56 protein-coding genes, 3 tRNA genes, 1 other RNA gene and 1 pseudogene (1 of these 61 only partly in view) are annotated in these 55,389 nt (G+C 66.1%); 36 read left to right on the forward strand and 25 right to left on the reverse strand.

What is annotated here, in order from left to right; all coding sequences use genetic code 11:
• Positions 1-527, reverse strand: a pseudogene (locus BS38_RS24035) (pyruvate dehydrogenase (acetyl-transferring), homodimeric type); the annotation flags it as partial.
• Positions 528-922: 395 nt separating this feature from the next.
• Between BS38_RS24035 and BS38_RS0100010 the strand changes: the two are divergent.
• The 7 genes from BS38_RS0100010 (at position 923) to BS38_RS0100040 (ending at position 5,995) form a co-directional block, all read left to right on the forward strand.
• Complete coding sequence (locus BS38_RS0100010; protein WP_028268935.1) at positions 923-1,342, forward strand: DUF3052 domain-containing protein; 420 nt, start codon at positions 923-925, stop codon at positions 1,340-1,342.
• Positions 1,339-1,848, forward strand: a complete 510-nt coding sequence (locus BS38_RS0100015; RefSeq protein WP_231510968.1) for a peroxiredoxin — start codon at positions 1,339-1,341, stop codon at positions 1,846-1,848. The genes BS38_RS0100010 and BS38_RS0100015 overlap by 4 nt, the downstream gene beginning before the upstream one ends.
• 4 nt (positions 1,849-1,852) lie before the next feature.
• On the forward strand, positions 1,853-2,773 hold the full coding sequence (locus tag BS38_RS0100020) for an NAD-dependent protein deacetylase (RefSeq protein WP_028268937.1): 921 nt from the start codon (positions 1,853-1,855) through the stop codon (positions 2,771-2,773).
• A gap of 110 nt (positions 2,774-2,883) precedes the next feature.
• Positions 2,884-2,959, forward strand: a tRNA-Val gene (locus BS38_RS0100025).
• 115 nt (positions 2,960-3,074) lie between these two features.
• Positions 3,075-3,365: a hypothetical protein gene (locus tag BS38_RS0100030; protein WP_028268938.1), complete on the forward strand. Its 291-nt coding sequence runs from the start codon at positions 3,075-3,077 to the stop codon at positions 3,363-3,365.
• Between the two features lie 312 nt (positions 3,366-3,677).
• Complete coding sequence (locus tag BS38_RS0100035) at positions 3,678-4,475, forward strand: IclR family transcriptional regulator (RefSeq protein WP_028268939.1); 798 nt, start codon at positions 3,678-3,680, stop codon at positions 4,473-4,475.
• Between the two features lie 170 nt (positions 4,476-4,645).
• Positions 4,646-5,995, forward strand: coding sequence for an MFS transporter (locus BS38_RS0100040; protein ID WP_156037029.1), 1,350 nt, complete (start codon positions 4,646-4,648; stop codon positions 5,993-5,995).
• Between the two features lie 93 nt (positions 5,996-6,088).
• On the opposite strand, the gene BS38_RS0100045 is transcribed toward BS38_RS0100040, so the two are convergent.
• Complete coding sequence (locus BS38_RS0100045) at positions 6,089-7,501, reverse strand: aminotransferase-like domain-containing protein (protein ID WP_028268941.1); 1,413 nt, start codon at positions 7,499-7,501, stop codon at positions 6,089-6,091.
• Between BS38_RS0100045 and BS38_RS24040 the strand changes: the two genes are divergently transcribed.
• The 3 genes from BS38_RS24040 to BS38_RS0100060 are packed head-to-tail and all read left to right on the forward strand — an operon-like array spanning position 7,500 to position 9,771.
• Positions 7,500-8,510 carry a DMT family transporter gene (locus BS38_RS24040; RefSeq protein WP_081818760.1) on the forward strand — a complete coding sequence of 337 codons (1,011 nt, stop codon included), beginning with the start codon at positions 7,500-7,502 and terminating at the stop codon, positions 8,508-8,510. The genes BS38_RS0100045 and BS38_RS24040 overlap by 2 nt on opposite strands.
• A 4-nt stretch (positions 8,511-8,514) precedes the next feature.
• Positions 8,515-9,153: an FMN-binding negative transcriptional regulator gene (locus BS38_RS0100055; protein ID WP_028268942.1), complete on the forward strand. Its 639-nt coding sequence runs from the start codon at positions 8,515-8,517 to the stop codon at positions 9,151-9,153.
• 48 nt (positions 9,154-9,201) lie between these two features.
• A complete protein-coding gene (locus BS38_RS0100060; protein ID WP_231510969.1) occupies positions 9,202-9,771 on the forward strand; it encodes a TOPRIM nucleotidyl transferase/hydrolase domain-containing protein in 570 nt (189 codons plus the stop codon).
• On the opposite strand, the gene BS38_RS0100065 is transcribed toward BS38_RS0100060, so the two are convergent.
• Positions 9,768-10,832, reverse strand: coding sequence for a D-2-hydroxyacid dehydrogenase (locus tag BS38_RS0100065; protein WP_043437294.1), 1,065 nt, complete (start codon positions 10,830-10,832; stop codon positions 9,768-9,770). The two genes, BS38_RS0100060 and BS38_RS0100065, sit on opposite strands and share 4 nt — an antisense overlap.
• 93 nt (positions 10,833-10,925) lie before the next feature.
• Here BS38_RS0100065 and BS38_RS0100070 point away from each other — a divergent pair, with 93 nt between their 5' ends.
• The 3 genes from BS38_RS0100070 to BS38_RS0100080 are packed head-to-tail and all read left to right on the forward strand — an operon-like array spanning position 10,926 to position 13,724.
• The gene (locus tag BS38_RS0100070; protein ID WP_051628676.1) at positions 10,926-11,873 is read left to right on the forward strand and encodes an NAD(P)-dependent oxidoreductase; all 948 of its coding nucleotides are present in this window, start codon (positions 10,926-10,928) and stop codon (positions 11,871-11,873) included.
• A 13-nt stretch (positions 11,874-11,886) separates the two neighbouring features.
• A complete protein-coding gene (locus BS38_RS0100075) occupies positions 11,887-12,657 on the forward strand; it encodes an SDR family oxidoreductase (protein ID WP_028268946.1) in 771 nt (256 codons plus the stop codon).
• A complete protein-coding gene (locus tag BS38_RS0100080) occupies positions 12,657-13,724 on the forward strand; it encodes an L-idonate 5-dehydrogenase (RefSeq protein WP_028268947.1) in 1,068 nt (355 codons plus the stop codon). The genes BS38_RS0100075 and BS38_RS0100080 overlap by 1 nt, the downstream gene beginning before the upstream one ends.
• On the opposite strand, the gene BS38_RS0100085 is transcribed toward BS38_RS0100080, so the two are convergent.
• Positions 13,702-14,430 (reverse strand): FadR/GntR family transcriptional regulator, encoded by a 729-nt coding sequence (locus BS38_RS0100085; protein ID WP_028268948.1) that lies wholly within the window; start codon positions 14,428-14,430, stop codon positions 13,702-13,704. The two genes, BS38_RS0100080 and BS38_RS0100085, sit on opposite strands and share 23 nt — an antisense overlap.
• A 255-nt stretch (positions 14,431-14,685) precedes the next feature.
• Between BS38_RS0100085 and gndA the strand changes: the two genes are divergently transcribed.
• A complete protein-coding gene (gene gndA, locus BS38_RS0100090; protein ID WP_028268949.1) occupies positions 14,686-16,122 on the forward strand; it encodes an NADP-dependent phosphogluconate dehydrogenase in 1,437 nt (478 codons plus the stop codon).
• A 153-nt stretch (positions 16,123-16,275) separates the two neighbouring features.
• Positions 16,276-17,109: an oxidoreductase gene (locus BS38_RS0100095; RefSeq protein ID WP_028268950.1), complete on the forward strand. Its 834-nt coding sequence runs from the start codon at positions 16,276-16,278 to the stop codon at positions 17,107-17,109.
• Here the strand turns inward: BS38_RS0100095 and epsC are convergent.
• From epsC to msrA, 3 genes are all read right to left on the reverse strand, one after another.
• Positions 17,106-17,690: a serine O-acetyltransferase EpsC gene (gene epsC, locus BS38_RS0100100; RefSeq protein WP_011692289.1), complete on the reverse strand. Its 585-nt coding sequence runs from the start codon at positions 17,688-17,690 to the stop codon at positions 17,106-17,108. The genes BS38_RS0100095 and epsC overlap by 4 nt on opposite strands.
• A 41-nt stretch (positions 17,691-17,731) precedes the next feature.
• A complete protein-coding gene (gene cysK, locus BS38_RS0100105; RefSeq protein ID WP_028268951.1) occupies positions 17,732-18,667 on the reverse strand; it encodes a cysteine synthase A in 936 nt (311 codons plus the stop codon).
• A 77-nt stretch (positions 18,668-18,744) separates the two neighbouring features.
• Positions 18,745-19,269, reverse strand: coding sequence for a peptide-methionine (S)-S-oxide reductase MsrA (msrA, locus tag BS38_RS0100110; protein ID WP_028268952.1), 525 nt, complete (start codon positions 19,267-19,269; stop codon positions 18,745-18,747).
• A gap of 99 nt (positions 19,270-19,368) precedes the next feature.
• Between msrA and BS38_RS0100115 the strand changes: the two genes are divergently transcribed.
• Together BS38_RS0100115 and BS38_RS0100120 are read left to right on the forward strand one after the other, a co-directional pair.
• Positions 19,369-20,292 carry a Nif3-like dinuclear metal center hexameric protein gene (locus tag BS38_RS0100115; RefSeq protein ID WP_028268953.1) on the forward strand — a complete coding sequence of 308 codons (924 nt, stop codon included), beginning with the start codon at positions 19,369-19,371 and terminating at the stop codon, positions 20,290-20,292.
• Positions 20,293-20,413: 121 nt separating this feature from the next.
• Positions 20,414-21,151, forward strand: a complete 738-nt coding sequence (locus BS38_RS0100120; protein WP_028268954.1) for a zinc ribbon domain-containing protein — start codon at positions 20,414-20,416, stop codon at positions 21,149-21,151.
• On the opposite strand, the gene BS38_RS0100125 is transcribed toward BS38_RS0100120, so the two are convergent.
• Genes BS38_RS0100125 through BS38_RS0100135 form a run of 3 tightly spaced genes read right to left on the reverse strand, consistent with a single transcriptional unit; the run spans position 21,148 to position 23,649 of the window.
• The gene (locus BS38_RS0100125; protein WP_028268955.1) at positions 21,148-21,912 is read right to left on the reverse strand and encodes a YaaA family protein; all 765 of its coding nucleotides are present in this window, start codon (positions 21,910-21,912) and stop codon (positions 21,148-21,150) included. The genes BS38_RS0100120 and BS38_RS0100125 overlap by 4 nt on opposite strands.
• A gap of 45 nt (positions 21,913-21,957) precedes the next feature.
• Positions 21,958-22,794: an alpha/beta hydrolase gene (locus BS38_RS0100130; protein ID WP_028268956.1), complete on the reverse strand. Its 837-nt coding sequence runs from the start codon at positions 22,792-22,794 to the stop codon at positions 21,958-21,960.
• 42 nt (positions 22,795-22,836) lie between these two features.
• Positions 22,837-23,649 carry a slipin family protein gene (locus tag BS38_RS0100135; protein WP_028268957.1) on the reverse strand — a complete coding sequence of 271 codons (813 nt, stop codon included), beginning with the start codon at positions 23,647-23,649 and terminating at the stop codon, positions 22,837-22,839.
• A gap of 155 nt (positions 23,650-23,804) precedes the next feature.
• On the opposite strand from BS38_RS0100135, the gene rnpB reads away from it, so the two are divergent.
• The 4 genes from rnpB to BS38_RS0100150 all read left to right on the forward strand — a co-directional run bounded on the left by rnpB (position 23,805) and on the right by BS38_RS0100150 (position 27,125).
• An RNA gene (gene rnpB, locus BS38_RS26395) (RNase P RNA component class A) lies at positions 23,805-24,196 on the forward strand.
• A 271-nt stretch (positions 24,197-24,467) separates the two neighbouring features.
• The gene (locus tag BS38_RS0100140) at positions 24,468-25,946 is read left to right on the forward strand and encodes a glyceraldehyde-3-phosphate dehydrogenase (protein WP_081818761.1); all 1,479 of its coding nucleotides are present in this window, start codon (positions 24,468-24,470) and stop codon (positions 25,944-25,946) included.
• A gap of 79 nt (positions 25,947-26,025) precedes the next feature.
• Positions 26,026-26,235: a hypothetical protein gene (locus tag BS38_RS0100145; protein ID WP_028268959.1), complete on the forward strand. Its 210-nt coding sequence runs from the start codon at positions 26,026-26,028 to the stop codon at positions 26,233-26,235.
• A gap of 92 nt (positions 26,236-26,327) precedes the next feature.
• Positions 26,328-27,125 (forward strand): HNH endonuclease family protein, encoded by a 798-nt coding sequence (locus BS38_RS0100150; protein WP_028268960.1) that lies wholly within the window; start codon positions 26,328-26,330, stop codon positions 27,123-27,125.
• A 74-nt stretch (positions 27,126-27,199) separates the two neighbouring features.
• Here the strand turns inward: BS38_RS0100150 and def are convergent, their stop codons facing one another.
• From def to orn, 3 genes are all read right to left on the reverse strand, one after another.
• Positions 27,200-27,772 carry a peptide deformylase gene (gene def / locus BS38_RS0100155; RefSeq protein WP_028268961.1) on the reverse strand — a complete coding sequence of 191 codons (573 nt, stop codon included), beginning with the start codon at positions 27,770-27,772 and terminating at the stop codon, positions 27,200-27,202.
• A gap of 99 nt (positions 27,773-27,871) precedes the next feature.
• Positions 27,872-27,944 (reverse strand) — tRNA-His (locus BS38_RS0100160).
• A gap of 131 nt (positions 27,945-28,075) precedes the next feature.
• Positions 28,076-28,711, reverse strand: coding sequence for an oligoribonuclease (orn, locus tag BS38_RS0100165; RefSeq protein ID WP_081818762.1), 636 nt, complete (start codon positions 28,709-28,711; stop codon positions 28,076-28,078).
• Between the two features lie 156 nt (positions 28,712-28,867).
• On the opposite strand from orn, the gene mptB reads away from it, so the two are divergent.
• Positions 28,868-30,424 (forward strand): polyprenol phosphomannose-dependent alpha 1,6 mannosyltransferase MptB, encoded by a 1,557-nt coding sequence (gene mptB, locus BS38_RS0100170; protein ID WP_028268963.1) that lies wholly within the window; start codon positions 28,868-28,870, stop codon positions 30,422-30,424.
• Positions 30,425-30,459: 35 nt separating this feature from the next.
• On the opposite strand, the gene BS38_RS0100175 is transcribed toward mptB, so the two are convergent.
• A complete protein-coding gene (locus BS38_RS0100175; RefSeq protein ID WP_028268964.1) occupies positions 30,460-31,146 on the reverse strand; it encodes a DNA alkylation repair protein in 687 nt (228 codons plus the stop codon).
• A 108-nt stretch (positions 31,147-31,254) separates the two neighbouring features.
• Between BS38_RS0100175 and BS38_RS0100180 the strand changes: the two genes are divergently transcribed.
• Positions 31,255-32,160, forward strand: a complete 906-nt coding sequence (locus tag BS38_RS0100180; protein ID WP_028268965.1) for an aldose 1-epimerase family protein — start codon at positions 31,255-31,257, stop codon at positions 32,158-32,160.
• 8 nt (positions 32,161-32,168) lie between these two features.
• Here BS38_RS0100180 and xylB read toward each other — a convergent pair whose 3' ends face one another.
• Together xylB and xylA are read right to left on the reverse strand one after the other, a co-directional pair.
• Positions 32,169-33,596: a xylulokinase gene (xylB, locus tag BS38_RS0100185; protein ID WP_028268966.1), complete on the reverse strand. Its 1,428-nt coding sequence runs from the start codon at positions 33,594-33,596 to the stop codon at positions 32,169-32,171.
• A gap of 86 nt (positions 33,597-33,682) precedes the next feature.
• Positions 33,683-34,870, reverse strand: coding sequence for a xylose isomerase (xylA, locus tag BS38_RS0100190; protein ID WP_028268967.1), 1,188 nt, complete (start codon positions 34,868-34,870; stop codon positions 33,683-33,685).
• A 137-nt stretch (positions 34,871-35,007) separates the two neighbouring features.
• On the opposite strand from xylA, the gene BS38_RS0100195 reads away from it, so the two are divergent.
• Positions 35,008-36,246: an ROK family transcriptional regulator gene (locus BS38_RS0100195; protein WP_028268968.1), complete on the forward strand. Its 1,239-nt coding sequence runs from the start codon at positions 35,008-35,010 to the stop codon at positions 36,244-36,246.
• A 34-nt stretch (positions 36,247-36,280) separates the two neighbouring features.
• Here BS38_RS0100195 and BS38_RS0100200 read toward each other — a convergent pair whose 3' ends face one another.
• The 3 genes from BS38_RS0100200 to BS38_RS0100210 are packed head-to-tail and all read right to left on the reverse strand — an operon-like array spanning position 36,281 to position 38,723.
• The gene (locus tag BS38_RS0100200) at positions 36,281-36,886 is read right to left on the reverse strand and encodes a GNAT family N-acetyltransferase (RefSeq protein WP_231510970.1); all 606 of its coding nucleotides are present in this window, start codon (positions 36,884-36,886) and stop codon (positions 36,281-36,283) included.
• Positions 36,883-37,641, reverse strand: coding sequence for an alpha/beta hydrolase (locus tag BS38_RS0100205; RefSeq protein ID WP_028268970.1), 759 nt, complete (start codon positions 37,639-37,641; stop codon positions 36,883-36,885). Before BS38_RS0100205 ends, BS38_RS0100200 begins: the two co-directional genes overlap by 4 nt.
• A complete protein-coding gene (locus tag BS38_RS0100210) occupies positions 37,629-38,723 on the reverse strand; it encodes a LacI family DNA-binding transcriptional regulator (protein WP_028268971.1) in 1,095 nt (364 codons plus the stop codon). The genes BS38_RS0100205 and BS38_RS0100210 overlap by 13 nt, the downstream gene beginning before the upstream one ends.
• Positions 38,724-38,882: 159 nt before the next feature.
• Between BS38_RS0100210 and BS38_RS0100215 the strand changes: the two genes are divergently transcribed.
• The 5 genes from BS38_RS0100215 (at position 38,883) to BS38_RS26995 (ending at position 42,952) form a co-directional block, all read left to right on the forward strand.
• Positions 38,883-40,052: a Gfo/Idh/MocA family protein gene (locus tag BS38_RS0100215; protein ID WP_028268972.1), complete on the forward strand. Its 1,170-nt coding sequence runs from the start codon at positions 38,883-38,885 to the stop codon at positions 40,050-40,052.
• Entirely contained in the window at positions 40,052-41,266 is a 1,215-nt protein-coding gene (locus tag BS38_RS0100220) for a dihydrodipicolinate synthase family protein (protein WP_028268973.1), read from the forward strand. Before BS38_RS0100215 ends, BS38_RS0100220 begins: the two co-directional genes overlap by 1 nt.
• Entirely contained in the window at positions 41,263-42,120 is an 858-nt protein-coding gene (locus BS38_RS0100225) for a sugar phosphate isomerase/epimerase family protein (protein ID WP_028268974.1), read from the forward strand. The genes BS38_RS0100220 and BS38_RS0100225 overlap by 4 nt, the downstream gene beginning before the upstream one ends.
• 139 nt (positions 42,121-42,259) lie before the next feature.
• Positions 42,260-42,691, forward strand: a complete 432-nt coding sequence (locus BS38_RS0100230; protein ID WP_028268975.1) for an SRPBCC family protein — start codon at positions 42,260-42,262, stop codon at positions 42,689-42,691.
• Between the two features lie 84 nt (positions 42,692-42,775).
• Positions 42,776-42,952 (forward strand): hypothetical protein, encoded by a 177-nt coding sequence (locus BS38_RS26995; RefSeq protein WP_156037030.1) that lies wholly within the window; start codon positions 42,776-42,778, stop codon positions 42,950-42,952.
• 52 nt (positions 42,953-43,004) lie between these two features.
• Here BS38_RS26995 and BS38_RS0100240 read toward each other — a convergent pair.
• Positions 43,005-43,077 (reverse strand) — tRNA-Arg (locus BS38_RS0100240).
• A gap of 220 nt (positions 43,078-43,297) precedes the next feature.
• Between BS38_RS0100240 and ssb the strand changes: the two genes are divergently transcribed.
• The 3 genes from ssb to ettA all read left to right on the forward strand — a co-directional run bounded on the left by ssb (position 43,298) and on the right by ettA (position 46,303).
• Positions 43,298-43,843 (forward strand): single-stranded DNA-binding protein, encoded by a 546-nt coding sequence (ssb, locus tag BS38_RS0100245; protein WP_028268976.1) that lies wholly within the window; start codon positions 43,298-43,300, stop codon positions 43,841-43,843.
• Positions 43,844-44,260: 417 nt separating this feature from the next.
• A complete protein-coding gene (locus BS38_RS27535) occupies positions 44,261-44,536 on the forward strand; it encodes a DUF6993 domain-containing protein (RefSeq protein WP_231510971.1) in 276 nt (91 codons plus the stop codon).
• Between the two features lie 84 nt (positions 44,537-44,620).
• Positions 44,621-46,303: an energy-dependent translational throttle protein EttA gene (ettA, locus tag BS38_RS0100255; protein ID WP_028268978.1), complete on the forward strand. Its 1,683-nt coding sequence runs from the start codon at positions 44,621-44,623 to the stop codon at positions 46,301-46,303.
• A gap of 118 nt (positions 46,304-46,421) precedes the next feature.
• Here the strand turns inward: ettA and BS38_RS0100260 are convergent, their stop codons facing one another.
• A complete protein-coding gene (locus BS38_RS0100260; RefSeq protein ID WP_028268979.1) occupies positions 46,422-47,402 on the reverse strand; it encodes an acyl-CoA thioesterase in 981 nt (326 codons plus the stop codon).
• Positions 47,403-47,465: 63 nt separating this feature from the next.
• On the opposite strand from BS38_RS0100260, the gene BS38_RS0100265 reads away from it, so the two are divergent.
• The 3 genes from BS38_RS0100265 (at position 47,466) to BS38_RS0100275 (ending at position 50,261) form a co-directional block, all read left to right on the forward strand.
• Complete coding sequence (locus BS38_RS0100265) at positions 47,466-48,125, forward strand: hypothetical protein (protein WP_028268980.1); 660 nt, start codon at positions 47,466-47,468, stop codon at positions 48,123-48,125.
• Positions 48,126-48,158: 33 nt separating this feature from the next.
• Positions 48,159-49,439, forward strand: coding sequence for a M20 metallopeptidase family protein (locus BS38_RS0100270; protein WP_028268981.1), 1,281 nt, complete (start codon positions 48,159-48,161; stop codon positions 49,437-49,439).
• Positions 49,440-49,553: 114 nt separating this feature from the next.
• Positions 49,554-50,261: a Pr6Pr family membrane protein gene (locus tag BS38_RS0100275; protein ID WP_028268982.1), complete on the forward strand. Its 708-nt coding sequence runs from the start codon at positions 49,554-49,556 to the stop codon at positions 50,259-50,261.
• Positions 50,262-50,291: 30 nt separating this feature from the next.
• Here BS38_RS0100275 and BS38_RS0100280 read toward each other — a convergent pair whose 3' ends face one another.
• Entirely contained in the window at positions 50,292-50,750 is a 459-nt protein-coding gene (locus BS38_RS0100280) for a globin (protein WP_028268983.1), read from the reverse strand.
• A 4-nt stretch (positions 50,751-50,754) separates the two neighbouring features.
• Positions 50,755-51,420 (reverse strand): mechanosensitive ion channel family protein, encoded by a 666-nt coding sequence (locus BS38_RS0100285; protein WP_028268984.1) that lies wholly within the window; start codon positions 51,418-51,420, stop codon positions 50,755-50,757.
• 108 nt (positions 51,421-51,528) lie between these two features.
• Between BS38_RS0100285 and BS38_RS0100290 the strand changes: the two genes are divergently transcribed.
• On the forward strand, positions 51,529-52,515 hold the full coding sequence (locus BS38_RS0100290) for an NAD-dependent epimerase/dehydratase family protein (RefSeq protein ID WP_028268985.1): 987 nt from the start codon (positions 51,529-51,531) through the stop codon (positions 52,513-52,515).
• A 17-nt stretch (positions 52,516-52,532) separates the two neighbouring features.
• On the opposite strand, the gene BS38_RS0100295 is transcribed toward BS38_RS0100290, so the two are convergent.
• Entirely contained in the window at positions 52,533-53,012 is a 480-nt protein-coding gene (locus BS38_RS0100295) for an OsmC family protein (RefSeq protein WP_028268986.1), read from the reverse strand.
• Between the two features lie 107 nt (positions 53,013-53,119).
• Positions 53,120-55,389: the 3' portion of an aminopeptidase N gene (gene pepN, locus BS38_RS0100300; RefSeq protein ID WP_043437298.1), read on the reverse strand. 283 nt of this gene lie beyond the right edge of the window; the window shows 2,270 of its 2,553 coding nt (coding positions 284-2,553); its start codon lies beyond the right edge, outside the window — the gene reads right to left on this strand; the stop codon is at positions 53,120-53,122.

The raw sequence follows: 55,389 nt of genomic DNA on the forward strand, positions 1-55,389 counted from the left end.
CCTTCCATGAACGCGCGGGCGTACATGCCGGGGGAGGCGTGGCCCTGGAAGAAGACCTGGTCCCCGCCGCCGGGGTGGTCCTTGCCGCGGAAGAAGTGGTTGAAGCCGACCTCGTACAGGGTCGCGGCACCGGCATAGGTGGAGATGTGCCCGCCCACCCCGATGTTCGGCCGCTGGGACCGGTGCACCATCACCGCGGCGTTCCAGCGCATGTAGGCCCGGTAGCGGCGTTCGTATTCCTCGTTCCCGGGGAACTCCGCTTCCTGGTCCACCGGGATGGTGTTCACATAGTCCGTGGTGGTGACCATCGGAACCCCGACGCTCTGGGCGCCGGCACGCTGCAGGAGACTGCGCATGATGTACTGGGCACGCTCGGTGCCCTGTTCCCTGATCAGCGTATCCAGGGACTCAATCCATTCGGCGGTCTCTTCCGGATCACGATCAGGCAGCTGGTTAGTCAACCCGCTGAGGATATGGGAGGTATCTTCTCCTGCAGCCACGTCCAACCTCTCTTTGCGCGCATGCATCGGCGCACTCAGGTCCGGCAGGGTAACTGCCTGGCGTGAACGCGACGTGTGCGACGTATCGGTTACAACAGCCCGGTCATGTGCGCCGGGCAGGGTCCTATCACGTCTATGACCGCTTAAATCCAGGGCGATCGCCCCGCCGGCATAGACGTCATCAGCCACTCTAGCTGTGAGAGCTATCCGATGCGTAGCCGCTGCCTGACGTCCTCGTCGTATTTGACGTCATACTGGTTTGTGACGGCAGCCGCCGGGCCGGACCCCCGCCAGACCCTTGGTGTGACGCAGAATAAGTGGGATCGCGGGGGCAGTAGCTTGAAGAGCAGGCACAAAGGGTGTTGGCTTGTAGTAATGGAAATCACTAGATTTATGCAAATGACTAAGCATTGGAGGAACACGTGAGTGAGGCCGACGCCGCCACTTCGGTAAATGTGGCGGAAAAATTGGGTTTCAAAAACGGGGATCTGATTCAGGAGTTCGGTTACGACGACGACGTCGACTTCGACTTACGTGACGATATCGAGGACCTCACCGGGTCCGAACTCCTGGATGAAGACGACCATGACGTTGTAGACGCCGTCATTTTCTGGTGGCGGGACGGCGACGGGGACCTTGTTGACACGCTCATGGATTCCCTGACCACGTTGAGTGAGAACGGTGTGGTCTGGGTTCTGACTCCGAAGTCGGGGCGGCAGGGCTACGTGTCCCCGGCGGAGATCCAGGAAGCAGCACCCACGGCAGGGCTTCACCTCACCACTTCGGCCGGTGTCTCCAAGGACTGGAGCGCCACGCGCCTGGTCACCAGGAAGAACAAGTGACGCTTCAGCCACTGCAACAGGCAGAGAATTCCGCGACGGCCAGGGTTCCGGAGGTCGGCGAGCCGGCCCCGGACTTCGAGCTGGTCAATCAGTACGGCGAACCGGTCCGGCTGTCGGAGCTTCGGGGACGCAACATCGTCGTCGTTTTCTATCCGTTTGCCTTCTCGGGGATCTGTACCGGCGAGCTTTGCGAGATCCGGGACAACCTTTCGCTGTTCGCAGACGCGGACGCAACTGTCCTGGCCATCTCCGTGGACAGCAAGTTCACGGTGCGGGCCTATGCGGAAAAGGAAGGCTACGGATTTGATCTGCTGGCCGACTTCTGGCCGCACGGGGCAGTGGCATCGGACTACGGCGTCTTCGACCCGGGCAGCGGCATGGCACAGCGCGGAACTTTCATCATCGACGCGCACGGCATCATCCGGTACGTCGTGGTGAATCCTCGCGGCCAGGCCCGTGATCTGGCGGGATACCGCGCGGCCCTGGCGGAGCTCGGCAGGAACTGACGGAATGAGGCAGCGGCACCCCGGACTTGGCATGACTGGATTCGCCAGCCTGCCGCCGGTGGGTGCTGCCGCTCCCGCCCCGGACGAACTTGGAGTCCTGGGGAAGATCAGGGACGCCATAGCCGGAAAACGCTTCGCGCTCCTCACGGGAGCCGGCCTCAGCACAGACTCGGGCATCCCGGACTATCGCGGGCCCGGAGCTGCCCCGAGGGCGCCCATGACCTATCAGGAGTTCATCGGCCACGCCGGTAACCGCCAGCGGTATTGGGCCCGTAACCACATCGGCTGGTCGCACCTCCGGCGCGCTGATCCGAATGAGGGCCATGCGGCTGCGGCCCGGCTTGAGCAGCGGGGCCTTCTCACCGGCCTCATCACCCAAAACGTGGACCGGCTCCACGAAGATGCGGGCAGCGTCAATGTCGTTGACCTCCATGGGCGCTTCGACCGGGTGGCCTGTCTGTCCTGCGCCCGCCGCTACAGCAGGACCCTGCTGGCAGGAGTCCTGGAGGAGCTGAACCCCGGATTCCTGGAACGGGCCCTGGCGGACGGCGTGGTGGAGATTGCACCCGACGCCGATGCAACAGTAGAGGACTCGGCCCTGATCGGCAGTTTCGTCGTGGCTCACTGCCCGGCCTGCGGAGGCACCCTCAAACCAGACTTTGTGTACTTTGGCGAAAATGTACCGAAAGACCGGGTGGAGCGCTCGTATGCCATGGTCGACGAGGCCGGCGCCCTGGTTGTTGCCGGATCCTCACTAACGGTCATGAGCGGCCTTCGATTCGTCCGGCACGCAGCAAAGCAGGAGAAGCCGGTGGTGATCATCAACCGGGGAGCCACGCGCGGCGACGACCTCGCCACCATAAAGCTGGAGGCGGGGGTCAGTGAATCATTGACGTGGCTGGCCGCCGAACTGCCGGACCTGTGACGTGCGCCGCACTGCCCCCTGGCCGGGTTGCCCGATTGGCGTTCTCCGGGACTTGTCCGGTAGAGTTGTTGTTCGTTGGTTGAAGCGCTGAGGCGCGGAAGCCGCGGTTTGGGTCTTTAGCTCAGCTGGTAGAGCGCCACGTTTACACCGTGGATGTCATCGGTTCGATCCCGGTAGGACCCACCAGCAAAACCCCGTCGTTGCAGGCCGATCAGGCAGGCATCGGCGGGGTTTTTTGTTGTCCGTGACACGTTCATTGGCGCCAGGGAAGAATGTCGGACCCCGTCCATAGTGTGGCGGCATGGAACACGTCATGATGAGGCTGGCACCGGACGGCCGGCCGCTTTCCGTTCTCCGCGGTGGCCGCGAATGGACCATTGGCGCGGAGCCGGTCCGTTGGTTTGAGCGCATCAGCTGGTGGGAGGCCGAGCGCAGGATGCCCAGGGGCCTGGGGCGAGTGGACATCGAGGTGTGGCGGGTCCAGGCCCGCCTTGGCCGGAACGAGAACTCGGCCCTGACCACCATGGAACTGATCCGCGACGGACTCGGTGGAGGCTGGCGGCTCCGGGAGGCCGTTGCCGACGCCGCGTGATCCGCTGGACCGTTGATGGACAGCGGAATCCCGGGGAATTGGAAAAGCCTTCCACCGCGGCTATTGGGGGATGCCGCGGTGGAAGGCTTGGAATGAATATACAGTGAATTTTTCGAAATGTGAAACATTTCCATGCCCCGGCCTCTCCTTCCAGGGTCGAAGGTCCCTCGGCGCCGGCGCCCGCCCCTCCCCGGCGATCCGCGCAGGGCGAGCAAATCGTGCCCGCAGACATTATGATGGTTACTGTTCAGCTGAATGAACAGCTGTGAATGAACGGCGCACTTACGGACGCGCTTTAACTGAAGGAGAATCATGGCCGATTCCCGGGCTCCCCGCACTTCCGACGGACTGGGGAGTGCGTCCCCTGCGCCGGCCGTGACGCGTGCCGCCGCCGTACTGGAGGCCCTGGCCGCCTCCGCGACGGGTCGGCTAACGCTGAGTGATCTCTCCCGGGAACTCGGAATCCCCAAGTCATCAACATCGAACCTCCTGCTTGCCCTTGAGGAAGCGCGCCTTATCAACCGGCAGGGGGCCGACTTTACGCTCGGGCGCAAACTCGTAGAACTGGGCGCTGCCTACCTGAGCAGGCTTGATGAGGTGCAGGAGTTCTACCGCTTCTGTGAGCAGGCACCCACCCTGTCCGGCGAGACTGTCCGCATCGCCATGCTGGACGGGACCAACGTCATCTACCTGGCCCGTTACGAAGGGCATCCCGCGGTCCGGCTGACCTCGAATATCGGTGACAAGATGCCGGTGTCGTTGTGCGCTGTGGGTAAGGCGCTCATTGCAAGGCTGCATGATCACGACATCGACGAAATGTTCCCCGACGACCAGGAACTTCCCGTACTCACCCCGAAGTCGCTCCGGACGGGTGCTGAATTCAAGAAGCAGCTGCCCCTCATCCGGGAGCGCGGATATGCCTTCGAGGACGAGGAGTCCACCACGGGAGTCGTCTGCCTGGCTGTGTCGGTTCCCACCAGGGGTGCGCACGGGCCCAGCCTGGGGCTGTCCGTCACCGCCCTAAAGGCCACCTACTCCGAGGAGCAGGGCGCCATGATGGTCAAGGAACTGCAGGAGCTGGCCCGGTCGCTGGGCAATCCCATGGGGTAAGAAGGGGAGGCTGAGGGCCGGCCCAGATTCCGCCGGAAAATAAATCAGCTTTCATCATTGGCGAACCGTTCAGGGTGCTGTACGCTGTTCAATATAGTGATCGACACCACCGGTGTCGTCGCTATCCCACCAGACCAACGGGGGTCTGGAGTGTTCTTAAGGGAGTGCTTGTGACAACTCGTACTGAATCACCACTGGCCGATGCGGACGACGCCGTCGTCGAACCGGAACAACTGCGGAGGGCAACTCTTGCCAGCTCCGTGGGCTCCGCTCTGGAGTACTACGATTTCTACATTTACGGCCTCGCATCGGCTTTGATCTTCGGACCGCTTTTCTTCAAGCCCCTTGGTGAAGACGGCGCGCTGATCGCGTCCTTCGCCACCTACGGCGTGGGGTTTGCGGCCCGACCGTTCGGCGGGGTCATCTTCGGCTACATCGGCGACAGGTTCGGCCGGAAGATGGTCCTTATCCTCACGATCGGCCTGATGGGAACCGCAAGCTTCGCCATCGGCCTGCTTCCCACGTTCGAGCAGGCGGGCATGCTGGGTGCGGTCCTTCTCGTGACGCTGCGCATTCTCCAGGGCCTCGGCGCCGGGGCTGAACAGGCCGGCGCCACCACGCTGATATCCGAAGTCGCGCCGCGCCGCCGTCGTGGATTCTTTGCTTCCCTGCCGTTCGTCGGCATCCAGCTCGGCACCCTCCTCGGCGCCGGAACCTTTGCGTTGATTGCCATGGCTGACAAGGCAGTGCTCGAAGGCTGGCTGTGGCGAGTGCCCTTCCTGGCTAGCATCTTCCTGATTGCAGTAGCCATCTTCATCCGGCTCCGGCTCAAGGAAACTCCGGTGTTCCAGGAGCTCGAAAAGCACAAGAACGTGGTCAAGAACCCCATCGGCCAGCTGTGGAAGCACTCCAAGAAGAACGTCCTGGTGGGCATCGGCCTGCGCATGGGCGAGAACGGCAACTCGTCGATCTACTCAGCTCTCCTGATCGCCTTCCTGGCAGCCAAGGACGGGGTGTTCCCGGGCGACAAGTTCATCGGGCCTGTGGGCCTGCTCATTGCCGCCGGCTTCGCCGCCGTCATGGTGGTCACCTTCGGGGCGCTTTCGGACCGTTTCGGCCGGGTGCCGGTCTACCGCTACGGCGCACTCTTCCAGGCCGTCATCGCACTCCCGGCGTTCTACCTTGTGACGCTGGGCAACGTGACCCTTGTCTGGGTGGTCATGGTGGTGGGTATCGCCATCGGCGTCCAGTCCATGCTCGGACCGCAGTGCCCGCTCCTGCCGGAACTGTTCGGTTCCCAGTACCGCTTCACCGGCGTTGCCATGAGCCGCGAACTCTCCGCTGTCTTGGCCGGCGGCCTCGTTCCCCTCGTCGGCGCGTCGCTGCTGGCGGCCACGGATCACTCCTGGCTGGTGCTTGCCATCTACTCGCTGGTGCTGGCGCTCATTTCGTTCGCCACCACGTTCTTCACTCCGGAGACCGTGGGCCGCGACCTCGTCCTGACCGAGGACGCGAGCTAGAACCACCCGCACCGCCGCAACTGCACTCCGGAACAAAGGCTGTGGCTCCCTCCGCGCGGAGGAAGCCGCAGCCTTTGCCGTGCCCGCCTGTCGCTAAGCTTTGTTGCGCTCCAGTGCCTGTCCGATGATCCGAGCCCCTTCGGGGAACGCCCCCGGGTTGGACCCGGAGTAATTGAGGCGGATGAACGCGCCGGCGGGTTCGGCCGGGAACCACTCCCGCCCGGCGGCGATGATGACCCCGGCGCTTTCGCAGTCGCGGGTCAGCCGTTCGAGGTCCGTTCCGTCGGGCAGCCGCGCCCAGAGGTTCAGGCCTCCCTTGGGAACCTGCTCGATGTGTGCCTGCGGGGCGTGCTCTCGCATGCTGGTGACCAGGAGGTCGCGGCGCGACTGGAGCTGGTGCCGGAGGCTCCGCAGGTGCGTCTGCCACCCGGGCTGGGTCACGACGTCGAGCGCTGCCGCCTGCAGCAGGCCGCTGACATACATCGACTCGGCCGCCCGGTCTGCGAGAATCCGTTCACGCGCCGGGCCGCGGGCGATAACGGCTGCGATGCGGATGGCCGGGGATACGCTCTTGGTCAGCGAGCGGAGGTACACCACGTGGCCGGAGTCGTCGCGGGAGGCGACAGGCACCGGACTGGTGGTGATGCCGAAGTCGTGCGCCCAGTCGTCCTCCACCAGGAACGCACCCTTCGCGCGCACCACCTCCAAAACCTCGTCACCCCGCCCGGCCGCCCACTGCGCACCGGTGGGGTTTGCGTAGTTCGGCTGGGCATAGAACAGGCGCGCGCCTGTTTCGTCAAAGGCCCGGGCCAGTTCCGCCGGGTCCGGACCGTCCGGTCCGCTGGGCACCGGAACAACGCGGACGCCGGCCTGCGCCGCCGCCAGAATGGCGCCCCAGTAGGTTGGTGATTCCATCAGCAGCGGCTGTCCGCGGCCGGCCAGCGCGCTGAAAATGGAACTGAGCCCGCTCTGGCTTCCCGGCAGTACGACGACGTCGCTCGGGTTCGGCGGCGTGGTTCCGGCCGGGGTCGAGGCGCCGACTTCGTGTGCGAACCACGATTGCAGTTCCGGCAGGCCCGCTGCCGGGGGACGGGACAAAGCTGCGTCGCTCCGGGCCGCGCGGGCGAGTGCCGCCCGGACAAGGCGCTCAGGCAGGAGTTCCCGGTCCGGGTAGCCGGAGTGGAAAGCTATGGCGCTGTTGGCGACGTCGCGCATGGTGCTGGAGGCCAAGGGCAGCGGTACCAGCGGTGACCGCAGGGCCGCCGTCTGCCACCCATAGTCCGAGGGCCGCGCAGTCCGGACGGCCCGGACAAACGTTCCGACGCCGGGCCGGCTCTCGATCAGCCCCAGCGCAGTGAGGGTCTGGAGCGCCTTTTGCACGGTCACCGGACTGGCATGGTACTCGGCGACCAGCGACCTTGTGGACGGCAGTTTCGATCCTGGCGCGGCCTTGGCGACCCACTCCCGCAGTCGCGTCGCAATTCGGGAGCTGCTATCGTTGTTCATGGAAGACAATAGTAGCGCTACCGCCATTTTGAACCCAGTGGTACTGTCCCGCACTCCTTCGGGACTCTGGTGGGGCCTCCTCGGAGTAGCGGCCTTCTCGTTCACGGTTCCGTTCACCAAGGTCGCCGTCGCGGGGCTTTCGCCCTTGTTCGTCGGGTCCGGCCGCGCAGCGGCGGCCGCCGTCCTCGCTGCCTTTGCCCTCGCAATCTCACGGCAGCGGCTTCCCCGCGGCGTGCAGTGGGCCCGGCTCGCCGTGGTGGCCGCCGGCGTCGTGATCGGATTTCCCTTACTGACATCCTTCGCGCTCACCACCACGCCGGCCAGCCACGGCGCGGTGGTGATCGCACTGCTCCCTGCCGCGACGGCGACGGCCGCTGTGCTGAGGGGGCGCGAACGTCCGCCCCTGGTGTTTTGGCTGATCACCGGTCTGGGCGCGCTGGCGGCTATTGCCTTCGCCTCCTTGCAGTCCGGCGGGTTCGGCCGGCTGCACGCTGCGGACCTGCTGCTCCTGGGCGCGGTGGTGGCAGCGGCTGTCGGCTACGCGGAAGGCGGCCTGCTGGCCCGCGAACTGGGCCCCTGGCAGACCGTATCCTGGGCGGTGGTGCTGGCATCGCCGCTGATGGTGGTCCTGACGCTGCTCTCCCTGGCTCAGCAGCCGCCGTCGGCTTCACCGGTCCAGTGGGCAGCGTTCGCCTACCTCGGTGTAGTGAGCATGTTCCTGGGCTTCTTCGCCTGGTACCGGGGACTGGCCATCGGGCCCATGGCGCAGGTCAGCCAAATCCAGCTCGTCCAGCCAGTACTAAGCATCTGCTGGGCCGGCTTCCTGCTGGGCGAGGCCCTGACCTGGACCACCATCGTCGGCGGCGTGGCGGTTATCCTCTGCGCCGGCGCAGCCGTGCGGGTCCGCCTCAAACCGGTGCCCGCTCCGCACGCGGCGCAACCCGCTCCGCACGCGGCGCAACCCGCGGCTCTTCACGCGACACGTTCCCTCCAGCCTGCAAAGGATTAGCACCATGTACACCCCAGCCCATTTCGCAGCCGGACCCGACGCCGTCCAGGATCTCCTGGGCCGGCCGGCCGCCGCCAATCTGGTCACCATGACATCGCAGGGCCTGCTCGCCACGATGTTGCCGTTCTCCTATGACCCCTCGATCGGCGAACACGGTGCCCTGAACACCCATGTGGCCCGGAACAACGCGCAGTGGTCCGAGCCGGTGATCGGAGAAGCACTCGCCATTATCCAGGGGGCGGACGCCTATATCTCGCCGTCCTGGTACGCATCGAAGGCCGAGCACGGGCGCGTTGTTCCCACCTGGAACTACTCCACGGCGCACGTCTACGGAACCTTGGTTGTCCACGACGATCCGGCCTGGCTCGCCGGTCAGGTCAGGCGGCTGACCGACGCAAACGAAGCAGGCTTCGACCACCCGTGGAGCGTGGACGACGCGCCGGAGCGTTACATCTCCGGGCAGTTGCGCGCCATCGTGGGCCTGGAACTGGTGATCACCCGGATCGAGGCGAAGACCAAGCTCAGCCAGAACCGGCCGGAGGCAGACATCGACGGCGTGGTGGCCGGACTTATTGCCCGGGGGCACGCCGGGAGCGCCGCCGACGTCGAACGGGCAAGGCCGCACCAGGCAGAGGCGCACTAGGCAGGGCCTGGAATGCCGCCGCAAGACGCCGTCCGACATACTGGTTCCATGCAGGCGACTTCCATGCAGGCGACGACGGCGCTGGTTGAGGGTGAGAGTGACCGGCTGGCGGTCGAGGCGCTGGCCCGTCGCCTCGGCTATGACCTGACAGCCTTGCGGGTGTCAGTCGTCCCGATGGGCGGCGCGACCAGCATCGGGCACTTCCTCGACCGCTATGGCCCGAATGGCGCGGGCCACAGGATAGTCGGCTTGTGTGATGCCGGGGAATCCCGTGGCATCGCCCGCGCGCTCGGCCGGGCCGGCATCGGGTCCGGTTCCCTGGCCGAGCGCGGGTTCCACGTCTGTCATGCAGATCTGGAGGACGAGCTCATCCGCAGCCTGGGGATCGATGGCGTGCTCAACGTCATCGCGGCTCAAGGCGAGCTCGCATCGTTCCGGCGCCTCCAGCGCCAGCCGTCGCTGCGGGAACGGCCGATTACGATGCAGCTGCGCCGGTTCTTCGGAGGACGCAGCGGCAACAAGGCCCGATACGCGCCACTGCTCGTCGACGCATTGCCGGCCGGACACGCACCCCCTCCGCTCACCGCCCTCGTGGCATCGTTCTGTGATGCGGCTTAGTAGAAGTGCACGGTGTCCACGAGGTGGGGGAGTTCCCCGCCGTCGAGGAACGTGCGCAGGTTGCTGCTGAAGCGCTCGGCGATCAGCCGGTTCTCAGCGGCGCTCAGGGCCGACGTATGCGGGGAAACCATGACCCTCGGGTGGTTCCAGAGCGGGCTGTCCTGCGGCAGGGGTTCGACGGCGAAAACGTCGAGGCAGGCGTAGCCCACCTGGCCGTTATCGAGTGCCTCCAGGAGTGCGTCTTCGTCCACCACGGTACCGCGGCCCACGTTGACGAAAACCGTCCCCGGCTTCATTGCGGCGAATACCTCACGGTTGAACAGCTTTTCCGTGTACGGCGTGCCGGGCAGGGTGTTCACGACGGCGTCGGCCGAGGCGAGCAGGCCGGCCAGGCCGTCGTTTCCGGCAACCTCTTCGATGCCATCGATCGGCTCAACGTTCCGCTTGGTGCCGCTAACCTTCATGCCGAGTGCCCGTGCGATGCGGGCTGTTTCCAGCCCGATCTCGCCGAGGCCCGTCACCACCAGCGTGGAGCCGTTTACCAGACGCGTCGGCGTGCGCAGTTCCGGCCAGACCTTGGCGGCCTGGTCCACAGCTAGCTCCGCGCTGCGTTTGAAGCCGTTGAAGATACCCAGCGCGGCGAACTCCGCCAGTGGCAGGGCATGAACGCCGGCTGAGGTGGTCACCTTGAATTTCTGCAGGGTTTCCTGGTCCAGACCGGAAGCCTTGACCGCTCCGCCCGCACCCGCGGCCATTGCGTGGATCCACTGAAGCCGCGGGTTGCTGCCGGCGATGCGGGCCAGTCCGGCAGGGCTCTCGTTGGGGACGCCGTACAGGACCTCGGCCTTGTTCAGCATGTCCCAGTAGCGCTCCTCCTGTTCGGGAGTGCGCGTGAACTCCGGATCGCCGGAGTGGTCCGCCGGGAACCGCTCGGGCGGGAGGAGGTCGGGCTCGTAGAGGACGGTCACGGCGGGATCTACGGCGCGGATGCGCTCAACCAGCTCAGCTTCGAGCGGGACGGCGATTGCGACGGTGGTTTTAGTCGTCATAGTGTTCATCATACTGAATGGAGGCTAGGATATTGAACAGATTTCCTCCTGTTAACAAATGACTGACCACGACGATAACCACGATGAAGTGAGGTGCCGCTGCCGATGGATGCGCAGGCAAACCCTGATCTGAGCGAAAATTTGAACGAAAGAAGGGCCGGTTTCGTCGGGCTGGGCCTGATGGGCGGCCGTATGGCCGTCAACCTGCTGAAGGCCGGCTGGACCGTCACCGGCTGGAACAGGTCAACTGCCGCCCTGGACGACTTTGCCGCACGCGGAGGCATCCGCGCCGCAGACGTCGCAGCACTGCGGGACCAGCCGGTCATCATCTTCATGCTCCCTGACCTGTCCTACATAGAGGACGCGGCCCGGGAGCTCCTCGCCGGCTGGGCCGCAGAGCCGCCCACGCCCGGGACCGCCGTCGTCGTCATGAGCAGCGTGTCGCCCGCGGCCGTGAAGGATTTCGGGGCGAGGGTGGCGGCTGTGAGCCGCGGCAACGCAGTGGTTGTCGATGCACCCGTCAGCGGCGGCACCACGGGCGCCGAGGAGGGGACCCTGGCCATCATGGCCGGCGCGGAGGAACGGGACTTCCAACGGCTCCTCCCGCTGTTCAACGCCATGGGCGGCACTGTCCGGCGGCTGGGGCCCCTGGGATCCGGGTCGTTGGCAAAAGCCTGCAACCAGCTCATCGTGGGAACCACGACGGCGGCACTCGCCGAAGCAGCCGAGCTCGCCGAGCGCTCGGGCATGGACGTTGCGGCGTTGTATGAGGTGCTTGGCGGCGGGCTGGCCGGCAGCAGGGTCCTGGACGTTGTGGGGCCCCGACTCGCCGCCAAGGATTACGAACCCACAGGACCGGCGAAGTTCATGCACAAGGATCTCTCGTTCGTCCTCGAAAGCGCCGCCGCCGTGGACGCGGCGGTGCCCATGGCCTCGGCCGGCGTCGAACTTTACGCCGAATTGAAGCGCCAGGGACTCGGGGACCTCGACCTCGCCGCCGTCCGGCAAACTATCGCCAATCTCTGTGACCACCAAACAGCCCAGACCAATTGAGGAACACCAAACAATGAGTGCACTTTTTGACTTGACGGGGCGTGTTGCCCTGGTGACCGGTTCGAGCCGGGGGATCGGTAATGCGCTGGCGCGGGCGCTGGCGGATGCGGGGGCGACGGTGGTGTTAAACGGTATCAATGTTGAGCGGGTGAAGGCGGCGGAGGCTGCGATGGCGGCCGGGTATCCGCCGGGGCGGGTGCACAGCTGCGCGTTCGATGTCACGAGTGATGCGGAGGCGGCGCGGGGTGTGGCGTGGGTGGAGGAGAACGTGGGTCCGTTGGAGATCCTGGTGAATAATGCCGGGATCCAGCACCGGGTGCCGATGCTGGAGCTGGATGTGGCGGATTGGGAGCGGGTGATCTCCACGGACCTGACGAGCGCGTTTTTGGTGGGGCGTGAGGCGGCGCGGCACATGATCCCGCGCGGGCGGGGGAAGATCATCAACATTTGTTCGGTGCAGACCGACCTGGCCCGGCCCACGATCGCCCCGTATATCGCGGCGAAGGGCGGGTTGCGGAACCTGACCCGGGCGATGACCGCGGAGTGGGCGGCCTCGGGCCTGCAGATCAACGGGATCGCGCCGGGCTATATCCATACCGAGATGACGCAGAACCTCGTGGATGATGAGCGGTTCAACGCCTGGATTCTGGGCCGGACTCCGGCGCACCGGTGGGGGACGGTGCAGGACCTGGCCGGTCCTGCGGTGTGGCTGGCCTCCAGCGGCTCGGACTTCGTGAACGGGCAGACCATTTTCATTGACGGCGGAATGACGGTGGTGGTCTGATGGGCGGAGTTCACCAGCTTCCTGCCGGCGGCCCGGCCGTGGTGGCGCACGCGGCCGGTGACCTCCGGATCGAGGACGTGCCTCTTGGCACGCCTGCTCCGGACGAGGCCGTCATCGAAGTCCGCTACGGTGGCATCTGCGGTTCGGACCTGCATTACTGGCTGCACGGTGCGGCCGGGGAATCGATCCTGAAAGCGCCGCTGGTGCTGGGGCACGAGATTGTCGGCACCGTGCTGCAGGGCGCGGCGGACGGCACCGGACCGGCCGCCGGGACCCGGGTTGCTGTCCATCCGGCCACGCCCGGCCCGGGCGCGGCCCGGTATCCGGCGGACCGGCCCAACCTCTCACCGGGGTGCACGTACCTGGGCAGCGCTGCCCGTTTCCCGCACACCGACGGCGCCTTCAGCCGGTACGTGAACCTGCCGGCACGGATGCTCCGGGCACTGCCGGCAGGCCTTAGCCTGCGGACCGCGGCGCTGATCGAGCCCGCCTCCGTGGCCTGGCACGCGGTGGCCCGGGCCGGGGACGTCAGCGGCAAAACGGCCCTGGTGATCGGCAGCGGCCCCATCGGTGCGCTGGCCGTCGCGGTGCTGAAACGGGCCGGTGCCGGGCGGATCGTGGCCGTGGACATGCACGCCAAACCGCTGGACATCGCGGCGGCCGTGGGAGCGGACGACGTGCTCGCCGCTTCCGACGCGGCGGCGATCGCCGCGGTCGAGGCCGACGTCGTGATTGAATCTTCCGGCAACCACCACGGCCTGGCCTCCGCCATCCAGGGCGCCGCCCGCGGCGGCACCGTGGTGATGGTGGGCCTGCTGCCCGCCGGCCCGCAACCGGTCCTGATCTCACTCGCCATCACCCGCGAACTGGAGCTGAAGGGCTCCTTCCGCTTCAACGACGAGATCGACGACGTCATCACCGCCCTCGCCGACGGCACCCTGCTCATCGACCCGGTCATCACCCACGAATACCCGCTGGAGGACGCCCTGGAAGCCTTCGAAATGGCCCGGAACTCCGCCGAATCCGGCAAGGTACTCCTGGAGTTCAGCCCTGCTGCAGCGGAATGAAAACCCTGGGCTGGTCCCGCCAGCCGGGTTCCATCTCAGAGATCGTCTCGCGCATGATCCTGCCGGAGGCCTCGCGGGCACCGGCGGCGTCCGCTGCGGCGATGGCCTCTGCCACATCAACGTGCCATTGCAGGGCCGTCTCCCGCGGGCGGTCCGGCATGAGTCCGTGGACCGTACGGCCGGTCAGCGTTTCCGCCACCTGCCCGACGAGGTTGGCGAACATTTCGTTGCCGGATCCGGTGAGGAGAAGTGAGTGGAATTTGATGTCCAGCTCCAGGAATTCGGCCACATTGCCGGCCTGGCCGGCGTCGCGCATTGCCAGCGAGACGTCCAGCAGTTCCTGCCGGATCTCCTGGGGGGCATTGGCGGCCGCCAGTTCGGCGGCAACGGGCTCGACGGCGGAGCGCAGCTCCGCGAGGGACCTGAGCTGGGCGCCGCGGCCGTCACCGGCCAGGCGCCAGCGGATGACCAGCGGATCAAACGGATTCCAGCGGTGGGCCGGAAGCACCCGGATTCCCACACGCTTGATGGTTTCCACCAGGCCGAGGGACTGCAGGACGCGGACTGCTTCGCGGACCACGGAGCGCGAGACTTTCAGTTCGTCCTCAAGCTGTTCCGCCAGCATCACATGGCCAGTGGGCAGCGCGCCGCTCACGATGCGGGTGCCCAGGTTTTCGATGGCGCGGTGGTGGAGGCTGGTTGACATAGTCGTAAGCATAATCTGGCTGGGGCCGCCGTCCTGCGCGGCACCGTCCCGGCCCGGGCGTGCACTGCGCCCGGCATGACGCTGGCGGCATCATAGACTGTTTTGTGACGCGCCACCTTCCAAAACGTGGGCGCAACTTTCCCGTTGTCGACGGAAATACATATGGTTTATTGACAGCCACTAGTTCTTGAAGCGTGTTCCGCAGGAAGTGCGGAACAGAATGCACACGTTGCACAGAAATGAATTGGAGTTTTGATGTCAGCACACATCGGTGTCACCGGCCTTGCGGTGATGGGGGCCAACCTCGCCCGCAACCTGGCCCGGAACGGCTTCACCGTTGCCCTGCACAACAGGTCTGTTGAGAAGACTGACGCGCTGCTGGAAAAGCACGGACACGACGGCGACTTCGTGCGTACCGAGACCCTCCAGGAGCTCGTGGATTCGCTGGAAAAGCCCCGCCGCGTTTTGATCATGGTCAAGGCCGGCAAGCCGGTCGACTCCGTGATCGAACAGCTGGAACCCCTGCTGGAAGCCGGCGACATCATCATCGACGCCGGCAACTCGCACTACGAGGACACCCGCCGCCGCGAAGCGGCCCTGGCCAAGAAGGACCTGCACTTCGTAGGCATCGGTGTTTCCGGCGGTGAGGAAGGCGCCCTGAACGGCCCGTCCATCATGCCCGGCGGTTCCAAGGAGTCCTACGACGCCCTCGGACCGCTGCTGGAAAAGATCGCCGCTAATGTTGACGGCCAGCCCTGCTGCGCCTGGATCGGCACCGACGGCGCCGGCCACTTCGTCAAGATGGTCCACAACGGCATCGAATACGCCGACATGCAGGTCATCGGCGAAGCCTTCGACCTTCTCCGCTCGGGTGCCGGCATCGAACCGGCCGAGCAGTCCAAGATCTTCGCTGAGTGGAACAAGGGCGAGCTCGCCTCCTTCCTGATCGAAATCTCCGCCGAGGTCCTCGGCCACGTCGACACCCGCACCGGCAAGCCGTTCGTCGACGTCGTGGTGGACGCCGCAGGCCAGAAGGGCACGGGCCGCTGGACGGTTATCTCCGCACTCGAGCTGGGATCCCCGACGTCGGGCATCGCCGAATCCGTGTTCGCACGCGCCCTCTCGTCCCAGGCCGAGCAGCGCAAGCTGGCCCAGGAACTCCTGGCCGGCGAAGAAATCGCCGTCGAGGTTCCGGAAACGTTCGTCGAGGACGTGCGCCAGGCTCTGTACGCCTCCAAGCTGGTTTCCTACGCCCAGGGCCTGGACATGCTGACCTCGGCCGCGAAGGAATACGGCTGGGACCTGAAGCTGGACGAGATCGCTTCCCTGTGGCGCGGCGGCTGCATCATCCGTGCGGAACTGCTGAAGGAAATCACCAAGGCCTACGCCGCTGAGGAAAAGCCCGCCAACCTGCTGTTCGCACCGGCCTTCACCAAGGCCATCGCCGAGGTCCTGCCGGCATGGCGCCGAGTGGTGGCCACGGCTGTTCAGCTGGGCATCCCGGTGCCGGTGTTCTCCTCGTCGCTCGCATACTACGACGGCCTGCGCCGCAAGCGCCTGCCGGCCGCGGTGATCCAGGGCCAGCGCGACCTCTTCGGTGCGCACACCTACGGCCGTGTTGACGCCGAGGGCACGTTCCACACCCTGTGGGGCGAGGACAAGTCCGAAATCGAGGCAGTGGACACCCACTAGCTTCAAGCCACACCGTGCTATGACGGCAACGGCCGGCGCTTCCCGGATACTCTGGGACGTGCCGGCCGTTGCCGTTTGCGGACTACCCTCTCGGTGGCAGCGGCTTCCCATCGCAGCCTGTCCAATGATTGTCGTCTCCAAGGAGTGCAGCCCATGTCGCAGCCAGTCGCGTTTGTTACCGGTGCGTCCACCGGCATCGGCTTCGAGGCCGCCAGGAAGCTGAGTGAGCACGGATTCACTGTGTACGCAGGCGCCCGCCGGGTCGAGAAGATGGAGCCGCTGAAGGCCCACGGGGTGAAGGTGCTGGCGCTGGATGTCACGGACGAGGCGTCCATGGCGGCGGCCGTGGGCGGAATCCTCGAGGCGCACGGCCGGATCGATGTCCTCGTGAACAACGCCGGCTACGGGTCCTACGGGTCCTTGGAAGAGGTGGAACTGGCTGAAGGCCGGCGGCAGTTCGACGTCAACGTCTTCGGCCTGGCGCGCATGACACAGCTGGTGCTGCCCGTCATGCGGGCCGCCGCCCAAGGGAGGATCATCAACGTTTCCTCCATCGGCGGCAAGATGTACGAGCCCCTCGGCGCCTGGTACCACGCCACGAAGTTCGCCGTCGAGGGCCTGAGTGACTCCTTGCGCCTGGAGCTCAAGCCGCACGGCATCAAGGTGTCAATCATCGAACCGGCGGGCACGCAGACTGAATGGGGAGGCATCTCGGGCGAGAGCCTGCTGGAAACGTCCGGGCATGGCCCCTACCGGGACCAGGCCAAAATCGTCGCCGCGGCGCTGGCCTCCACCGAAGGTTCCAGCATGTCAACGCACCCGGCTGTCATCGCCGATGCCATTGTCCACGCCGCAACGGCAGCCCGGCCGAAGACGCGCTACCCGGTGGGCAAGGGCGCCCGCGCCATCCTGGCCCTGCGAAGGATCCTGCCGGACCGCGCGTTCGACGTAGTGTTCTGGACTATCTACCAGCGGCTGGGCCGCTAGATCCGGTACTCGATGTAGTACTCGGCAGGGTCCACAGCCGGTTTGGTTTCGCGCTGGGCATCCCGGTGGCGCCATGTTGCAGGAACACCGGTGATGATGGATTCCGGCGGGGCGTCCTTCACCACCACAGCGTTGGCGCCCACTGCGCTGTCCCGGCCAATGGTGATGGGGCCCAGGATCTTGGCGCCCGCGCCGATGGTCACGCGGTCCCCGATGGTGGGGTGCCGCTTGACCTTCGCCAGCGAGCGTCCGCCCAGGGTGACGCCGTGATAGATCATCACGTCCTCACCGATCTCCGCCGTCTCACCGATGACCACGCCCATGCCGTGGTCGATGAAGAAGCGCTTGCCGATGGTCGCGCCCGGGTGGATCTCGATCCCGGTCAGGAACCGTGCCAGCTGCGAAATCAGCCGTGCCGGGAAGCGCAGCGACGGATTCTGCCAGAGCTTGTGCGTCAGGCGGTGCGCCCAGATCGCGTGGAGGCCGGAGTAGGCAAAAAAGTTCTCAAAAGAGCCTCGAGCCGCCGGGTCATGCGACCGGGCGGCGTCGAGGTCTTCCTTAAGTCTTGCGAAGAAGCTCACAAAGACCTTTCTACAGGAAACGGTGAATGGCGGGCTAAGGCTTAGCCTCGGATGTCGTCATAGAGCACGGTGGAGATGTAACGCTCGCCGAAGTCGCAGACAACCGCGACGATGAGCTTACCGGCATTCTCCGGGCGCTTGGCGAGTTCGAGGGCTCCCCAGACGATCGCACCCGAGGAGATGCCGCCGAGGATGCCTTCCTTGACGCCGAGGTCGCGGGCAACGCGGACGGAGTCCTCCAAGGTGGCGTCCAGGACTTCGTCGTAGACGTTGGTGTCGAGGATTTCGGGAATGAAGTTGGCACCGATGCCCTGGATCTTGTGCGGGCCGGGGGCGCCGCCGTTCAGGATGGCGGAGTCCTTCGGCTCGATGGCAACGATCTGGACGTCGGGCTTGCGTTCCTTCAGGACCTGGCCGACGCCGGTGACGGTGCCGCCGGTGCCGATGCCGGCGACGAAGATGTCCACCTTGCCGTCGGTGTCGGACCAGATTTCCTCGGCGGTGGTGGTGCGGTGGATCTCCGGGTTGGCTTCATTGGCGAACTGCTGGGCCCAGATGGAGTTCTCCGTGTTGGCCACGATCTCCTGGGCCTTCTCCACGGCGCCGCGCATGCCTTCGGAACCCGGGGTAAGCACGATTTCCGCGCCGAAGGCGCGGAGCATGACACGGCGCTCGGTGGACATGGTCTCGGGCATGGTCAGGATGACCTTGTAGCCGCGGGCTGCACCCACCATGGCCAGGGCGATGCCCGTGTTGCCGGAGGTTCCTTCGACGATGGTTCCGCCGGGCTTGAGCGCGCCGGACTTCTCCGCTGCGTCCACAATGGCCACGCCGATACGGTCCTTGACGCTGTTGGCCGGGTTGTAGAACTCGAGCTTGACCGCCACATGGGCGTCGAGGCCCTCGGTCAGCCGGTTGAGCCTGACCAGCGGAGTGCCGCCGACAAGCTGGGTGACGTCGTCGTAGATCCGTGCCATGTATTTGTGCCTATCTCTGAAGAGTTCTCTGAACAGCGAATACTGAGGTCAGCCTAACGAGGGCGGCCGGAGCCTAGCTAAGCATTAAGCCATGCAGAGTAATATTTCCTTGCCTTGGCCAGCTTGGGGTTGATGATCACCTGGCAGTAGCCCTGTTCCGGATGCTTGCCGTAGTAGTTCTGGTGGAAATCCTCGGCCACATGGAATACGGGCAGCCTGCTGACCTCGGTGACGATCGGATGCGCCCACAGCGCCTGGTTCCGTTCGATCGCCTCCTCGAAAAGGATCTTTTCCTCCGTGGTCTCGTAAAACATGGACGAGCGGTACTGGGTACCGACGTCGTATCCCTGGCGGTTGAGCGTGGTGGGATCGTGGAGGGCGAAGAACATGTCCAGGATGACCTCGGCCGGGATCACGTCCTCATCAAAGCTCACCGCCACCACCTCGGCGTGGCCTGTGGTGCCCGAGCAGACCGAGTAGTAGTCCGGATGGCGGTCGTGGCCGCCGGTATAGCCGGAAATGACCGACGTAACACCCTTGGTTTGCTGGTAGACGGCGTCAAGGCACCAGAAGCAGCCTCCGCCAAGCACAAAAGTTTTCATGTCCTCTTCAATGGTTGAAGCGCGCCGATGATTCCCCAACCACCTTACGAGACTGCTGCGCGTGCGGGCGAAGACGGCGGATAGGGTAAAAATGAGGGTATGGAACCTGTGAACACCGACGTTGCAGAAGACGCCCGTACCGCTGCTGATCCGGCCGGTGCTGAGTCTGACGCTGCCGAACCCTCGGATGCCCCGGCACTGGGCGAGATCCTGCTGGCCGTCGAAGAACTCTGGCCCGAATCACTCGCCGAGGAGTGGGACGAGGTGGGCCTTGTCGCAGGCCATCCCTCAGCAGTCGTCAGCAGGATCATGTTCGCGGTCGATCCCACCCTTGACGTCATCGAAGAAGCCATCGAATGGGGTGCTGACCTGCTGATCACGCACCACCCCCTTCTGCTCAAGGGCGTTACCTCCGTTGCGGCCACGACTGCCAAAGGCAAAGCCGTCCACCGCCTGATCGAATCCGGAACCGCGCTCCTGACCGTCCATACCAACGGTGACTCCGCGGTCGGGGGCGTCTCCGATGTCCTTGCGGACGCCCTTGGCCTCCATGATGTTGTGCCGCTGACTCCCGCCACGAACGGCCTGCCGGAGGAAGGCATCGGCCGCGTCGGGGACCTTGAAGACGTCATGACGCTCGGGGACTTCGCAGCTCGCGTCTACGGCATCCTGCCCTCGGTCGCCGGCGGCGTCAGGGTCTCCGGGGACAAGGACGGCCTGGTGCGGCGCGTCGCCGTGTGCGGCGGCGCGGGGGACTCCCTGTTCAACGAGGTCCGGGCGAGCAACGCCGACCTCTTCGTGACCGCGGACCTCCGCCACCACCCGGCGTCAGAGGCGCGTGAGAATGCCGTAAATGACAGGCCGTACCTCATTGACGTTTCCCACTTCGCCAGCGAGTGGCTGTGGCTGCCGGCCGCGGCTGAGGCACTCGGAAACGTCCTCAGCGACCAGGGCCACGACGTCGACATCCGGGTCAGCACCACCAACAGTGATCCGTGGGACTTCATTCTGACTCCGGGCTAAGCCTCGCGTGCGGGGGCCCCTGCCGGGGTTTAGCGAGGCAGGGGAGCACGCTAGGCGCTAGAGTCTAAACTGCGCCGGTCCGGTGCCCGGCCGTGGCCGGTAGGAACAAGCGGAGGTAATAGTGGCCAAGGCAGCACCGGCAGAACAGTTGAAATTGCTCGAACTGCAGGGACTCGACGCCAGGCTCAAATCGCTGTCCAACCGCCGCCGGACCCTCGAAAACGATCCCCGGATCAGCGACCTGCAGGCTGCGCTGTCCGTGGCCAACGGCGAACTCGGTGCCGCAAAAATGGCGGTCCACGACGCTGAAACCGAGCTCAAGCGCTCGGAAGCCGATGTGGAGCAGGTGGCGTCCAGGATCGAACGCGATGAAGCGCGACTGAACAGCGGCACCGGCCTGTCCAAGGACCTGGTTGCCCTGCAAAGCGACATTGCCTCGCTCAACAAGCGGCGCTCGGCCCTTGAAGACGTGGAGCTCGAGGTCATGGAACGGCTGGAGGGACTCCGTGAACGCCAGGCGGCCCAGCAGAAGATCGTGGATGACGTCCAGGGATCCTTCGGCGGGATCCGGGCTGAGCTGGACGCCGCCCTGGCGGAGATTGCCGCCGAGGCCGCCGAAGTGGGCGCCGCTCGTGCGGAGTTCGCCGCCGGCCTTGATGCCGGATTGCTGGCAATTTACGACAAGACGCTCGCCAAGCGCGGAGTCGGGGCGGCTCGGTTGTTCCACGGCAAGTCCGAAGGTTCGGGGATGCAGCTGAGCCCCGGCGACCTTGCCGAGATCAAGGCAGCGGCCGAGGACGACATCGTGTTTTGCCCGGACTCCGGCTGCATCCTGGTCCGCTCCGCCGAATGGGCCTAGGCAGCGAGAATGATGTTGAGGGCGTGCGCTTTGCGTGAAGTGCCCTCGACCAGCTCGGCTTCCCACTTTTCGCGGGCCGCCTTGAGCAGCTGAGCAGGGTTCCGGGGAGCGGCACCCCGGCGCGTCAGCAGGTGGCGGGCCAGCTCGCCGCGCGTGTGCTTGGCGAAGTGGCTGACCACCTTGCGCACGCCGTTCACCTCCGTAAACACGTTGACGGCAACAGTTTGCGCCGGCGGGGGAGCCCAAGCCGCGGAATAAGTGCTGGAGCGGCAGTCCACCAGAAGCTCCCCTTCGCTTGCGGCTGCCAGGGCCGCCGAAATCTGCGGCTTCCAGAATGACGCCAGGCGGCCGACGTCGGGCAGTGACGTACCCATGGACAGCCGGTAGGCGGGCACCCGGTCAGCAAAGCGGATGGCGCCCCAGAGGGCGGAGATGACCAGCACCGATTCATCCGCCTTCCGGCGCTGCGCCGGCGTCAGCGACTGGTAGCCAAGTGCGTCGTACAGGACACCGGAATAGACCTGGTGCGCCGGCGCCGCCGGTTCCGTGTGCAGCCGGGTGTTGCGTTCGACGTCGGCACTGAGCGAAGCTCCGACGCCCAGCAGCGCGAGTGCGTCCCGGTGGGCGCTGACGTCCCCCAGTGCTTCGAGCACCTTTGCCCGGTAAGTGTTCAACACGGGAAAGCTCAGGGCGGTCCAGTCGACGGCTTCACCATGGACAGCGGGGGTCTTGCCTTCAGACGGGGGCAGCAGAATCAGCACCGTACGATCTTACCGGCGCGGGGGGGCGGAGTGCTGTGCCGGTGGTCAGGCCAGGTTCCGCCCCAGGAACGAGATGACATCCGGCAGGATGGAGCGCCAGTAGCCGCTGTCGTGGCCGCCGTCCTGGAACCCGCCTTCATGCTCCCCGGGCAGGCCGCTGACATAGTCCTTCACGCTGTAGAGCAGGTTGTCCGCGGTGCCGCAGTCGATCCTCTTGGGCAACATTTCCAGTTCCGGCCTGAGCGCGAAGATGTCGTTGGCCTCGAAGTCTGCGGCGCCGTCAAAGTTGTCCGCCCGCCCGGCGTCGTGCATGCTCCACACTGCCGGACTCATCGCTGCGACGGCACGGAGGCCGGGCAGCCGGTGCTGGGAGGCGAGGAGCAGGGCGCCGAAGCCGCCCATCGACAGGCCGAACACGGCGGTCCTGCCGGTGTCCAGCCCCTGGCTTGCCAGCAAAGGGAGGAATTCCTCCACCACCATGGACTGCGTGTCCGTTCCTGTTGCGCGCCGGTGCCACCAGCTTTCGCCGCCATCCACAGCCGCGATCGCAAAAGGCTGCCCGCCGCGGGCCACGTGCTGCGCCAGGACCCGGTCAGCCTGCAGGTCGTCGAAAACCATCCGGTGGTCCGCGCCCGTACCGTGCAGGAAGAGTGCCACGGGCAGGGGCTGCTGGTCGCTGCCGGCACTGCCGCCCGGAATCGCCACGGACCAGTTCGTCCCCGTATCCGGGCGGAACCTCGACGTGAAGGAACCACTGCGCACTTCCGCCCTCGACGCCGTCAGGCCGTCACTGACCGGCGCACACCCCGCCAGCACAGCGGCGGTCACACCGCCGGCTCCGAGTTCCAGCAGCCGCCTGCGTCCGAGCGTCGGGAATTCCATAAGCCGATCATAGGCGTGAAGGCCCCCATACCGGCCCGCCGCTCAGGCCGCCTTGATCGGCGGTTTGGCGGCGGCCGTCGCCGCCTGGTTTTCCCGGGCAAGGAACGCGGACAGTTCGCCGATGGTACTCATCAGCGGCGCCGGGAAGACAACCGTCGAGTTCTTGTCCACCGCGATTTCGACCAGCGATTGCAGGTTCCGCAGCTGCAGGGCCAGCGGATGCGCCATCATGGTGTCCGACGCGTCGCCGAGCGCCGCTGCCGCGATGGCCTCGCCTTCCGCGGCGATGATCTTTGCCCTCTTCTCCCGCTCAGCCTCGGCCTGGCGGGCCATTGCGCGCTTCATGCTCTCGGGCAGTTGGATGTCTTTCAGTTCCACCAGGGTCACCTCGACACCCCAGGCCAGCGTCAGGGCATCAAGGATTTCCCGGATATCGCTGTTGATGCGCTCGGTTTCTGACAGCGTCTGGTCCAGGCTGTGCCTGCCGACCACCTTCCGCAACGTGGTTTGCGCGATCTGGTCGATTGCGGCCGCGACGTTCTCGATGGCCACAACGGATTTCACGGCGTCGACCACGCGGTAGTAGGCAACGGCGGAAATGTCGACGCTCACGTTGTCCTGGGTGATGATGCCCTGCGACTGGATCGGCATGGTCACGATCCGCAGGCTGACCAACGGAAGGCGGTCGACAACCGGGATGATGAACCGCAGGCCCGGGAGCCGAATGCCCATGACCCTGCCAAGCCGGAAGAGCACCCCCTGCTCATACTGCCGCACGATCCGGATGGACATCTTCAGGAAGATGAGCAGCAGCACTGCGACGGCGATAGCGATGTACGTACTGGTGGGGTCCATCAGGATCCCCTCTTTTCTTGCATGAGTTGACCTGGTCCAATTGTCCCACCTGGCGCCCGAAACGTCCCTCCGTGCGCCCGAAACGTCCCTCCGGGGCGGTCCGCAGGACGTCCCGCACGGCGGGTGCCGGTGCAGCACGTAGAATGAAATGCGGATGGGTTGACCAGGCGGCCGCGCGTCACGCAAGTGGCTCGAGGAACGTCCGGGCTCCGCAGAGCAGGGTGGTGGGTAACGCCCACTCGGGGCAACCCGCAGGCCAGTGCCACAGAGAATAGACCGCCTGCGTCGCGCCGGTTTGAAAGCGGCACGAAGCAGGTAAGGGTGAAACGGCGGTGTAAGAGACCACCAGCTTCCCGGGTGACCGGGAAGGCTAGGTAAACCCCACCCGGAGCAAGGCCAGACAGGGCACGTTCGAGGGCTGCTCGCCCGAGTGTCCGGGTAGGCCGCTGGAGGGCGTCGGCAACGGCGTTCGTAGATGGATGGCCGCTACTCCCGCACCGGCAACGGCGCGGGAACACAGAACCCGGCGTATCGGTCAACCCATCCATCACCGCTTTGGCGGCACATCTGCCGTCACCGGCATGTGAGTGACTTCACGCTTTGCGGGGCAGTACTGGCGGCGTCGCCGCCCTAGAATGGATAGCGAACGTAGAAGTTCTGCCGCCGGGTCTGCGTTCGCAGCCGGCGGTTTTTCTTTGCGATTCTCCAAGGTGTCCGGGGTGGACCGAATCCCCGCCGATGCCTGTGCCCCGGAATACCTCCGGTGGCCGACATCCGCATACGAGGACGTATGTGGTTGACCCAAGGAAGGTAGTTCTGTGAGCCAGACGTCAGATTCTTGTCTTGATACGTGGATGGGCCGTGAGGCACTTGCCGAGGCCATGATCCCGGTGATCGGCCGGCTGTACCGCGAGAACAACGTGGTGACTTCCATCCACGGCCGCAGCCTGATCAACAAGTCCACCATGAACATCCTGAAGGCGCACCGTTTCGCGCGCCGGATGAGCAAGGACGAGCTGCTCCTGGAAGAGACGGCCCCGTTGCTGGATGCCCTCGCCGGGCTGGATCTGGGTGCTGCTGCCATCGACATCGCCCGCCTGAACCAGAAGTTCAAGGCCGAGGCCAACGGTGCGAGCCTGGAGGAGTTCCTGCGCGCTGAACTCGCGGACGTCGTGGGCAAGCGTGGCGGCGACGACCGCACCAGCACTGACGTCGTGCTCTACGGCTTTGGCCGCATCGGCCGCCTGCTGGCGCGCCTCCTCATCGAAAAGGCCGGTGGCGGTCACGGACTCCGTCTACGCGCGATCGTGGTCCGCCGCGGCTCGGACAACGACCTCGCCAAGCGCGCCAGCCTGCTGCGCCGCGACTCCGTTCACGGATCGTTCGAGGGCACCATCAAGGTGGACACCGAGAACAACACCATCACGGCCAACGGTGTCCAGGTCCAGGTCATCTACTCGGACAACCCCTCCACCGTGGATTACACGGCCTACGGCATCAAGGACGCCCTCGTGGTGGACAACACCGGACGCTGGCGCGACGCCGAAGGCCTGTCCCAGCACCTCCTGAGCAAGGGCGTCTCCCGCGTCCTGCTCACGGCACCCGGCAAGGGCGAGCTGAAGAACATCGTCCACGGCATCAACCACGGCACCATCCTGGACTCGGACAAGATCGTCACCGCGGCGTCCTGCACCACCAACGCCATCACCCCGGTCCTGAAGGCCATCAACGACAGGTTCGGCGTGGTCCACGGCCACGTCGAGACGGTCCACTCGTTCACCAACGACCAGAACCTGATCGACAACTTCCACAAGGGCGACCGCCGCGGCCGCTCCGCCGCGCTGAACATGGTGATCACCGAAACCGGTGCCGCCAAGGCCGTGGCCAAGGCGCTCCCCGAACTCCTTGGCAAGCTCACCGGCAGCTCCATCCGCGTCCCGACCCCGGACGTTTCCCTGGCCATCCTGAACCTGAGCCTGGAGAACGGCACCACCAAGGACGAGGTCAACGACTTCCTGCGGCAGATGTCCCTGCACTCCGAGCTGCGCAAGCAGATCGACTACATCGATTCCCCCGAGGTCGTCTCCACGGACTTCGTCGGTTCCCGGCGTGCCGGCATTGTTGACGGCCTGGCCACGATCTCCAACGACAAGAACCTGGTCCTCTACGTCTGGTACGACAACGAGTTCGGCTACAGCTGCCAGGTGGTCCGCGTGATGGAGGAAATGGCCGGTGTCAACCCGCCGTCGTTCCCCGTCAAGGAACCCGCCGCGGCGCTGGCAGCAATCGCGGTCTAGCAGTCCGGACGGGATCCGGGTCTGAGGTTTCCCGGCCGGTGCTCTGGCATCGGCCGGGAAACGGACCCAAAATGGTGTCATGGAACACGAATCGACTCTCGAACATGAAACCACCCTCGAACACGCCCTCGACGTAGCGCGGCAGAACCACAAGGAAGCTACCCGCCTCCTCGAACAGGCGCGAGTGGCGCATGCTGCGGGAGAGATTCCCGATAGCAGGATCAAACAGCTTGAGGAGCTGCTGGACCTCGCCACCGTGGACCTGAAACGTGTGATGAAAGAGCAGTAACTGCCCCTCCACACTGTGGATATCGGCCGCATTGTCAGTGGCCGCACCTAAGCTCGTCCGGTGCGTAGGAATCAACATCGGGCTCTGCAACCATGACCATCAGCTGGGCGGCTTACCGGCGTGCACGGCGCCGCTCCCGCCAGGCCTGGGCTGTACTGATAGTGCTGGCCGCCGGCCTGGTTTCAGCCGTGTGCTGGTTCTTTACGGCAGGCCAGTTTGCCGTGGCGGAGCCGTCCGTCACGGGCCCCAGCACCGCTCCTGTGCTTGATCCGGCGTGGATGAAAGCTGTTCCGCCTGTCCGGCCTGTACCGGAAGGCCGTGCGGCCGATGCGCTGGAATCGCTCGAGGTGAAAGGGCGGGCGGCCAACGACAACTACGAACGCACCGCATTCGGCCAGGCCTGGCTGGATGTGGACCGCAACGGCTGCGACACCCGCAATGACATCCTCCGGCGGGACCTCGGCGGGGCACAGTTCACCGAGGGTTCCCGGTGCCGCGTGGCACGCGGGGAATTCCATGAGCCGTACACCGGAGCGGTGGTGACCTTCACCAGGGGAGCGGAGAGCAGCAAAGCCGTCCAGATTGACCACGTCGTGGCCCTGGGCGACGCGTGGCAGAAGGGCGCCCAGCAATTGACGCCGCTACAGCGTCAAAACCTCGCCAACGATCCCCTGAACCTCGTGGCCGCCGACGGTCCCGCCAACCAGGAAAAGAGCGCCTCGGACGCAGCCGGCTGGCTTCCGAAAAACAAGGCCTTCAGGTGCCACTACGTGGCCCGCCAGATCTCAGTGAAAGCTGCCTACGCGCTGTGGGTGACCCAGGCCGAAAAAGACGCCATGAATCGTGTCCTGGCCTCGTGCCCGCAGCAGCAGACCCTCATTCCGCGATAGGACGACCGCTAGGGGCGGCCGCCCGGTGTCCGATTAAAACCGGTGTCCGACGAAAACCGGTGCCCGATTAAAAATCAGTGCCCGAACGGGTCGGGGTCGACGCCGGGCATCCACGTCAGGCCGGGAACGCCCCAGCCGCTCCGCTTGGCCTGCTTCATGGCTTTGCGGGCGTAGCGGTCCATCAGCCGGTTCACGTAGAGCTTGCCGTCCAGGTGGTCGTATTCATGCTGGATTATCCGGGCGAACCAGTCCGTGGCCTCGAAGTCCACCGGATTCCCGTCACCGTCGAAGCCCTGCACCCGAGCCCACTCCGCGCGCTTGAGCGGGTACTGGCCGCCGGGGAAGGACAGGCAGCCCTCCACTTCCTCATCGGGGTCCGGGAGGGCGCCGGAAACCTTGGACAGCGTCAGGACCGGGTTCACCACGGCGCCGGCAGGGGGCACGCCGTCGTCGTTCGCGAACTTGTACACAAAGATGCGCTTGCCAACGCCCACCTGGGGGGCGGCGAGCCCCACGCCGTTGGCGGCGTCGTTCGTTTCGAACATGTCGGCGATAAGGGTGCGGAGTTCGTCGTCGAAGACTTCCACTTCGGCGGCCCGGCGGTGGAGAACCGGCTCGCCCCAGATGGTGATCGGCAGAACGGTCATGTCAGGTGGTTCCTTTGATGCAGTGCGGAAACAAGTAAAGGCCGCACCGGATAACCGGTGCGGCCTTTAGGTAAGGGCGAAAATCCTGCCCTTCATGAGGGTGAGCTACGGGGGTTGAACCCGCGACCTCCTGGACCACAACCAGGCGCTCTGCCAACTGAGCTAAGCCCACCATGTGCCCCGCGAGACCGTCCGGGTTACCGGCTGTCTTGGAAGGCAACGTCATATAGCTTACCTGCTCCGCGGGGCTGTTTTTGCCACTTTTGCCGGTTTTAGGAAAATTTCCTTCAAACGTGGCGCAGATTACTTTTCCGTCGCCGCTGCAAGGGACTCGGCGGAGGCCATGACGGACTTCGAAATGCGCTGGGCGGTGGCACTGTCCGGTCCCGGCGCCGGGACGAAGACTGCCTCCCGGTAGTAGCGCAGCTCATCGATGGAATCCTTGATGTCGCCGAGGGCGCGGTGCCCGCCGTGCTTGGCCGGAGCCTGGAAGTAGGCCCGCGCGAACCAGCGCCGCGACAGTTCCTTGATGGTGCTGACGTCAATGACCCGGTAGTGCAGGTGCTCCACCACCGCCGGCATGTCCCGGGCAAGGAAGACGCGGTCCGTGCCCACGGAGTTGCCGCCCAGCGGAGCCTTGCGCGGATCCGGAACCCACTTGGCGATGTATTCCATGATCACGGCTTCGGCCTCTGCCATCGTCTTTCCGTGCGGAAGCTCTTCGAGAAGCCCGGATCGGGTGTGCATGTCGCGGACGAAATCGTTCATCTGGGCCAGCGCGGCGTCGTCCGGCCGGATGACGACGTCGACGCCGTCACCCAGGATGTTGAGTTCGGAGTCCGTCACCAGTGCGGCCACCTCGATTAGGGCGTCATTCTTGATGTCCAGGCCGGTCATCTCGCAGTCGATCCAGACAATGCGTTCGTTAGTAATAGGCACCCGACCAGCCTACCGTTCCGCTGCCACGGAGCTGTCCGGTGCTAGGATTTCGATACGTGGCGGTGCGCTGTTTTTGCTGCCGCGGCCCCACCCCCGCCGGCGTGACCGGCTGCTAGCGGGTGAACAATGCCCCACAACAGATTGGACGATCCTGAGATGACGGCGCCTGTGCCTGCGGCGGGAAGAGTGGCTGCCGGTACGTCACCGGAGCCGGTTGAGGCTGAAGTGGACAACGCCCTCTCGCCGCTCCTCTCGGGGTTCGCCGGCTCGATGTTCATGGCGATCGGCTCGCTGGGCGTCGGCTGGCTTGCGCCCGTCTCTGAACTTCGCCGGCTGCCGCTGTTCATCTGGATGCGCACTGAAGCGGTAGGGGTGGCACTGTCCATCGTGCTGCTGGCCGTCGGCGGCATGCTCCTGGTGCGGGCCTGGCTTCGCCTTGGCCAGCGTGTCCGCGTCTGGGGCGCGGGTGCCCGGAAGGCCACCCTGCAGGCTGTGGCCCTGTGGGGGCTTCCCATGATGTTCTCGGTCCCGCTCTTCAGCCGTGACGTCTACGCCTACATCGGCCAGGGCCGGCTGATGGTTGAAGGCTTCAATCCCTACGAAAACGGGATTTCGGCACTCTCCAACTATTTCCAACTCGGGGCCGACAAGATGTGGACCGAGGCACCCGTTCCCTACGGGCAGTTGTTCCTGTGGATCGAACAACTGGTGGTGTGGTCCACCAACGTGCAGCCCGAGGCGAGCATCATGCTCTTCCGTGGTGCCGCCCTGGTGGGCGTGGTGCTGTGCATTGTGTACGTTCCCAAACTGGCGGAGCTGCACGGCGTGAATCCGCACCGCGCGCTGTGGCTCACCGCAGCCAATCCGCTGTTCCTGACCAACTTCATCGCCAGTGTCCACAACGATGCGCTCATGATCGGCCTGGCGCTGGCCGGACTTTATTACTGCGCCACCAAGCGCGTGGTGTTCGGGCTGGTCCTCGTGACGCTGTCGATCTCCGTCAAGCCGATCACCATCGTGTTCCTGCCGTTTATCGGGCTCCTATGGGCGGGAAAGAACGCCGGCTGGCCGCGGAAGTTCGTTTTCTGGGGACTCACTGCCGGCATCAGCCTGGCGATGCTGTACGCCATGAGCCTGGTGAACGGCTTTGGCTTCGGCTGGGTGAACGGACTCTCCGCGCCGGGCAGTATCTGGATCTGGTACGCACCGGTGGGCCTGCTGGGGCTTGTGGTGGCATCCATCTCGAACGCCTTCGGGCTGGACGGCTGGGGACTGGCCAAATGGGTTTACGACGCCGGCAAACTGCTGGCCGTCGGAATTGTCGCCTGGCAGATCTTCCGCGGCGACCACGACCGCCTGATGCGCCGGCTCACCCTGGGGTTCGCGGCCGTGGTCCTGCTCGCTCCCATGATCCAGTCCTGGTACGTTGTGTGGCTCATCCCGCTGTTCGCCGTCACCGGCATCCGGGACGACTGGCAGGTGAAAGCTCTTTACTTCATCGTGTCCTTCTTTATGGTCTACGCCATCTCAGACCAGCTCGAGGTCTTCCCCTACCTGCAGACGGAGGACCTGGGCCTTCCGCTGGCACTGGCACGCAACGCCGCGGCCATCATCGCGCTGCTGTTCGCGCTGTACCTGATCTTCCTGGATCCCAAAACGAAGCAGCTGTTCAGCAAGCCGGATGAGCCGGTTACCACCCGCCCGGTCATCTGAGGCGGCCGCAGGGCCGGGAGTCACCGGGCCGGAAGTCACCCGGCCGGGAGGTTCTTAAGGGCCTCGCGGCGGGAGAGCGGGCTGAGCTCCGTGCCGTGGCGGTCAACGAACTCCCGGACCCAGGCCGGATCGGTCTTCGCGTACTCGCGTAAGGCCCAACCAATGGCCTTCCGGATGAAAAACTCCGGGTCGGACAGATTGGCCTCGATGACCGAGGCGAGCAGCTCCGGGTCGGTGGCGGCCTTTGCCGCGAGCTGGGCGGTGATGGCGGATCTGCGGATCCACATATCGGGGTCCTTGCTCCAGGCGCGGAGGATCCGGTCGAGCTCCGGACGGTGTGCCTGCAGCAGGGCGCACATCCGGTGCGCCACCCCGTCCACCAGATCCCACCACGCCCCGGTCCGGATAATCTCTTCGTATACCGGCAGCAGTTCCAGCCGGCCGACGGCCAGCCGCGAACCCGTCAGGTCAATGGCGGCATACCGCTCTTCCCGGAATGCGGCCGAACGCCAGAGCGCCAGGACTGTATTGCTCAGGTCCTGGATTGAACTGCAGGGCCACTGCGCGGCGGCGCCATGGGTGATCTTCCGCACCTCGGGAACCCTGACTCCAAGCGACGGCATGTCCGACTTCATGTAGGCCTGGCTTCCGGCTGCCCGCACCGGGTCTGCCGAGTCCCGCAGCCGGCTGCGGATTCCGGCTATCAGTTCTTCGTTCGCCATGGTGGCAACTCTACTGGCGGACGGTCACGTCATCCTTGCCCTGTCCGACAGGCGGTGTATTAGAATAGTGAGCGCTAACACACCATCTCCGGCAGTAAATGGACACCTATGACCCCCACCGAGCATGAGATCAGTTTCGGCCCCTACACCGCAATCGCGACGGCCCGTGGAGGAGCACTCCGGGAGCTGCAGCACGAAGGCCGCGATCTGGTCATCGGCTTCGGGTCCGAGGGGGAGATTCCTGACTACCGCGGCGTCATCTGCGCCCCGTGGCCCAACCGGCTGGCTGATGGCCGGTACAGCTTCGACGGCAAGGAGTTCCGGTCCGCGGTCAACGAGGAAGCCCGGGGGACTGCACTGCACGGCCTGGTGTTTGGCGCGCTGTGGGAACTCCAGGAGCACACCGCATCCTCCGTCCGCCTCGGTACCCGTGTTGAACCGGGAAAGGGGTATCCGGGGCGCCTTGACATCTCTGTTGAATACGAACTCCGGGCTGACGGGCTGCGCGGCACGGTGCGCGCCGAGAATGTTGGCCCGGACGCCGCGCCCTACGGTGTGTGCCCGCATCCGTACCTCCTCGCCGGACCTGCCCCGCTGGATGAGTGGACCGTGCAGATCCCGGCCACCGAATTCATGGAGGTGTCCGCCGACCGGCTGCTGCCGGAGGGCATGGCCGGCGTCGAAGGCCATGCCTTTGACTTCCGGTTTGAGCGGGTCCTGGGTGCGGTCGAAATCGACCACGCCTTTGCCGGCCTGATTCCCAACGAGGACGGACTCGCGGCAGTTCGGGCCTACGACCCGTCCGGCACCGGCGTCGAACTGGAATGGGATTCTGCGTGGCCGTGGCTGCAGATCCACACGGCCGACAAGCCCGCAGGGCCATCCCGGCTGGGCCTCGCGGTTGAACCCATGACGTGCCCGCCTGACGCCTTCAACAGCGGAACCGACGTGGTCCGGCTGGCCCCGGGGGAGTCCCACGAGGCCAGCTGGACCGTCCGCGCAATCAGTCGCTGAGGTAGGCGTCAGCCGGCGAGATAGTTGCTGGCGTACCGCCGGTACTGTGCAAGGACCTCCGGTGCACCGCCGTCGGCTGCCTCTACTTCGGTGCCGCCGGAACCCCACTGCGGCCATTGACCCGTCAGGACGGCTGCCGCCTGGCGGGCGGCGCCGTCGGCCACGTATTCCCCTGGTTCGGGCACCACCACGGGGAGTCCGAAAACGGACGCAGCAATCTGCTGCACGGCCGCTGATTGCGCCCCGCCACCCACCAGGATGATCCGGCCGGCCTTCACTCCCTGGGCCTGCAGGGCGGCCAGGCCGTCCGCAAGGGAGCAGACCACGCCCTCGATCGCGGCCCGGGCCAGGTTGTCTCGGGTGTAGCTGGCCAGGGTGGCCCCGTGCAGGGATCCTGTGGCGTCGGGCAGGTTGGGCGTGCGCTCGCCTTCGAAGTACGGCACGAGTGTGAGGCCGCCGGAACCGGCCGGGGCGGCGAGGGCCAGTTCGGTGAGTCCGGCAAGGGTTACTCCCAGCAGCGCGGCCGTGGCATCGAAGATCCGGGTGGCGTTCAGGGTGCAGGCCAGCGGGAGGAAGTTGCCCGTGGCATCTGCGAAGCCTGCCACGAGTCCGGTGGCATCGGCGGACGGGGTCTCCGAGACGGCGAATACCGTTCCTGATGTCCCCAGCGACACCACAACGTCACCCGGCCGGGCGTCCACGCCGAGGGCTGCGGCAGCGTTGTCGCCGGCGCCGGGGCCAATGAGTGCGCCGGCCGGCGTCCTGCCGGCGGCTTCCAGGGGGCCGACGACGGCGGGAAGCGCCGGAAGATGGCCCAGTACCTTTTCGAGGACTTCCGGGAGATAGGTTCCCGAGGCGGTGGAAAAGTATCCGGTGCCGGACGCGTCCGATCGGTCGGTTCGCAGGAGCTGCAGCGACGACGGCCCGCTTCCCGGGCCGTGGCCGGCCAGGCGCCAGGACAGCCAGTCGTGCGGCAGGCACACGGCCGCAACGCGGCGCGCGTTGTCCGGTTCGTTGCGGGCAAGCCAGCGGAGTTTCGTGATGGTCAGTGATGCCACCGGGACCGTACCCGTCGCCTGCGCCCAGACGTCGGCGCCTGCCGCCGCATCGCCGTCGCCGGCAGCTGCGATAAGTTGTTCCGCGTCGCCTGCGGAGCGGGTGTCGTTCCACAGCAGTGCGGGACGGATCACGGTGCCGGAGGAGTCCAGGCACACCATGCCATGCTGCTGGCCGCCAACGGAGACGGCGGCAACGTCATCGAGGCCGCCGGCCCGGGCGATGGCCTCCTGGAGGGCGGTCCACCAGTGGTCCGGGTGGATCTCGGTGCCTTCGGGGTGGGCCGCGCGCCCTTGGCGGATGAGGGTGCCGGTCTGCGCATCCCGGATCACCACTTTGCATGACTGCGTGGAACTGTCGATTCCTGCTACCAGCGGCATGTCGGTTCTTTCTGAAGGGCTCTGCCGCCGGACCCGGGAGTACGGGTCCGGCGGCAGCGGGTGTTTGTTGGGCGGGGGAGCCGGGCCTAGCGTGCTCCGAGCAGGTGCTCGATGGCCAGCTGGTTGAGCCGGACGAATGCAAACGATCGCTGCGCGGCAGCATCGGCGTCGAACTCCGCGAAAGCGGACGCGTCAGCGAGCAGCTCCGCGGCGGTCTCCCCGGCGGCGAGCGTGGGCTCGCCGAGTTCGAAGACCCCGGAGGTGGCCAGCGCTTCCTGGACGTCCGGGTCGGCGCGGAAGGCCAGGGCCCGCTCCTTCAGGAGCAGGTACATGGACATGTTGGACTTCGCCGATTCCCAGACGCCGTCGTAGCCGTCGGTGCGGGAGGGCTTGTAGTCGAAGTGGCGCGGGCCGTCGTACGTGGGGCCGCCGTTGGGGAAGCCGTTTTCGAGGAGGTCCACGGTGAAGAAGGCGCTGGTGAGGTCGCCGTGGCCGAAGACGAGGTCCTGGTCGTATTTGATGCCGCGCTGGCCGTTGAGGTCGATGTGGAAGAGCTTTCCGGCCCACAGTGCCTGGGCGATGCCGTGGGTGAAGTTCAGTCCTGCCATCTGCTCGTGGCCGGTTTCCGGGTTGAGGCCCACGATGTCGCCGTGTTCGAGCTGGGCGATGAAGGCCAGTCCGTGGCCGACGGTGGGCAGGAAGATGTCTCCGCGGGGCTCGTTGGGCTTGGGCTCCAAGGCGATCCGCAGGCCGTAGCCCTTGTCCTTGATGTACGCCGCAGCCGTGTCCACGCCTTCCTTCATCCGGTCCAGGGCGGCGGAGAGGTCCTTGGAACCGTCGTACTCGCTGCCTTCGCGTCCGCCCCACATGACGAAGGTTTCTGCACCCAGCTCGGCGGCAAGGTCGATGTTCTGCAGGACCTTGCTGAGGGCGAACCGGCGGACGGAGCGGTCGTTGGATGTGAAGCCGCCGTCCTTGAAGACCGGGTGGCTGAAGAGGTTGGTGGTCACCATGGGTGTCTTCAGGCCGGTCTCGGCCAGGGCGGTCTTGAAGTTCTTCAGGATCAGTTCGCGTTCGGACGCTGATGCATCGAACGGAACCAGGTCGTTGTCGTGGAAGGTGATGCCGTACGCGCCGAGTTCACTGAGCTTGTGAACGGCCTCGACGGGGTCCAGGGCCGGGCGGGTGGCGACGCCGAACGGATCGGCGCCGGTCCAGCCGACGGTCCAAAGGCCAAAGGTGAAGCGGTCTGCAGGGGTGGGCTGAAGAGTCATGAAGCATCCTTGGTTCAGGGTTGTGGAGGGTGGAGTCCCGGCTGCGGCCCACCGCCGAAGCGGCAGTGGATCAATTAGTTTTCAATCTGAACTATATGCATCATGATTGACTAAGGTCAATGATGAAGGCGGCGGAAATGTCACTGGGAAAAAATGCCGACGGCGGTACGGTCCGTCCTGCGCCCGGGCGAGTCGAGGATGTCCGGCGCGGAAACCTGGTGCGCATCCTGGCGTCCCTCGCGGAGCCTCGGACCGATCCGGACGTTCGCCCCACCCGCGCCGACCTGGCCGCCAGGACCGGCCTGACCAAGGCGTCCGTGTCCAGCCTCGTCGCCGAGCTCGTGGACGCCGGCCTGGTGGCGGAATCCGGTGCGGCCCGGGACGGTGAGCGCGGCCGCCCTGGCGTGGGCCTTGAGCTCAGCACCCGTCGCGGCGTGGTGGGCATGGAAATCAATGTCGACTACATTTCGGCCGGGCTCCTTGACCTTGGCGGGACCCTGCGGATCCACAGGACACTGGAATGCGGCAACCGCGGCAAATCACCGCAAGCCGTGATGGCCCTGCTGGCGGGTCTCGCCGCCGATGTTGCTTCGGAGGCATCCGCGGGCGGAGTCGAAATCCTTGGCGGGGGGCTGGCTGTTCCCGGCCTTGTGGACACGGGGTCCGGAACTGTTTCCAGCGCCCCCAACCTGAAATGGCACGGGGTTGCCCTTGAGCTGCACGGGTTGCTGCCGGGGGCACCGCAGGGCACACTCCTCCACAACGAGGCAAACTGCGCTGCGCTGGCGGAGCTCTGGTACGGGCACGGCGTTGATTTCCAGGACTACCTCTTTGTCTCCGGCGAAGTGGGCGTCGGTGGCGGCCTCGTCATCGGCTCGCAGCTCTTTTCGGGACCCCGCGGGCAGGCCGGCGAAGTGGGGCACGTAGTGGTGGATCCTTCGGGGCCGGACTGTTCATGCGGCGGCCGCGGCTGCCTGGAAACGTTCGCGGGCCAGGAAGCCATCTTCGCTGAAGCCGGCATTCCCGACGGGACCGCGTCCGCGCGGCTCGAACACCTCACCGAGCTGCTTGCGGCCGGAAATGCGGACGCCATTTCCGCAGTGGCGCGCGCCGGGCACTACCTTGGGATTGCCGCGGCGTCCACTGCCCGGTTGATGGATCTCTCAGCAGTTGTCCTCGGCGGCCATTTCACCCGGATGGGACCGTGGATTGGACCCGCCGTTGTCCGGAGCCTGGCGGACTTTGCGCCCGGCGTCGTCGGCCCGGCCGGTGTGGCAATCTCGGAACTCGGCCAGTCGGCCGCCCTCCTGGGCGCGGCCGGGAGCGCCCTGCGTTCGGTGCTGGCTTCGCCGCAGGGGTTGAGACCGGCACGCTAGGTCTTCACGTTAGGTCTTCGGGTCCGTCGAGGCCTCAGGCCCGAACGGCGAGGCGGACCACTGCCCGGCCGGGCACCGCATCGCTGACCACCTCGAAGCCTGCGTCCAGGAACAGCTTCAACGTTCCGTGGTACAGGTCAGCAGGGCCGGCTTTGGGACGCACCTCCGGATCCACCGGGTAGCCTTCCACAACGCCGGCGCCGTGATCCATGGCATGGCCGACGGCGGCGCGAAGCAGTGCTGCAGCCACGCCGCTGCGACGGTGCCCCGGCGCGACGACGAAACAGGTCACCGACCAGACGGAACCTTCGGGACCGTCCTCCGGCGGGCTCTGCACGGCCGGTCCGGCCGCCTTGAACACCTTCGAACGCAGGATCCTTGGGTAGCAGTCGCGCGGTTCAACCGCGCACCAGCCCACCGGCTGTCCTTCCCTGAAGGCGAGGACCCCCGGTGCCGGGGTATCGGCGTCGAACTTCGCCCGGAACTGTTTCTTCCGGTCCCCGGGCGTGACGTCATTCCATTCGGCTCCCGTCAGGGCAAAGAACCTGCACCAGCAGCGCGACGGCTCACCGCGCACTCCGAAAAGGCGTTCGACGTCGGGCCAGTCGGCCGGCGCTGTGGTCACTGGCGTTGCGGTCACGGGCACCAGCCGTGTCCGGCGAGCCAGGTGGTACAAAGCTCGGTCCATCGCTCGACGCCGGCCACCCCGTCAGCGAGGCCCAGCCCGTGGCGGCCGTGCGGAAAGATATGCAACTCTGCAGGGACGGCTGCCTGGCGCAGCGCCAGGGCATAGCGCAGGCTGTGTTCCACATCAACGGCGTCGTCGTCGGATGTGTGCCAGATGAAGGCCGGGGGAGTGCCGTCCGTGACTGTGAGCTCGGCAGAAAGCTCTGCCAGGAGGTCACCGGACGGCGAGTCGCCGAGCAGGTTGTTGATGCTGCCCTGGTGGACGGCCGCTTGGAAGGACACCACGGGGTAGCAGAGGACGGTAAGGTCCGGCCGGGACGACGGCAGGTCGAGAGCGTCGTCTCCGGCGGAAAGTCCCGAGGCGAGGGTGGCGGCCAGGTGGCCGCCCGCGGAGAATCCCAGCACGCCCACGCGGGAGCTGTCCACTGCGAGCCCGTGGCTGCCCCGCCTGATCCAGGATACGGCGGCCTTCGCGTCCGCCAGCGGTGCCGGGTGGCGGTGTGGCGCCACCCGATACCGGAGCACGAAAGCGTGGATGCCCAGCGACGCCAGCCATTCGGCCACCGGTTCGGCTTCGTGGTCGGCGTGGTGTTCGTAGCCGCCGCCCGGAAGGACAAGCATCGCCGGGGACCTCCGGGCAGCAGGCTGGCGGGCCGGGATGACGGTGAGGCCGGCCGGCGTCGCGGGACTGCCGCTCAGGCGGTCCACTCGGTGCTCCGCCTGAGCGTCACCTGACCCGTGACGGCCGGACCGTCGTCGTGGTGTCCTTCCGTAGCGCCGGGACCGGACCCCACGGTGCTCAGCGTGGCCAGGCGGCCGATCTCCTCCAGCGGCAGGCGGACGGTCGAGAGCCCCGGGCGGAAGTCCCGCAGGGTTTCGATGTCGTCGAACCCTGCGATCAGGGCGTCGCGGGGAATCCTGAATCCCTCGGCACGGAGCGCCGCCGTGGCGCCGATGGCCATGACGTCGTTCGCGGCGAAAATGCACAGGCCGGGCTGTGCGCCCTCATTCACTGGTTCGGCTTCCCGGGCAGTCCTCAAGCGTTCGGCCAGCGCGAGGCCGGCGTCGTAGCCGCCGGCGCGGTTGAACGATGCCCGGAGGACTTCAGCTGCGGGGCGGCCAGCGGCGGCAAGGCCGGACTGGAAGCCGCGGACCCGGTCGTCTGAGGTGATGAGTCCCTCGGGTCCGCCGATGATCACGAAGTCACCCGGATGGCTGGCCGCCAGTTTCGCGGCGAGTTCCGCAGCAAGTTCTTCGTTCGGCACTTCCACCAAGTGGTATCCGTCCAGCGGGCCGGCTCCGACGATCGCCTGCCCCACCACGCCGACATGACCGCCGTTGCGGCAGTAGCGGTCCAGTTCGGCGGCGAGCTCGGCATTGCCCTGAGCGTCCTCCGGCCGGCTGGACCGGGAGCCGGCAATGACAATGGCGTCGGCCCGTCTGGCCGCAAAGGCGGCTACTGCTTCCTTCTCATCGGCCGGCGTCCCGCCGGTGGTGGCCAGCAGCACCATCTTGTGCTGTTCACGGGCCACGTCCTGCACGCCGCGGGCTATGGCTGAAAAATACGGATCCGCGATGTCGTGCACGATCAGGCCCACGAGTCCCGAGCTGGATTTCGCGAGCGCCTGGGCCTGGGCGTTGGGGATATAGCCGAGGGCTTCTGCCGCCTGCCGGACCCGCTCGGAAACCCCCGGACCGGGTTTGCGGGCGGAACCGTTGAGGACGCGTGATGCAGTAGCCGGTGAGACCCCGGCCAGTCGTGCCACCTCGGTGAGAGTGCTTGCAGCCACCGGTTTCTCCTGTTCAGCCAACGTGCGCGTAGTGGCCATTATGGCAGTTTGAACGACTTTCGGGAAAGCGCTTGCCGTGCGGCGCCGGAAGATGCATCATAAATGCAGTGGGAACGCGCTTTCCCAACGCTCGATGAGAAAACGAACTGTGGAGGACACATGGGCTTCGAAACAAAGACGATCCGTATCGCCATGAACGGCATCACCGGCCGGATGGGCTACCGCCAGCACCTGCTGCGCTCCATCCTCCCCATCCGTGACGCCGGCGGCTTCACGCTCGAGGACGGCACCAAGGTGCAGGTCGAGCCCATCCTGGTGGGACGCAACGAAGCGAAGATCAGGGAGCTCGCCGAGCTGCACAAGGTCTCCGAGTGGTCCACCGACCTGGACGCCGTCATCAACGACCCCACGGTGGACATCATCTTCGATGCCTCCATGACCAGCCTCCGGGCCGCCACGCTGAAGAAGGCCATGCGCGCCGGAAAGCACATCTTCACCGAAAAGCCCACGGCCGAAACCCTCGAAGAGGCCATCGAACTGGCCCGGATCGGGAAGGAAGCGGGCGTCACCGCCGGCGTCGTGCACGACAAGCTGTACCTGCCCGGCCTGGTCAAGCTGCGCCGCCTCGTGGATGAAGGCTTCTTCGGCCGCATCCTGTCCATCCGCGGCGAATTCGGCTACTGGGTCTTCGAAGGCGACGTCCAGGCAGCCCAGCGCCCGTCCTGGAACTACCGCAAGGAAGACGGCGGCGGCATGACCACGGACATGTTCTGCCACTGGAACTACGTCCTCGAAGGCATCATCGGCAAGGTCAAGAGCGTCAACGCCAAGACCGCCACCCACATCCCGGCCCGCTGGGACGAAGCCGGCAAGGAATACAAAGCCACGGCCGACGACGCCTCCTACGGCATCTTCGAACTCGAAACCCCCGGCGGCGACCCGGTCATCGGCCAGATCAACTCCTCCTGGGCCGTCCGTGTCTACCGCGATGAACTGGTCGAGTTCCAGATCGACGGCACCCACGGTTCAGCCGTCGCCGGCCTGAACAAGTGCGTCGCCCAGCAACGCGCCCACACCCCCAAGCCGGTCTGGAACCCGGACCTGCCCGTCACGGAATCCTTCCGCAGCCAGTGGCAGGAAGTCCCCGCCAACGCCGAACTGGACAACGGCTTCAAGCTGCAGTGGGAAGAATTCCTGCGCGACGTCGTTGCCGGCCGCGAACACCGCTTCGGCCTGCTCTCCGCCGCCCGCGGCGTCCAGCTCGCCGAACTCGGCCTGCAGTCCAACAACGAACGCCGCACCATCGACATCCCGGAGATCTCACTCTGATGACATCACTGATCCTTCCCACCCACGACGGCGGAACCCGCGAGTACCGGCTCCAGTCCGCCCCGGCCTGGTCCAGGCCAGCGGCGCCCATCACCTCGCGCCACGCCTACGCGGCGGCCCACGTCATCCCGGAAGTCACCGCGGACAACACCCCGGGCGCCCCCGCCCGCCTCGACTGGGACGCCACCATGGCCTACCGCCACGAGCTCTGGTCCTACGGCCTTGGCGTTGCCGACGCCATGGACACGGCGCAGCGCGGCATGGGCCTGGACTGGGCCGCCACCCAGCAGCTGATCAAACGCACCGGCGTGGAGGCCGCTTCAGTGGTCTCTTCCGGCGGCGCGGCGACGGCCGGCAAGTCCGTCCGAGACCTCGTCTCCTGCGGCGCCGGTACCGACCAACTGGATCCGGCCGCCCTGCCGTCAGGCGCCGCCGGCATCCAGGCCGTCATCGACGCCTACCGCGAACAGATCGCCGTGGTGGCCGAAGCCGGTCCCAAGGTGATCCTCATGGCCTCCCGGGCCCTGGCGAAGGTAGCCAGCGGAGCGGACGACTACCTGCACGTTTACTCGACCCTCCTTCAGGAAGTTGAGCAGCCGGTCATCCTGCACTGGCTCGGCACCATGTTTGATCCTGCCCTGGCCGGCTACTGGGGCTCCGACGACGTCGCCACGGCCACCGATACGTTCCTGTCCCTGATCCGCGAACACGCGGACAAGGTGGACGGCGTGAAGGTCTCGCTCCTGGACGCGTCGCACGAAGTAGCGCTCCGCGCCAGCCTCCCCGAAGGCGTCCGGCTCTACACGGGCGACGACTTCAACTACCCGGAACTGATCGACGGCGACGGAACGCACCACTCGGACGCCCTGCTGGGCATTTTCGCCGCCATCTACCCGGCGGCATCGGCCGCGCTGCAGAGCTACGACGCCGGCGACGCCGTCAGGGCCCGCGCCATCCTGGACTCCACCCGGGAACTCGGCAAGCACATCTTCAGCGCCCCCACGTTCTACTACAAGACGGGCATCGCGTTCATGTCCTGGCTCAACGGCAAGCAGCCGGGTTTCCAGATGGTGGGTGGGCTGCATTCGGGCCGCTCCGTGGTGCACCTGGCGAAGACCTTCGAACTGGCCGACCAGGCGGGGCTGCTGAAGGACCCTGCCCTGGCCGCTTTCCGGATGTCGGACTACCTGCGGATCAACGGGGTGGGAGTATGACCTTGAACCCAGGACCGTCCCCCTTCTCACGGCTGTCCCTGAACAGCGCCACCACCAAGAAATGGACCCTGGCAGAGGCCGTTGACGGTTGCGCCCGCGCGGGCATCCCTGCCATCGGCCCGTGGCGTGACCGCGTGCACGAAGCGGGCGTGGACAAGGCGGCCAAGCTCATCCGTGACGCCGGCCTGCGGGTGTCCTCGTTGTGCCGGGGCGGCTTCCTGACCGCAGCCGACGCCGAGGGACAAGCTGCTGCGCTGGCCGACAACCGCGCCGCCATCCTCGAAGCCGTGGCCCTGGACACGCAGGAATTGTTCCTGGTGGTCGGCGGCCTTGCCCCGGGGGAGAAGGACGTTGTGGCTGCCCGCCAGCGCGTTGCCGACCGCCTCGCCGACCTGGTTCCGTTCGCCGTCGAAAATGGCGTCCGGCTGGTGCTCGAGCCGCTGCATCCGATGTACGCCGCGGACCGCGCCCTGATCTCCACGCTCGGCCAGGCCCTGGACCTGGCGGCACCGTACGACGCAAAGGCGGTCGGCGTCGCCGTCGACACCTTCCACGTCTGGTGGGATCCGGAACTGAAGGCGCAGATTGAACGGGCCGGCCGGGAGCACCGCATTGCTTCCTACCAGGTGTGCGACTTCAATCTGCCCATCGCGGCCGATGCGCTGTTGTCCCGGGGGCTGATGGGCGACGGCGTCATCGACTTCGCCACGATCGGCACCTGGGTCCGGGACGCCGGCTACACCGGCGACATCGAAGTGGAAATCTTCAACCAGGAAATCTGGGACGCCGACGGCGACAGCGTCCTGGCAACGATGAAGGAGCGTTACGCGGGACTCGTCCTGCCGTACGCCTGACCGACTCCAGCCTGACCGCACCCGTCCTGAGGCCCGGTACCGCCCCAAGCGGTGCCGGGCCTTCGTCCTGTTCCGTAGTCGTCCTGCCCCTTAACAGGGCGGGGGCTCGCGCGTATTGTCGTGCGGAGGAGGCAAGCACATGAAGGACCAGATCAAAGACGCTGAAGCCACGGTGCTCGTGAAGGCACCGGTAAGCGTGGTGTGGGAGGCGCTGACCGATCCCGCGATCGTCAAACAATATTTCCTTGGCACCACCCTGACCACTACCTGGCGGGAAGGTGACCCCGTGACGTTCGCGGGGGAGTGGAAGGGCAAGAGCTACGAGGATAAGGGCATCGTGCTCAAAAACCGGCCCGGGGAGATGCTCCGCATCACCCATTACAGCCCGCTCTCGGGGCTGCCGGACGTGCCGGAAAACTACCACACTGTGGAGTACCGGCTGGATGAGACGCCGGCGGGAACGCAGGTCAGCATCAGGCAGGGAAACAACAAGAGCGATTCCGAGGCGGAAGAGTCCGCGAAACTCTGGGACATGGTGCTGGGAAACCTCAAGGAACTGCTGGAGAGCTGACGGCATAGCGCCTGCCGGGGGCGGCGGGTTGGGGCGGAGCCGTGACCCGTCGACAATCCGGACGTCCGGGGCTAGCTTGGGCACATGACCGAGATTCCAGACGAAGACGGCAGCGCGCGCGGCGACGACGGCACGTCCCGGCCGGCGGACGAGGCAGCACGGGATTCCATTGCCGGCGACCTGGCCGCAACGATCGAGCCCGACATCGCTGAGATGGATGACACGCCGGAGGGGCACCCCGGCGGCGTTGATCACCGCTAATCAGAAGCGGCCCGCGGCTGCAGTGCTGCAGGGGCGGGCCGCTTCATTTTTGTGCCCCAGGAGGGAATCGAACCCCCGACCGGCGGATTAGAAGGCCGCTGCTCTATCCCCTGAGCTACTGGGGCACGTGGGCGCTTTCGGACTGCTCCGGCGGCGCCTAGAAAAGTTTACAGTGCCGCGCGGGTTCGGCCAGTCAGCCGGCTTGTGGCGTTTTGACTCATCCCCCACACCCCCGTGCTCCCCGTAGTTTTGCACATAGGGGGAGCTGTGCCTCGAAACGGCGGCGTTGCGGCGTGAAGCTGAAGGTGCCTGCTAGGGCATCATCATTCGAGACAGGACACCAAGATGACTGACAACATGACCGTCCGGGGCTTCGTCGCCACGGAGATCAAGACTTCCACCACACCCGGGGGCGTCCCAACGGCATCCTTCCGGCTTGGCTCCACGGACCGCCGGTACGATCGCGCATCCGGTACGTGGGTCGATGGAAATACCAACTGGTTCACCGTTCAGGGCTACCGGCAGCTTGCCGGGAACATGGCCTGCAGCATCAAAAAGGGCCAGCGGGTCATCATCGTGGGAAGGCTCAAAATGCGGAGCTGGGAAAAGGAGGGCCGGATCTACCACTCCGCCGAGATCGACGCGGATTCCGTCGGCCACGACCTCATGTGGGGTTCCGCCAATTTCATCCGCAACGCCGGCAACCCCTCGCAACAGGGCGCGGGCCACGACCCGCAAGGTTCTGCCTCCGAGACCCAGGGCATCGGCGACCATGGCGACCCCGATGAAACCGGCGACTCGTCCGCAGACGGGATCTTCGTTGACGACGAAAACGGCGACGTCCTGCAGCTCGATTCGGAGACCGGCGAGCTTACCGGGGCCGCCGCCTGAACAGATCCCGCTGATGCCGCCAGTGCGGCACCGTCCCCCTGCGGTGCCGCATGGCAGAATGGCCAAGTGATCCGAGCAGAGACATCCCAGCGACAGTCCGGAATTCGCCAGGACCGGATCAGCCGGTCCGGAACGCGACAGTTCGGAACCCGACAGTCCGGAACCCGACAGTCCGGACCCCGACGGCGCCTGGCAGGGTCGCCCGCGCTTGCACTCGCCGCTTCCATGCTTGCGGTGGCACTCGCCGGTTGCACCAGCACTGGCACTGGCGCCGATCCCGGTTCCCGGGCCCAGCAGTCGGCCTCCCCGGCCGCTGTGCCGGCATCCGGGGCCGCGCAGCCTGCACCGACAGCGACGGCCGGGACCACCGCCTCTGGCAGTGCCGCGGCGCCGGAACCGGACGCGGCGACTGCCAGGTTGAAGGACACTGTGATCAACGCGCTCCAGGGCGTCGCCGCGGCCAACCCCAAACCGGGCCAGGAACAGCTGGCAGCGGCCTTGACCGGCGCCGGAATACCCGCCGGTTCGTTGCAGGTATCCGCCAGCCGCACGCCCACCGGCCTGGAGGTCGACGCCATTGAGGCCGCCGCCCTGCAGGGGCCGGATTGTGTGATCGGCCAGATCCGCGACGGAAGTGTCGTCGTCACAGTCCTGCCCGTGCTGGCAACGGGAAAGTGCTTCGTCGGAGGCTGAGCCTGGCGCGAACCGCCACCAAGGCGCCTGCCAATGACAACCGCGAATGTGAGTTAACCCCGCCGACCCACTAGATTTGGAACCATGGCGGAATTTATCTACACAATGACCAAGGCCCGCAAGGCTGTTGGCGAAAAACTCATTCTCGACGACGTGAGCATGTCCTTCTTCCCTGGTGCCAAGATCGGTGTTGTTGGCCCCAACGGTGCCGGTAAGTCCACCATCCTCAAGATCATGGCTGGCCTGGACACTCCCTCCAACGGTGAGGCACGGCTGAGCCCCGGCTACACGGTGGGCATCCTGCTCCAGGAGCCGCCGCTGAACGAGGAGAAGACGGTCCTGGGCAACGTCCAGGAAGGCGTTGGCGAGATCTACGGCAAGATCCAGCGTTTCAACGAGATCTCCGAGGAAATGGCCAGCCCGGACGCTGACTACGACACCCTGCTGGAGGAAATGGGCCAGCTCCAGGAAGCCATCGACGCAGCCGACGCATGGGACCTCGACTCCCAGCTCGAGCAGGCCATGGATGCCCTCCGCTGCCCGCCGGCCGATGCCGACGTCACGCTCCTCTCCGGTGGTGAGCGCCGCCGCGTCGCACTGTGCAAGCTCCTGCTGCAGAAGCCTGACCTCCTGCTGCTGGACGAGCCCACCAACCACCTCGACGCCGAAAGCGTCCTGTGGCTGGAGCAGCACCTCTCCAGCTACGCCGGTGCCGTCCTCGCCGTCACCCACGACCGGTACTTCCTCGACCACGTCGCGGAATGGATCGCCGAGGTGGACCGCGGGCACCTTTACCCGTACGAAGGCAACTACTCCACGTACCTGGAGAAGAAGCGCGCCCGCCTGGAAGTCCAGGGCAAGAAGGACGCCAAGCAGGCCAAGCGCCTCACCGAAGAACTCGAATGGGTCCGCTCCAACGCGAAGGGCCGCCAGACCAAGTCCAAGGCGCGCCTGGCCCGCTACGAGGAAATGGCCGCGGAAGCGGACCGGACCCGCAAGCTCGACTTCGAAGAGATCCAGATCCCGCCGGGACCCCGCCTCGGCGGCCTTGTGCTCGAGGCCAAGAACCTGCAGAAGGGCTTCGAAGACCGGACCCTCATCGACGGCCTGTCCTTCACGCTGCCCCGTAACGGCATCGTGGGCGTCATCGGCCCGAACGGTGTCGGCAAGACCACCCTGTTCAAGACCATCGTGGGCCTGGAGCCGCTGGACGGCGGCGACCTGAAGATCGGCGACTCCGTCAAGATCTCCTACGCTGACCAGAGCCGCGGCGGCATTGACCCCAATAAGACGCTCTGGGAAGTTGTGTCCGACGGCCTCGACTACATCCAGGTGGGCCACGTTGAAATGCCGTCCCGCGCCTACGTCGCTGCCTTCGGATTCAAGGGCCCGGACCAGCAGAAGAAGGCAGGTGTCCTCTCCGGTGGTGAGCGCAACCGCCTGAACCTGGCGCTGACCCTCAAGCAGGGCGGCAACTTGCTGCTCCTTGACGAACCGACCAACGACCTCGACGTCGAAACGCTCAGCAGCCTCGAGAACGCGCTGCTGGAGTTCCCCGGCTGCGCCGTGGTGGTATCGCACGACCGCTGGTTCCTGGACCGGGTGGCCACCCACATCCTCGCCTACGAAGGTGACGAGGAAAACCCGTCGAAGTGGTACTGGTTCGAAGGTAACTTCGAGTCGTACGAAGAGAACAAGGTGGAGCGCCTCGGCCCCGATGCGGCCAAGCCGCACCGGGTCACGCACCGCCGCCTGACCCGCGACTAGGCTCCACAGCCACCGCGGTCACGCAAGAAGGCCGGCTCCCCGAGGGGAGCCGGCCTTCTTGCATTCCTGCTCACGGGCAGGAGCGGGCCGTCGTCGGCTGTTCACCGGAACTGCCGGGTCAGCCCTTCCCGGCCTTGCGCAACTGGTGCTGGAGGACCTTGGCCTGGACAGCGCCCGCTACCTTGTTTTTGAGGTCGGTGGGAACCCGGACCATGCCCTCCTGGGCCACCGTTGCGACGTGCTGGCCGTCCCGGCTGAAGATCTTGCCGGTGGCCAGCCCGCGGGCGCCCTGGGCGCTGGGAGATTCCTGGACGTACAGCAGCCATTCATCGACGCGCACGGGCCGGTGCCACCACATGGCATGGTCGAGGCTTGCGACGCTCATGCCCGGCGTGATCCAGCTGAGACCGTGTCTGCGCAGAATGGATTCCAGCAGCGTGTAGTCACTGGCGTAGGCAAGGGCCGCGCGGTGCGTGTTGGCGTCATCCGGCATCGGCCCGAAGGTCTTCATCCACACGGCGTTGCGGGCGTCCCTCTCGCCGTTGGCCGAAACGTACAGCGGCGGGTCCACGTGCCGGATATCGAAGGGACGCTCGTAGGCCCAGTGCCGTGCCACCGGGTGGTCGAACTTGCCCAGGAGGTCCGCCGTGCTGGGCAGCGATTCGGGGTCGGGAATGCCCGCGGGCATGGCTGACTGGTGGTCGATTCCCTCGTCTTCCTCCTGGAAGGAGGCGATCATGGACAGGATGGGCATGCCGTCCTGGTACGCGTGCACCCGGCGGGCGGAGAACGAACGGCCATCCCGCAGCCGCTGGACACCGAACGTAATGGGCTTGTTGGCATCACCCGGGCGCAGGAAGTATCCGTGCATGGAATGGACGCTGCGCGCGGGGTCAACGGTACGATTCGCGGCGATGAGCGATTGTGCCAGGACCTGGCCGCCGAAGACGCGCTGCCGCGGCTGCCGCTGGGACGGGCCCATGAAGATGTCCTCATCGGTCCTGGCCCCCTCAAGCTCGCCGAGGTCAAGGAGTTCAATGAGCGAGGAGGTGGGGTCCGGGGGCGGTGTCCCCTGCAGTCCGGCGTCGGCTTCAGTCATGGTTCGACTTTAGACGTGACTCCGGCGCCGTCCCAAAGAGGCACAGCCGGTAGAGTCGATATTGTGTCTGACGTCCTAACCCAGCCCCTGCAGTTCACCGATCCCCGCGACCTCGCCGATCTGCGCACCTTTGCCACCCGCGCCAAGTCGATCGACGACGGCGCCATCCGCCTCCAGGCGTCCGGCCCGGTGCTGGCCGCCTACGTGTGCGTGCTGCGCCCCAGGCTGCTGGGCGAGGCGACGCCGACGATCCTCGGGCTGCGGACCATGGCCCTCGCGCAGCCGGCGGACACGGACGTCACCGTCCCGATTTCGGCAGTCCTGGACCGGCTCGCCCGGGCAGGGGAGAACGACGTCGAACTGCCGCTGCCGCCCATGACCGTCACCGAATCGTGGGCAGGCGTGGGCGCGCCACGCGCGGGCTGGGAGCGCGTGGCCACACTGCCGGACGCTGAACTGCGCCAGGCCGCCGAGGCCGGCATCACCGAGATCGCCGCCATCATCCCGGACAAACCCGGCGCGCTGATCGTCAACAACGCCCGGGCCACAGTCTGGGGCAGGGAACTCCCCGGAGCTGCCGGGCTGCCGCTGGGCGCGGCCTTCGCCGCCCTCACCCTCGGATTCCTCGCCGACAGCGAACAGCAGCTCTACCGGGCGGGGCGCTGGTTCAGGCTCAGCGGATCCCGCGGACACGTCCTGGCGCGCACAGGGTCGGGACTTTAGCTCCCTTGTTGCCGGCGGAAGGAATATCGAGCGATGTCAACGGAGTTCGGCCCCCTAATTGACCGCATGGCCCGGGCGCGCCGTGCCGAGCTGATCGCGCTCCGTCACCGGTTGCACCAACACCCGGAGCTCTCCAACCGCGAGAGAACCACATCCGCACTGGTCGCAGGTCATCTGCAATCCCTTGGCCTCGACGAGGTCCGCACCGGCATCGCCGGATACGGCGTCGTGGGGGTCCTGCGCGGGGGACTGCCGGGGGACAGGGTCGCTGCCCTCCGTGCGGATATGGACGCCCTTCCGGTCGCCGAGGCATCCGGCCTGGAGTTCGCGTCGACAGCCATTGACGACGGGTATCCGGGCGGTCCCCACCCGGTCTCCCACGCATGCGGCCATGACTGCCATACGGCGGTGGTGCTCGCCACAGCCGGTGTCCTGGCGGAGCTTCGCGACCGGCTGCCCGGCACAGTTGTCTTCGTCTTCCAGCCAGCCGAGGAAGGGCCGCCGCTGGACGAGACCGGGGGAGCGCGTGCCATGCTCGCCGCTGGAGCCCTGGCTGACCCGGAACCAACGATGATGTTCGGCATGCACGTCTCGCCGTTGCCTGCCGGCGTGGTGGGCTATCGTGCCGGAACCGCATATGCGTCCTCGTGCGTCGTGCGGATCACCATCACGGGCCTGCAGGTGCACGGCTCCACGCCGTGGATGGGGATCGACCCGATGCCGGCGGCCGCGGGAATCATCGGCGGAATTGGTGAGCTCTACCGGCAGGTTCCTGCCTACCATGCCGTCTCCGTCAGTGTTGGCCACGTTGAGGACGCGGGCCGGTTTAACATCATCGGCCAGACGGTGACCCTGTTCGGGACAATCCGCTGCGCCGTAGAATCCGACATGCACGCCGTTCAGCAGAAACTGCTGCAACTTGCCGGGCACCAGGCGGCGGCCTACGGCTGCACGGCCGAAACGGAGTTCCTGCAGCCCGTGCCGTCAGTCGTCAACCGGCCGCAGTGGATTGACGCCATGCTGCCAACGCTCAGCCGGATCCTCGGTCCGGGGAGGGTCGTCGAAGTGCCGCTGACGCTGGGCTACGACGACATGTCGGAGTTCGTCAACGCCTTTGGCGGCGCCTACCTGAGCTACGGGGTCCAGGATACGCAGATGGACGCCGATGAGCTGCGGCCGCTGGAGGGCGGCCGCGGACTCTTCCCCAATCACAGCCCGGGATTTTACGCGGACGACGACTGTCTGGTCGATGCTGTCCGGGTGCACGCGGGCGTCGCAGTCGCCCATCTCGCAGGAGAGATCACCGTCCTCTGAACATGTGCCGGTGCTGGTTCAGGCTCAGCGGATCCCGCGGCCACGTCCTGGCGCGCACAGGGTCGGGACTTTAGCTCCTCCCTGCCGGGCGCGGCAGCCTGAAATACTGACCGCATGAGCGACGTGGCCATCCTGGTTCCCCCGATCGAGCGGCACCCCGGCTTCAACGATGCGCTGCATCCCGACCGCGTCTGGATCCGCCTGCTCCGCGTTGCAGTCGGCCTCTTCGTCCTGGTGGCCCTGGTCCGGAAAACGTACGACGCCACGCTTCCGGGCAGCGATGTGGACATCGGCCAGCTCTACTCGGAGTTCACAGTCCAGTCGAACCTCGTCCTCGGACTGGTCCTTGTTTATTCCGCCGCGCGGACGCGGGCGAGGCTGCCGGAGTGGTGGGACCATTTGCTGGGCGCACTCACGTTCTATCTGGTCATGACAGGAATCATCTACGCGGTCCTCGTCGCCCCGCCGGACGAGCCGTGGTGGAGCTGGGACATGTACTGGCCCCAGCTGGCACACCACCGCCTGGCTCCGCTGTTCATAGCCCTCGACTGGCTCCTGGTCACGAAAACCGTCCGCGGAAAATTGTCCCGGCCGCTCACCTGGCTCATCTACCCGTCCGCTTTCCTGGTCTACTCCTGGATGCGCGGGGCAATCGACGGGTGGTACGTATACGACTTCCTCGATCCGACACTCGAGGGCGGCTGGCCGGCCGCGTTGACGACGACGGCCCAGGTGCTGGTGGCGTTCCTTCTGATTGCCTTGCTGGTGCATGCCGGCGGCAACGCACGCGCCGCACTCGCGACGCGGCGGAAACGGCGCTAACCGCGTGTCGGCCGGGATGCGGAAGCGTTCTCAGGCGTCCGAGGGGCTGTTCACCATCGACAGCGCTGCCCGCTCCATGTAGTCCCACAGGGTGCCTTCATAGAGCGGCGGAAGTTCCAGCGCGTCCACTGCTGCGCGCATGTGGTGCAGCCACCGCTCCTTCGCTTCGGGGGTGACGCGGAACGGCATGTGGCGCATGCGCAGCCGCGGGTGTCCGCGTTCCTCGCCATAGGTGGTGGGGCCGCCCCAGTACTGCTCGAGGAACATCAGGAAACGCCTTTTCGCCGGCCCCAGGTCCTCTTCCGGATACATCGGCCGGAGCAGCGGGTCGGTGGCCACGCCGTCGTAGAAGACGTCAATGAGCTTCACGAACGTCTCGTGGCCGCCCACTGCGTCGTAGAAGTTGTCGGTGTAGCCAGGCTGCGTGAACGGATCGTTCTGCATCAGCTGCTGTGGCTGGCGGGGTTCGCCGGCGCTGGGAATCGTCATGGTTCTATTCTCCGGCCTTCTGCTGGGGTGCGGTCTCAGGGGCGGGCGCCTCCGCGGATTCGTCCACCGGGGCTACATAGTTTCCCTGGGAGCGGTTGCCCACCCGAAGGATTTCGCCGTTGCGCAGGTACCAGATGGCGCCGTCGTCGGAACGGACGCGGGTGATGCGCAGGCCCATGGATTCGACGGTGCCCACCACTTCACTGGTCTCAATGATGTCGCCGATGCCGTACTGATCCTCGATGGTGATGAAGATGCCGGCGAGGAAGTCGCGGATCAGCTGCTGGGCGCCGAAGCCGATGGCGACACCCAGGATACCCACGCTTGTCAGCAGCGGCGCGATGTCCACGTCCAGGTTCTTGAGGACGTACATAATCGTGATCACGGCGATGAGGACACCCGCCACGCTGTTCAGCAGGGATCCGATTGTTTTGGCACGCTGGACCCGGCGTTCGTGGTCCAGTGCCCGCAGGGCCGGGGCCACCCAGCGGAAGTGCGGTTTCTTGAAGAAGGTGGTGCCGGCGGCCACGCTCTTGGTGATTCCGGCAATCACGAAGGACGCGACGAGCCAGATCGTGACGCCCACTCCGATGCTGATCACAATTCCTGCGGCGTTGATTCCGGAAATATCCGGTGTGGCGGGCGGGGTGATCGACAACATGCTGTACATCGGCAGGGATGCTCCTTATTGCTTATCGGCTTCCGCCGGAGCTGCCGGGCGTTCGCCGGGCGCATAACACTCTGTTCACCTTCAACACTAGCGCCGTAGCGTGGCCACATGCGCATCCTGATTCTTGGCGGCACCGCTTTCCTGTCCGCCGAAATTGCCCGGCAGGCGGCCGCCGCGGGCCATGATGTTACCTGCCTGGCCCGCGGCTCGGCGGCCGTCCCGCCGGAGGGAACGGCCTGGCTGCGGGCCGATCGGGCCGCCGGGCGCCAGTCCTATGAACAGGCCGCAGGGGACTGGGACGCCGTCATCGACGTAACCCGTGATCCGGAGCACGCCCGGGACGCGCTGGAGGCTCTGGCGCCCGTGGCAGCGCACTGGACCGTGGTGTCCAGTTGCTCCGTTTACGCAGACCATTCGGTGCCGGGCGAAGACGAAAGCGCGGGTTTGTTACCGCCGCTCACCCCGGGCACAGCCGCTGCCCCGGAGAATTACGGCGAGGCTAAATCGGCGATTGAGCACTACGCGGCAACCATCGCCGAGGGCAAGGTCCACCTCTGCCGGGCGGGGCTGATCGGTGGTCCCGGCGACAGTTCGGACCGTTACGGCTACTGGCCCGCACGGTTTGCCCGGGATGGCAAACCCGCCATCGTTCCGGACATCGGCTCCAGTGCAACGCAGGTGATCGACGTCCGCGATCTCGCCGCGTGGATCCTGAAGGCCGCCGGACTGCAGATCACGGGTGCCTTGAATGCGGTGGGCACCGGCGTGCGGTTCGATGACTACCTGGATGAATCCCAGCGGCAGGGTATGTATTCCGGCCGGACGTACAGCGTCCCGGAAGACTGGCTGGTTGCCCGGGGGATCGGGTACTGGGCAGGTCCGGATTCGCTGCCGCTCTGGCTCCCGGCGGGACACGACGGTTTCGCCACACGCTCCAACGCGGCCGCTGTTGCGGCCGGACTCAACCTGCGGCCGTGGCAGGAGACATTGCGGGACACGCTCGAGGACGAACGCCGCCGCGGCCTGGACAGGGAACGGAAAGCCGGGCTCAGTGCCGGGACTGAGCGGCGGCTCGTGGAAGAATTCCTGCCCTGACCATTCCCTGCCTGGGGCTAGGGTTCCTCAACGTGCACCGAGGGTTCGTGGAGCACGGGAAAGTTCACGCTCCGGGCAATGAAGCAGACCTTGTTTGCCTCGTGATGCAGCTGTTCCATGAGCGCGTCGTCCACGGCGGCGGCCACCGTCACTTCGGGCCTGAGCGTGGCGGATTCGAACTGGCCGCTGCCGTCGCGGTTGGTCCGCATCAGGCCCGCGGCGCGGTCCTCGTACGCCGTTACCACCACGCCGTGCTTCACTGCCACGTGCAGGAAAGAGAGCATGTGGCACTGCGAGAGGGCGGTCAACAGCAGCTGTTCGGGGTTGTACCGCGTCTTGTCCCCGTGGAAGGTGGGGTCGGCCGACCCCTTGAGGACGGGAAGGCCGGGGATCTCGATGTCGTGGTCGCGGGAATACCCCCGGTAGGTCGACGTTCCGTCCCCCCGGTTCCCGGTCCATCGGACAGTCACGGCGTAGCGGTGCTCATCAAGCGTCATGCCGCAATTCTAGTGACGCCGCAACTCCACATCGGCCGAACGCCGGAACCCCGGAGCAGCAGCACGCCAGCTCCGGGGTTCCGGTTCGTGGGAACAGATGCCGGCGGCTATCCGATGTCGGCCTCGCGGGCCCGCAGCGCGCGCGCCACGCCGTCGCGGTTCTCCAGCATCATGCGCCGCAGCGCGGTGCTGTCCTCCGGCAGCGCGGCCAGGAACTCGTCCGTCCGGTCCACAGTTTCCTGCGTGGTCTGCTGGGCCGGGTAAAGTCCGACGACGATCTGCTGGGCAAGCGCATGGGTGCGGTTGGCAACGATGCCGGGAACGGCGTCGAAATACTTCTCCGTGTACGGCGCCAGCAGCGCCGGGTCCAGCACCCGGGTGAATCCTGCCACCGCGGATGCCTGCAGGGCGTTGGACAGCTCGCCCTTCACCACGATGGAATCCCAGGCCGCAGCCTTGGCCTCGGGCGTGGGGATGGCGGCCTTGGCCAGCGCGGCCGCGTTCTGGCCGTTCGCGGTGTTGTCCCGCTCAAGTTCAGCGTCGATCCGGTCCTGGCCTGCCCGGCCGCCGGCTACCAGCGAAGCCATCAGCTCCCACCGCAGATCCTGGTCGACGGTGAGGCCTGCCAGGGATGCCGAGCCGTCCAGCAGCGCCGAAACGGTATCCAGCTGGCCGTCGCTGCGCGCCAGCAGCGCGAAGGACTTCACGAACTGCAGTTGCGCATCCGAGCCCGCCGGCACGGAACCGGCCAGGTCCCAGAGAGTGTCCGCAGCGGCTATGGACGTCTTTTCCCGGTGTTCCTCGGCAACGTAATAGCTGAGCGTTGTGGCCAGCTGCCGGAGCTGGACCAGGATCACCGAGGAATCGGATTCGGACGCGATGTTGGCGAGGATCAGTTCGACGTAGCCGCGGGCCGGGGTTTCGCCGTCGCGGGCAGCGTCCCAGGCGGAACCCCAGACGAGCGTCCGCGGCAGGCTCTCGCGGAAGTCCTTCAGGTGGGCCGTTGCGGTGGCCAGCGACTTCGGATCGAGCCGGACCTTGGCATAGGCGAGGTCGTCGTCGTTCAGCAGGATCAGGTCCGGCTGGCGCAGACCGGCCAGGCCGGGCACCTCGGTCCGTTCCCCGTCGACGTCCAGTTCCTCACGGTGCACCCGGACAAGCTGCCCGTCGGTGACGTCGTAGAACCCGACAGCGAGGCGGTGCGGGCGAAGGGTGGGCTGCTCGGCCACCGCGGACTGCACGATGCTGAACGAGGTGATGGCTCCGGAAGGATCCACCGCCACATCGGGAGTCAACGTGTTGACACCGGCGGTTTCCAGCCACAGCCGCCCCCACTCGTCCAGGTCGCGGCCACTGGCCTTTTCCAGCTCCACCATGAGGTCGCTGAGCTCGGTGTTCTGCCAGGCGTGCTTGCTGAAATACTCGCGCACTCCGGACATGAACTGCTCCGGACCGACCCAGGCCACCAGCTGGCGCAGAACCGAGGCGCCCTTGGCGTACGTGATGCCGTCGAAGTTCACTTCAACGTCCTGCAGGTCGTTGATCTCGGCGAAGATGGGGTGCGTGGTGGGCAGCTGGTCCTGGCGGTAGGCCCAGGACTTCTCCACCGAGGCAAATGTGGTCCAGGCATGGTCAAACTCGGTGTTCTCCACCGCCGCCAGGTGCGACATGTACTCGGCGAACGATTCGTTGAGCCACAGGTCGTTCCACCAGCGCATGGTGACCAGATCGCCGAACCACATGTGCGCGAGCTCGTGCAGGACGGTGATGGCGCGGCGTTCCACCTGCGCGCCCGTGACCTTGCCGCGGAAAACGTAGCCTTCCAGGATGGTCACGGCGCCGGCGTTTTCCATGGCGCCGGCATTGAACTCGGGCACGAAGAGCTGGTCGTACTTCGCGAACGGGTAGGGGCAGCCAAACTGCGCCTCGAAGAACTCGAATCCCTGCCGGGTGAGTTCGAAGATGTTGTCGGCGTCGAGGTATTGCATGAGCGACTTGCGCGCAAACACACCCAGGGGAACGATGCGCCCGTCGGCGCACTTCACCTCGCTGCGCACCGACTGGTACGGACCGGCGATCAGTGCCGTGACGTAGGAGGACAGCCGGGGTGTGGCGGCGAACTCCCAGACCGAGCGTGCGCCGCCGTCTTCACCGGGAATGGTTTCGATGGGGACAGGCGTGGGGGAGTTGGACACCAGGTCCCAGTGCGACGGCGCGGTGACGGTGAACGTAAAGCTCGCCTTGAGGTCGGGCTGCTCGAACACCGCGAACATCCGGCGCGAATCCGGAACCTCGAACTGCGTATACAGGTAGACCTCGTTGTCGACGGGGTCCACGAAGCGGTGCAGTCCTTCGCCGGTGTTCATGTACGGGGCCT

This window comes from Arthrobacter sp. UNC362MFTsu5.1, assembly GCF_000685965.1.
Classification (GTDB): Bacteria; Actinomycetota; Actinomycetes; order Actinomycetales; family Micrococcaceae; genus Arthrobacter.

Bases quoted from the DNA above. Each gene is read 5' to 3' on its own strand.
- BS38_RS0100020 (WP_028268937.1), top strand. From the start codon at position 1,853: ATGAGGCAGCGGCACCCCGGACTTGGCATGACTGGATTCGCCAGCCTG.
- BS38_RS0100030 (WP_028268938.1), top strand. From the start codon at position 3,075: ATGGAACACGTCATGATGAGGCTGGCACCGGACGGCCGGCCGCTTTCC.
- BS38_RS0100035 (WP_028268939.1), top strand. From the start codon at position 3,678: ATGGCCGATTCCCGGGCTCCCCGCACTTCCGACGGACTGGGGAGTGCG.
- BS38_RS24040 (WP_081818760.1), top strand. From the start codon at position 7,500: ATGGAAGACAATAGTAGCGCTACCGCCATTTTGAACCCAGTGGTACTG.
- BS38_RS0100045 (WP_028268941.1), bottom strand. From the start codon at position 7,501: ATGAACAACGATAGCAGCTCCCGAATTGCGACGCGACTGCGGGAGTGG.
- BS38_RS0100055 (WP_028268942.1), top strand. From the start codon at position 8,515: ATGTACACCCCAGCCCATTTCGCAGCCGGACCCGACGCCGTCCAGGAT.
- BS38_RS0100060 (WP_231510969.1), top strand. From the start codon at position 9,202: ATGCAGGCGACTTCCATGCAGGCGACGACGGCGCTGGTTGAGGGTGAG.
- BS38_RS0100065 (WP_043437294.1), bottom strand. From the start codon at position 10,832: ATGATGAACACTATGACGACTAAAACCACCGTCGCAATCGCCGTCCCG.
- BS38_RS0100070 (WP_051628676.1), top strand. From the start codon at position 10,926: ATGGATGCGCAGGCAAACCCTGATCTGAGCGAAAATTTGAACGAAAGA.
- BS38_RS0100075 (WP_028268946.1), top strand. From the start codon at position 11,887: ATGAGTGCACTTTTTGACTTGACGGGGCGTGTTGCCCTGGTGACCGGT.
- BS38_RS0100080 (WP_028268947.1), top strand. From the start codon at position 12,657: ATGGGCGGAGTTCACCAGCTTCCTGCCGGCGGCCCGGCCGTGGTGGCG.
- BS38_RS0100085 (WP_028268948.1), bottom strand. From the start codon at position 14,430: ATGTCAACCAGCCTCCACCACCGCGCCATCGAAAACCTGGGCACCCGC.
- gndA (WP_028268949.1), top strand. From the start codon at position 14,686: ATGTCAGCACACATCGGTGTCACCGGCCTTGCGGTGATGGGGGCCAAC.
- BS38_RS0100095 (WP_028268950.1), top strand. From the start codon at position 16,276: ATGTCGCAGCCAGTCGCGTTTGTTACCGGTGCGTCCACCGGCATCGGC.
- cysK (WP_028268951.1), bottom strand. From the start codon at position 18,667: ATGGCACGGATCTACGACGACGTCACCCAGCTTGTCGGCGGCACTCCG.
- msrA (WP_028268952.1), bottom strand. From the start codon at position 19,269: ATGAAAACTTTTGTGCTTGGCGGAGGCTGCTTCTGGTGCCTTGACGCC.
- BS38_RS0100115 (WP_028268953.1), top strand. From the start codon at position 19,369: ATGGAACCTGTGAACACCGACGTTGCAGAAGACGCCCGTACCGCTGCT.
- BS38_RS0100130 (WP_028268956.1), bottom strand. From the start codon at position 22,794: ATGGAATTCCCGACGCTCGGACGCAGGCGGCTGCTGGAACTCGGAGCC.
- BS38_RS0100135 (WP_028268957.1), bottom strand. From the start codon at position 23,649: ATGGACCCCACCAGTACGTACATCGCTATCGCCGTCGCAGTGCTGCTG.
- BS38_RS0100145 (WP_028268959.1), top strand. From the start codon at position 26,026: ATGGAACACGAATCGACTCTCGAACATGAAACCACCCTCGAACACGCC.
- BS38_RS0100150 (WP_028268960.1), top strand. From the start codon at position 26,328: ATGACCATCAGCTGGGCGGCTTACCGGCGTGCACGGCGCCGCTCCCGC.
- def (WP_028268961.1), bottom strand. From the start codon at position 27,772: ATGACCGTTCTGCCGATCACCATCTGGGGCGAGCCGGTTCTCCACCGC.
- mptB (WP_028268963.1), top strand. From the start codon at position 28,868: ATGACGGCGCCTGTGCCTGCGGCGGGAAGAGTGGCTGCCGGTACGTCA.
- BS38_RS0100175 (WP_028268964.1), bottom strand. From the start codon at position 31,146: ATGGCGAACGAAGAACTGATAGCCGGAATCCGCAGCCGGCTGCGGGAC.
- BS38_RS0100180 (WP_028268965.1), top strand. From the start codon at position 31,255: ATGACCCCCACCGAGCATGAGATCAGTTTCGGCCCCTACACCGCAATC.
- xylB (WP_028268966.1), bottom strand. From the start codon at position 33,596: ATGCCGCTGGTAGCAGGAATCGACAGTTCCACGCAGTCATGCAAAGTG.
- xylA (WP_028268967.1), bottom strand. From the start codon at position 34,870: ATGACTCTTCAGCCCACCCCTGCAGACCGCTTCACCTTTGGCCTTTGG.
- BS38_RS0100195 (WP_028268968.1), top strand. From the start codon at position 35,008: ATGTCACTGGGAAAAAATGCCGACGGCGGTACGGTCCGTCCTGCGCCC.
- BS38_RS0100215 (WP_028268972.1), top strand. From the start codon at position 38,883: ATGGGCTTCGAAACAAAGACGATCCGTATCGCCATGAACGGCATCACC.
- BS38_RS0100220 (WP_028268973.1), top strand. From the start codon at position 40,052: ATGACATCACTGATCCTTCCCACCCACGACGGCGGAACCCGCGAGTAC.
- BS38_RS0100225 (WP_028268974.1), top strand. From the start codon at position 41,263: ATGACCTTGAACCCAGGACCGTCCCCCTTCTCACGGCTGTCCCTGAAC.
- BS38_RS0100230 (WP_028268975.1), top strand. From the start codon at position 42,260: ATGAAGGACCAGATCAAAGACGCTGAAGCCACGGTGCTCGTGAAGGCA.
- BS38_RS26995 (WP_156037030.1), top strand. From the start codon at position 42,776: ATGACCGAGATTCCAGACGAAGACGGCAGCGCGCGCGGCGACGACGGC.
- ssb (WP_028268976.1), top strand. From the start codon at position 43,298: ATGACTGACAACATGACCGTCCGGGGCTTCGTCGCCACGGAGATCAAG.
- ettA (WP_028268978.1), top strand. From the start codon at position 44,621: ATGGCGGAATTTATCTACACAATGACCAAGGCCCGCAAGGCTGTTGGC.
- BS38_RS0100260 (WP_028268979.1), bottom strand. From the start codon at position 47,402: ATGACTGAAGCCGACGCCGGACTGCAGGGGACACCGCCCCCGGACCCC.
- BS38_RS0100270 (WP_028268981.1), top strand. From the start codon at position 48,159: ATGTCAACGGAGTTCGGCCCCCTAATTGACCGCATGGCCCGGGCGCGC.
- BS38_RS0100275 (WP_028268982.1), top strand. From the start codon at position 49,554: ATGAGCGACGTGGCCATCCTGGTTCCCCCGATCGAGCGGCACCCCGGC.
- BS38_RS0100280 (WP_028268983.1), bottom strand. From the start codon at position 50,750: ATGACGATTCCCAGCGCCGGCGAACCCCGCCAGCCACAGCAGCTGATG.
- BS38_RS0100285 (WP_028268984.1), bottom strand. From the start codon at position 51,420: ATGTACAGCATGTTGTCGATCACCCCGCCCGCCACACCGGATATTTCC.
- BS38_RS0100290 (WP_028268985.1), top strand. From the start codon at position 51,529: ATGCGCATCCTGATTCTTGGCGGCACCGCTTTCCTGTCCGCCGAAATT.
- BS38_RS0100295 (WP_028268986.1), bottom strand. From the start codon at position 53,012: ATGACGCTTGATGAGCACCGCTACGCCGTGACTGTCCGATGGACCGGG.